The 55,040-nt window shown below is 62.2% G+C and carries 57 protein-coding genes (2 of these 57 cut by a window edge); 30 read left to right on the forward strand and 27 right to left on the reverse strand.

Annotation, left to right across the window (positions count from 1 at the left end; genetic code table 11):
* Positions 1-21, reverse strand: the start of a protein-coding gene (locus CK230_RS25230) for an MIP family channel protein (protein WP_095819857.1). It extends 657 nt beyond the left edge of the window; only the first 21 of its 678 coding nucleotides appear in the window; the start codon lies at positions 19-21; its stop codon lies off the left edge, out of view.
* Between the two features lie 333 nt (positions 22-354).
* Between CK230_RS25230 and CK230_RS25235 the strand changes: the two genes are divergently transcribed.
* The 4 genes from CK230_RS25235 (at position 355) to guaA (ending at position 4,480) form a co-directional block, all read left to right on the forward strand.
* A complete protein-coding gene (locus CK230_RS25235) occupies positions 355-1,644 on the forward strand; it encodes an RsmB/NOP family class I SAM-dependent RNA methyltransferase (RefSeq protein ID WP_095819858.1) in 1,290 nt (429 codons plus the stop codon).
* Between the two features lie 89 nt (positions 1,645-1,733).
* Complete coding sequence (locus CK230_RS25240) at positions 1,734-2,192, forward strand: PaaI family thioesterase (protein WP_095819859.1); 459 nt, start codon at positions 1,734-1,736, stop codon at positions 2,190-2,192.
* 3 nt (positions 2,193-2,195) lie between these two features.
* Complete coding sequence (locus tag CK230_RS25245; protein WP_095819860.1) at positions 2,196-2,834, forward strand: 5'-methylthioadenosine/S-adenosylhomocysteine nucleosidase; 639 nt, start codon at positions 2,196-2,198, stop codon at positions 2,832-2,834.
* Positions 2,835-2,902: 68 nt separating this feature from the next.
* Positions 2,903-4,480, forward strand: coding sequence for a glutamine-hydrolyzing GMP synthase (guaA, locus tag CK230_RS25250; RefSeq protein ID WP_095819861.1), 1,578 nt, complete (start codon positions 2,903-2,905; stop codon positions 4,478-4,480).
* Between the two features lie 195 nt (positions 4,481-4,675).
* Here the strand turns inward: guaA and CK230_RS25255 are convergent, their stop codons facing one another.
* From CK230_RS25255 to CK230_RS25270, 4 genes are all read right to left on the reverse strand, one after another.
* The gene (locus tag CK230_RS25255) at positions 4,676-5,206 is read right to left on the reverse strand and encodes a VOC family protein (protein ID WP_095819934.1); all 531 of its coding nucleotides are present in this window, start codon (positions 5,204-5,206) and stop codon (positions 4,676-4,678) included.
* A gap of 60 nt (positions 5,207-5,266) precedes the next feature.
* Positions 5,267-6,115, reverse strand: coding sequence for an alpha/beta hydrolase (locus CK230_RS25260; protein ID WP_095819935.1), 849 nt, complete (start codon positions 6,113-6,115; stop codon positions 5,267-5,269).
* 50 nt (positions 6,116-6,165) lie between these two features.
* Positions 6,166-6,990: an oxidoreductase gene (locus CK230_RS25265; protein WP_095819862.1), complete on the reverse strand. Its 825-nt coding sequence runs from the start codon at positions 6,988-6,990 to the stop codon at positions 6,166-6,168.
* Between the two features lie 240 nt (positions 6,991-7,230).
* The gene (locus tag CK230_RS25270) at positions 7,231-7,983 is read right to left on the reverse strand and encodes an alpha/beta hydrolase (protein WP_095819863.1); all 753 of its coding nucleotides are present in this window, start codon (positions 7,981-7,983) and stop codon (positions 7,231-7,233) included.
* A gap of 137 nt (positions 7,984-8,120) precedes the next feature.
* Here CK230_RS25270 and CK230_RS25275 point away from each other — a divergent pair, with 137 nt between their 5' ends.
* Both CK230_RS25275 and CK230_RS25280 read left to right on the forward strand, forming a co-directional pair.
* Positions 8,121-8,981 (forward strand): LysR family transcriptional regulator, encoded by an 861-nt coding sequence (locus CK230_RS25275; protein ID WP_095819864.1) that lies wholly within the window; start codon positions 8,121-8,123, stop codon positions 8,979-8,981.
* Between the two features lie 325 nt (positions 8,982-9,306).
* Entirely contained in the window at positions 9,307-9,867 is a 561-nt protein-coding gene (locus CK230_RS25280; RefSeq protein WP_095819865.1) for a sigma-70 family RNA polymerase sigma factor, read from the forward strand.
* 3 nt (positions 9,868-9,870) lie between these two features.
* On the opposite strand, the gene CK230_RS33215 is transcribed toward CK230_RS25280, so the two are convergent.
* The 3 genes from CK230_RS33215 to CK230_RS25295 form a co-directional block, all read right to left on the reverse strand.
* Positions 9,871-10,044 (reverse strand): hypothetical protein, encoded by a 174-nt coding sequence (locus CK230_RS33215; RefSeq protein WP_095819866.1) that lies wholly within the window; start codon positions 10,042-10,044, stop codon positions 9,871-9,873.
* 146 nt (positions 10,045-10,190) lie between these two features.
* Positions 10,191-10,319, reverse strand: a complete 129-nt coding sequence (locus CK230_RS34040) for a hypothetical protein (RefSeq protein WP_280952570.1) — start codon at positions 10,317-10,319, stop codon at positions 10,191-10,193.
* Positions 10,320-10,847: 528 nt separating this feature from the next.
* Positions 10,848-11,165: a hypothetical protein gene (locus CK230_RS25295; RefSeq protein ID WP_095819868.1), complete on the reverse strand. Its 318-nt coding sequence runs from the start codon at positions 11,163-11,165 to the stop codon at positions 10,848-10,850.
* Positions 11,166-11,375: 210 nt separating this feature from the next.
* Between CK230_RS25295 and CK230_RS25300 the strand changes: the two genes are divergently transcribed.
* Genes CK230_RS25300 through CK230_RS25305 form a run of 3 tightly spaced genes read left to right on the forward strand, consistent with a single transcriptional unit; the run spans position 11,376 to position 12,532 of the window.
* Positions 11,376-11,870 carry a hypothetical protein gene (locus CK230_RS25300; protein WP_095819869.1) on the forward strand — a complete coding sequence of 165 codons (495 nt, stop codon included), beginning with the start codon at positions 11,376-11,378 and terminating at the stop codon, positions 11,868-11,870.
* Positions 11,871-11,894: 24 nt separating this feature from the next.
* A complete protein-coding gene (locus CK230_RS32660) occupies positions 11,895-12,158 on the forward strand; it encodes a hypothetical protein (RefSeq protein ID WP_141246088.1) in 264 nt (87 codons plus the stop codon).
* An 11-nt stretch (positions 12,159-12,169) separates the two neighbouring features.
* Positions 12,170-12,532 (forward strand): response regulator, encoded by a 363-nt coding sequence (locus tag CK230_RS25305; protein WP_095819870.1) that lies wholly within the window; start codon positions 12,170-12,172, stop codon positions 12,530-12,532.
* 25 nt (positions 12,533-12,557) lie between these two features.
* Here the strand turns inward: CK230_RS25305 and CK230_RS25310 are convergent, their stop codons facing one another.
* From CK230_RS25310 to CK230_RS25320, 3 genes are read right to left on the reverse strand one after another with little or no spacing between them, the layout of a single operon-like run.
* A complete protein-coding gene (locus tag CK230_RS25310) occupies positions 12,558-12,947 on the reverse strand; it encodes a response regulator (RefSeq protein ID WP_095819871.1) in 390 nt (129 codons plus the stop codon).
* 22 nt (positions 12,948-12,969) lie between these two features.
* Positions 12,970-16,458: a CheR family methyltransferase gene (locus tag CK230_RS25315; RefSeq protein ID WP_176480207.1), complete on the reverse strand. Its 3,489-nt coding sequence runs from the start codon at positions 16,456-16,458 to the stop codon at positions 12,970-12,972.
* Between the two features lie 37 nt (positions 16,459-16,495).
* Positions 16,496-17,551: a chemotaxis protein CheB gene (locus CK230_RS25320; RefSeq protein WP_095819873.1), complete on the reverse strand. Its 1,056-nt coding sequence runs from the start codon at positions 17,549-17,551 to the stop codon at positions 16,496-16,498.
* Positions 17,552-17,959: 408 nt separating this feature from the next.
* Here CK230_RS25320 and CK230_RS25325 point away from each other — a divergent pair, with 408 nt between their 5' ends.
* Positions 17,960-18,154, forward strand: a complete 195-nt coding sequence (locus CK230_RS25325) for a hypothetical protein (RefSeq protein ID WP_095819874.1) — start codon at positions 17,960-17,962, stop codon at positions 18,152-18,154.
* A gap of 527 nt (positions 18,155-18,681) precedes the next feature.
* Positions 18,682-19,113: a hypothetical protein gene (locus CK230_RS25335; RefSeq protein WP_095819876.1), complete on the forward strand. Its 432-nt coding sequence runs from the start codon at positions 18,682-18,684 to the stop codon at positions 19,111-19,113.
* Between the two features lie 69 nt (positions 19,114-19,182).
* On the opposite strand, the gene CK230_RS25340 is transcribed toward CK230_RS25335, so the two are convergent.
* Positions 19,183-19,758 carry a response regulator gene (locus tag CK230_RS25340; RefSeq protein WP_245430060.1) on the reverse strand — a complete coding sequence of 192 codons (576 nt, stop codon included), beginning with the start codon at positions 19,756-19,758 and terminating at the stop codon, positions 19,183-19,185.
* Between the two features lie 266 nt (positions 19,759-20,024).
* Between CK230_RS25340 and CK230_RS32665 the strand changes: the two genes are divergently transcribed.
* Together CK230_RS32665 and CK230_RS25345 are read left to right on the forward strand one after the other, a co-directional pair.
* Positions 20,025-20,219, forward strand: coding sequence for a hypothetical protein (locus tag CK230_RS32665; protein WP_141246089.1), 195 nt, complete (start codon positions 20,025-20,027; stop codon positions 20,217-20,219).
* 15 nt (positions 20,220-20,234) lie between these two features.
* Positions 20,235-20,837 carry a diguanylate cyclase gene (locus tag CK230_RS25345; RefSeq protein WP_095819878.1) on the forward strand — a complete coding sequence of 201 codons (603 nt, stop codon included), beginning with the start codon at positions 20,235-20,237 and terminating at the stop codon, positions 20,835-20,837.
* A gap of 160 nt (positions 20,838-20,997) precedes the next feature.
* On the opposite strand, the gene CK230_RS25350 is transcribed toward CK230_RS25345, so the two are convergent.
* Entirely contained in the window at positions 20,998-21,201 is a 204-nt protein-coding gene (locus CK230_RS25350) for a DUF2934 domain-containing protein (protein ID WP_095819879.1), read from the reverse strand.
* 151 nt (positions 21,202-21,352) lie between these two features.
* Between CK230_RS25350 and CK230_RS25355 the strand changes: the two genes are divergently transcribed.
* Entirely contained in the window at positions 21,353-21,664 is a 312-nt protein-coding gene (locus CK230_RS25355; protein WP_095819880.1) for a hypothetical protein, read from the forward strand.
* Between the two features lie 589 nt (positions 21,665-22,253).
* Here CK230_RS25355 and CK230_RS25360 read toward each other — a convergent pair.
* From CK230_RS25360 to CK230_RS25375, 4 genes are all read right to left on the reverse strand, one after another.
* A complete protein-coding gene (locus tag CK230_RS25360) occupies positions 22,254-22,556 on the reverse strand; it encodes a hypothetical protein (RefSeq protein ID WP_095819936.1) in 303 nt (100 codons plus the stop codon).
* Positions 22,557-22,723: 167 nt separating this feature from the next.
* The gene (locus CK230_RS25365) at positions 22,724-22,927 is read right to left on the reverse strand and encodes a hypothetical protein (protein WP_095819881.1); all 204 of its coding nucleotides are present in this window, start codon (positions 22,925-22,927) and stop codon (positions 22,724-22,726) included.
* 53 nt (positions 22,928-22,980) lie between these two features.
* Positions 22,981-24,972 (reverse strand): protein-L-isoaspartate(D-aspartate) O-methyltransferase, encoded by a 1,992-nt coding sequence (locus CK230_RS25370; protein ID WP_095819882.1) that lies wholly within the window; start codon positions 24,970-24,972, stop codon positions 22,981-22,983.
* A 12-nt stretch (positions 24,973-24,984) separates the two neighbouring features.
* On the reverse strand, positions 24,985-26,745 hold the full coding sequence (locus tag CK230_RS25375) for a thiamine pyrophosphate-dependent enzyme (protein WP_095819883.1): 1,761 nt from the start codon (positions 26,743-26,745) through the stop codon (positions 24,985-24,987).
* 15 nt (positions 26,746-26,760) lie between these two features.
* Here CK230_RS25375 and CK230_RS25380 point away from each other — a divergent pair, with 15 nt between their 5' ends.
* Positions 26,761-27,789 carry an alpha/beta hydrolase gene (locus CK230_RS25380; RefSeq protein WP_245430061.1) on the forward strand — a complete coding sequence of 343 codons (1,029 nt, stop codon included), beginning with the start codon at positions 26,761-26,763 and terminating at the stop codon, positions 27,787-27,789.
* Between the two features lie 285 nt (positions 27,790-28,074).
* On the opposite strand, the gene CK230_RS25390 is transcribed toward CK230_RS25380, so the two are convergent.
* A complete protein-coding gene (locus CK230_RS25390; protein WP_095819885.1) occupies positions 28,075-29,163 on the reverse strand; it encodes an HWE histidine kinase domain-containing protein in 1,089 nt (362 codons plus the stop codon).
* Positions 29,163-29,906 carry a Crp/Fnr family transcriptional regulator gene (locus CK230_RS25395; RefSeq protein WP_095819886.1) on the reverse strand — a complete coding sequence of 248 codons (744 nt, stop codon included), beginning with the start codon at positions 29,904-29,906 and terminating at the stop codon, positions 29,163-29,165. Before CK230_RS25395 ends, CK230_RS25390 begins: the two co-directional genes overlap by 1 nt.
* Before the next feature lie 109 nt (positions 29,907-30,015).
* Between CK230_RS25395 and CK230_RS25400 the strand changes: the two genes are divergently transcribed.
* Positions 30,016-30,402, forward strand: a complete 387-nt coding sequence (locus CK230_RS25400; RefSeq protein WP_210201495.1) for a response regulator — start codon at positions 30,016-30,018, stop codon at positions 30,400-30,402.
* A 7-nt stretch (positions 30,403-30,409) separates the two neighbouring features.
* On the opposite strand, the gene CK230_RS25405 is transcribed toward CK230_RS25400, so the two are convergent.
* Complete coding sequence (locus tag CK230_RS25405) at positions 30,410-30,628, reverse strand: hypothetical protein (protein WP_141246090.1); 219 nt, start codon at positions 30,626-30,628, stop codon at positions 30,410-30,412.
* A 371-nt stretch (positions 30,629-30,999) separates the two neighbouring features.
* Between CK230_RS25405 and CK230_RS25410 the strand changes: the two genes are divergently transcribed.
* The gene (locus tag CK230_RS25410) at positions 31,000-31,215 is read left to right on the forward strand and encodes a hypothetical protein (protein WP_141246091.1); all 216 of its coding nucleotides are present in this window, start codon (positions 31,000-31,002) and stop codon (positions 31,213-31,215) included.
* Positions 31,216-31,296: 81 nt separating this feature from the next.
* Positions 31,297-31,551, forward strand: a complete 255-nt coding sequence (locus tag CK230_RS32670) for a hypothetical protein (RefSeq protein WP_210201496.1) — start codon at positions 31,297-31,299, stop codon at positions 31,549-31,551.
* Positions 31,552-31,553: 2 nt separating this feature from the next.
* Here CK230_RS32670 and CK230_RS25415 read toward each other — a convergent pair whose 3' ends face one another.
* Positions 31,554-31,871 (reverse strand): DUF982 domain-containing protein, encoded by a 318-nt coding sequence (locus CK230_RS25415; protein ID WP_245430062.1) that lies wholly within the window; start codon positions 31,869-31,871, stop codon positions 31,554-31,556.
* A 282-nt stretch (positions 31,872-32,153) separates the two neighbouring features.
* Here CK230_RS25415 and CK230_RS33220 point away from each other — a divergent pair, with 282 nt between their 5' ends.
* The 3 genes from CK230_RS33220 to CK230_RS25430 all read left to right on the forward strand — a co-directional run bounded on the left by CK230_RS33220 (position 32,154) and on the right by CK230_RS25430 (position 33,981).
* The gene (locus tag CK230_RS33220; RefSeq protein ID WP_095819890.1) at positions 32,154-32,315 is read left to right on the forward strand and encodes a hypothetical protein; all 162 of its coding nucleotides are present in this window, start codon (positions 32,154-32,156) and stop codon (positions 32,313-32,315) included.
* A gap of 117 nt (positions 32,316-32,432) precedes the next feature.
* The gene (locus CK230_RS25425; RefSeq protein ID WP_095819937.1) at positions 32,433-33,239 is read left to right on the forward strand and encodes a nucleotidyltransferase family protein; all 807 of its coding nucleotides are present in this window, start codon (positions 32,433-32,435) and stop codon (positions 33,237-33,239) included.
* A complete protein-coding gene (locus CK230_RS25430; RefSeq protein ID WP_095819891.1) occupies positions 33,232-33,981 on the forward strand; it encodes a metallophosphoesterase in 750 nt (249 codons plus the stop codon). Before CK230_RS25425 ends, CK230_RS25430 begins: the two co-directional genes overlap by 8 nt.
* A gap of 116 nt (positions 33,982-34,097) precedes the next feature.
* Here CK230_RS25430 and CK230_RS25435 read toward each other — a convergent pair whose 3' ends face one another.
* Positions 34,098-34,379, reverse strand: a complete 282-nt coding sequence (locus CK230_RS25435) for a hypothetical protein (RefSeq protein WP_095819938.1) — start codon at positions 34,377-34,379, stop codon at positions 34,098-34,100.
* A gap of 144 nt (positions 34,380-34,523) precedes the next feature.
* On the opposite strand from CK230_RS25435, the gene CK230_RS25440 reads away from it, so the two are divergent.
* Positions 34,524-35,735, forward strand: a complete 1,212-nt coding sequence (locus CK230_RS25440; RefSeq protein WP_095819892.1) for an FAD-binding oxidoreductase — start codon at positions 34,524-34,526, stop codon at positions 35,733-35,735.
* A gap of 41 nt (positions 35,736-35,776) precedes the next feature.
* On the opposite strand, the gene CK230_RS25445 is transcribed toward CK230_RS25440, so the two are convergent.
* Genes CK230_RS25445 through CK230_RS25455 form a run of 3 tightly spaced genes read right to left on the reverse strand, consistent with a single transcriptional unit; the run spans position 35,777 to position 37,706 of the window.
* The gene (locus tag CK230_RS25445) at positions 35,777-36,790 is read right to left on the reverse strand and encodes an ATP-dependent DNA ligase (protein ID WP_095819893.1); all 1,014 of its coding nucleotides are present in this window, start codon (positions 36,788-36,790) and stop codon (positions 35,777-35,779) included.
* The gene (locus CK230_RS25450; protein ID WP_095819894.1) at positions 36,784-37,215 is read right to left on the reverse strand and encodes a GFA family protein; all 432 of its coding nucleotides are present in this window, start codon (positions 37,213-37,215) and stop codon (positions 36,784-36,786) included. Before CK230_RS25450 ends, CK230_RS25445 begins: the two co-directional genes overlap by 7 nt.
* A 47-nt stretch (positions 37,216-37,262) precedes the next feature.
* Complete coding sequence (locus tag CK230_RS25455; protein ID WP_095819939.1) at positions 37,263-37,706, reverse strand: PPC domain-containing DNA-binding protein; 444 nt, start codon at positions 37,704-37,706, stop codon at positions 37,263-37,265.
* 255 nt (positions 37,707-37,961) lie between these two features.
* Between CK230_RS25455 and CK230_RS25460 the strand changes: the two genes are divergently transcribed.
* Genes CK230_RS25460 through CK230_RS25470 form a run of 3 tightly spaced genes read left to right on the forward strand, consistent with a single transcriptional unit; the run spans position 37,962 to position 41,837 of the window.
* On the forward strand, positions 37,962-38,531 hold the full coding sequence (locus CK230_RS25460; protein ID WP_176480208.1) for a (2Fe-2S)-binding protein: 570 nt from the start codon (positions 37,962-37,964) through the stop codon (positions 38,529-38,531).
* A gap of 1 nt (position 38,532) precedes the next feature.
* Positions 38,533-39,555 (forward strand): xanthine dehydrogenase family protein subunit M, encoded by a 1,023-nt coding sequence (locus CK230_RS25465; RefSeq protein ID WP_095819896.1) that lies wholly within the window; start codon positions 38,533-38,535, stop codon positions 39,553-39,555.
* Positions 39,556-39,557: 2 nt separating this feature from the next.
* Entirely contained in the window at positions 39,558-41,837 is a 2,280-nt protein-coding gene (locus tag CK230_RS25470) for a xanthine dehydrogenase family protein molybdopterin-binding subunit (protein WP_095819897.1), read from the forward strand.
* A 954-nt stretch (positions 41,838-42,791) separates the two neighbouring features.
* Here CK230_RS25470 and CK230_RS25475 read toward each other — a convergent pair.
* Together CK230_RS25475 and CK230_RS25480 are read right to left on the reverse strand one after the other, a co-directional pair.
* On the reverse strand, positions 42,792-44,165 hold the full coding sequence (locus CK230_RS25475; protein ID WP_095819898.1) for an HlyD family type I secretion periplasmic adaptor subunit: 1,374 nt from the start codon (positions 44,163-44,165) through the stop codon (positions 42,792-42,794).
* On the reverse strand, positions 44,158-45,906 hold the full coding sequence (locus CK230_RS25480; protein ID WP_095819899.1) for a type I secretion system permease/ATPase: 1,749 nt from the start codon (positions 45,904-45,906) through the stop codon (positions 44,158-44,160). Before CK230_RS25480 ends, CK230_RS25475 begins: the two co-directional genes overlap by 8 nt.
* 407 nt (positions 45,907-46,313) lie before the next feature.
* Here CK230_RS25480 and CK230_RS25485 point away from each other — a divergent pair, with 407 nt between their 5' ends.
* From CK230_RS25485 to CK230_RS25505, 5 genes are all read left to right on the forward strand, one after another.
* Entirely contained in the window at positions 46,314-47,828 is a 1,515-nt protein-coding gene (locus CK230_RS25485; protein WP_095819900.1) for a calcium-binding protein, read from the forward strand.
* Positions 47,829-48,695: 867 nt separating this feature from the next.
* Entirely contained in the window at positions 48,696-49,919 is a 1,224-nt protein-coding gene (locus tag CK230_RS25490; protein WP_095819901.1) for a glycosyltransferase family 4 protein, read from the forward strand.
* Entirely contained in the window at positions 49,916-51,184 is a 1,269-nt protein-coding gene (locus CK230_RS25495; RefSeq protein WP_095819902.1) for an O-antigen ligase family protein, read from the forward strand. Before CK230_RS25490 ends, CK230_RS25495 begins: the two co-directional genes overlap by 4 nt.
* Entirely contained in the window at positions 51,184-53,181 is a 1,998-nt protein-coding gene (gene asnB, locus CK230_RS25500; protein ID WP_095819903.1) for an asparagine synthase (glutamine-hydrolyzing), read from the forward strand. The genes CK230_RS25495 and asnB overlap by 1 nt, the downstream gene beginning before the upstream one ends.
* 1 nt (position 53,182) lies before the next feature.
* A protein-coding gene (locus CK230_RS25505; RefSeq protein WP_095819904.1) for an exopolysaccharide transport family protein crosses the window boundary here: on the forward strand, positions 53,183-55,040 show its 5' portion. Its footprint extends 377 nt past the window's final position; 1,858 of the gene's 2,235 nt are visible here — the first part of the coding sequence; it begins with the start codon at positions 53,183-53,185; its stop codon lies beyond the right edge, outside the window.

Consider the following 55,040-nt stretch of genomic DNA (forward strand, 5'->3'; position numbering starts at 1 on the left):
TTCTGCCAGATAAGTCTTCATTGCCCTCTCCTCATAGGATCCGTCGAAACCGCGTTTCCCGCGCCGCGAATCACTGCTGGAAGAGTATTCCCGCGGACAAGACTTGGAAAGCTGAGAGGTTAAGCCGGTGGGCTTTCTTGCGGGCGTCAAATCAAGAACATTAGAAGTCTTTTATGTTCTCATCGATTGTTTTTGTTTCCTGGCTCAGCCGCTCACCCTGGAAAAATCGTTCGGCCAAGTCGTCCGGTCTTGAAACGCTATTTCATCGGCAAACCGAACGGAACTGTTTCAATCCTGGCCTGAAAGGCTTTATGAGCGGGCTGGAACCGATTTGTAACAGCTACGGAAAACGGGATGCGACTGGGCGGAAGGCTGGCGGCGGCCATCGAGGTTCTTGAAGACATCGGCCGGCGCCATCGGCCGGTGGCGGACGCCTTGCGCGACTGGGGACTGTCGCATCGCTTTGCCGGCGGCGGCGATCGCGCGGCAATCGGCAACATCGTCTATGACGCGCTGCGCCGCAAACGCTCGGCCGGCTGGCTGTTCGGCGAGGACACGCCGCGCGCCATCGGCTTCGGCGCCCTGCTGCTCGAATGGGGGCAGACGGCGCGGTCGCTCAACCAAGCGCTGGACGGCGACAAGTTCGCACCGCCGCTGCTCAACGCCGCCGAGTTGAAGGTCGCGGCCGAGCGCAGGCTCACCGATGCACCCGAGGCCGTGCGGGCGGATGTCCCGGACTGGTGCGCGCCGCTGCTCGAGCAAGCCTATGGCGACGGCTGGGTCGAGGAAGGCGCGGCGCTCGCCCAGCGTCCGCCGCTGGACCTCAGGGTCAACACGCTCCAGGCCGATCCCGCCAAGGTGCTGGCAGAACTCCAGGGCACGGGCGCCGCACCTGCGGCGATCGCGCCGCACGGCATCCGCATCCCGCCCATCGATGGCGACGGCAGGCACCCGAACGTGCAGGCCGAGCCCGCCTTCCAGAAAGGCTGGTTCGAGGTGCAGGACGAAGGCTCGCAACTCGCCGCCGCACTTGCCGGCGCCGAGCCCGGCATGCAGGTGCTCGATTATTGCGCCGGCGCCGGCGGCAAGACGCTGGCGCTGTCGGCCGAGATGGACAATCGGGGCCAGCTCTTTGCCCATGACGCGGAGAAGGTGCGGCTGGCGCCGATCTTCGAGCGCATCCGCCGTTCGCACAACCGCAACATCCAGGTCGTCAGCAAGCCGGCGGAGCTTGCGCCGCTCACCAAGCATATGGACCTCGTGCTGATCGACGCGCCCTGCACCGGCAGCGGCACCTGGCGTCGCCGCCCGGACGCCAAATGGCGATTGACCGAGCGGCAGCTCGATGCCCGAAGGGGAGAGCAGCAAGCGATCCTCGATACGGCCCAGGCCTTCGTCAAGCCGGGCGGCTTGCTGGTCTACATCACCTGCTCGGTGTTCGACGCCGAAAACGGCGAGCAGGTCCAGGCGTTCCGCGAACGCCATGAAGACTTTGCGCCGGTCGATCACCGCCAGCTCTGGGACAGCCGCTTCCCCGGCCATGAAGGAGCCGCGCGCATTGCCGGCAACGGTGGTATCTCGCTGTCGCCGGCGCTGAGTGGCACCGACGGGTTTTATTTCCACGCCTTGCGCAGGGCGGCCTGAGCGCGACTTTGCTGCGCTGCAACATAAAAGATTGCCTGTGCTGCCTGCCTCTGCAATAAGCTTCGCCAGCAAAACGTGAGGCGGAGACCATGGCAGCCAAGATCGTACCCGCTCCCGACTTCGAGGAACGCGTCAGGGCCTCCTTTGCCCGGCAGAGGGCAATGGCGACGATCGGCGCCGAATTGACCCTGGTGACGCCCGGCATCATCGAGATCGAGATGCCGTATTCGGCAGCACTCACCCAGCAGCACGGTTTCCTGCATGCCGGCGTTATCTCTACCGCCTTGGACTCCGCCTGCGGCTACGCGGCCTTTTCGTTGATGCCGGAAAATTCCGGCGTGCTGACCATCGAGTTCAAGGTCAACTTGCTGGCGCCGGGCAGGGGCGAGCGCTTCCTGTTCCGCGGCTCCGTGACCAAGCCCGGCCGCACCATCATCGTCGCCGACGGCCAGGCTTACGCCTTTGCCGCCGACGGCGAGGCCAAGCTGATCGCCACCATGACCGGCACGATGATGACGGTGGTCGGTCGCGACGGGATTGAAGGTTGATCCATGGCGGGCACAGTTCAGATTGCAGGCACGGCTGTTCTCTTCGTCATGGCGGCGGAGGCCGAATACGGCCCGCATCTGAAAAACCTGTTCACGCCGCTGATGACCGGCGTCGGTCCGGTCGAGGCCGCTGTGCGGCTGAGCGCGGAACTCGCGGCGTCGAAGGCCGAGGGAGCGCTTCCGGACCTGATCGTCTCGTTGGGCTCGGCCGGCAGCCGCAGACTGGAGCAGGCCGAAATCTACCAGGCCGTGTCGGCCAGCTATCGCGACATGGACGCTTCGCCGCTCGGCTTCGAGAAAGGGGCGACGCCTTTCCTAGACCTGCCGGTGACGGTGCCGCTGCCGTTCGTCATCCCGGGCATCAGGACCGCCTCGCTCTCGACCGGCGGCGCGATCGTCTCCGGCGCCGCTTATGACGCCATCGATGCCGACATGGTCGACATGGAGACCTTCGCCTGCCTGCGAGCCTGCCAGCTCTTCGGCGTGCCGCTGATCGGCTTGCGCGGCATTTCCGACGGCGCGGCCGATCTCAGGCACGTCAACGACTGGACGGAATACCTGCACATCATCGATGAGAAGCTGGCCGCGGCCATCGGCTTGCTGGAACAGGCGATCGGATCCGGCGCGATCCAACTGGCATAGGGGCAAAGGACGGAAAGCCGCAGCGCACAGCCATTGCGCCGACTCGTTTCTTTCTCTAAAGGCTCGCCATGACGACAGCCAATCATCCCAGCGCCGTTCTGCCCGACACTGTCCTGATCATCGATTTCGGCAGCCAGTTCACGCAGCTCATCGCCCGCCGCATCCGCGAGAGCGGCGTCTTTTCTGAGATCGTGCCGTTCCAATCGGCCGAAGCTGCCTTCAAGCGCGTCAATCCGAAAGCGGTGATCCTGTCGGGCGGCCCGGCCTCGACCACCGACATCGGCAGCCCGCGCGCGCCGCAGATCGTATTCGACGCCGGTGTGCCGGTGCTGGGCATCTGCTACGGCCAGATGGCGCTTTGCGTGCAGATGGGCGGCGTCGCCGAAAGCTCCAACCACCGCGAATTCGGTCGCGCCTTCGTCGAGATCGAGAAGGAAAGTCCGCTGTTCGAGGGCCTGTGGGCGCCCGGCCAGCGCCACCAGGTGTGGATGAGCCATGGCGACCGCGTCATCGAACTGCCGCCGGGCTTCCAAGTGCTCGGCAAATCGGAAAGCTCGCCCTTCGCCATCTTCGGCGATATCGAGCGCAAGATGTACGGCATCATGTTCCATCCGGAAGTGGTGCACACGCCGGACGGCGCGAGGCTGCTCAGGAACTTCGTCCACAACATCGCCGGCATCGAGGGCGACTGGACGATGCGCGCCTATCGCGAGCACGCCGTGGAAACGATCCGCAAGCAGGTCGGCAAGGGCAAGGTGATTTGCGCGCTCTCGGGCGGCGTCGACTCTTCCGTCGCGGCGCTCTTGATCCATGAAGCGATCGGCGACCAGCTGACCTGCATCCTCGTCGACCACGGCCTGATGCGCAAGGACGAGGCCCAAAGCGTGGTGGAGATGTTCCGCCAGCACTACAATTTGCCGCTAATCCTGGTCGATGCCTCCGACCGCTTCATCTCGGCGCTGGAAGGCGAGGCCGACCCCGAGAAGAAACGCAAGACCATCGGCCGCCTGTTCATCGAAGTGTTCGAGGAAGAGGCGAAGAAGCTCGGCGGCGCCGATTTCCTGGCCCAGGGCACGCTCTATCCCGATGTCATCGAGAGCGTTTCCTTCTCCGGCGGCCCGTCGGTGACGATCAAGTCACACCACAATGTCGGCGGCCTGCCCGAGCGCATGAACATGAAGCTGGTCGAGCCGCTGCGCGAATTGTTCAAGGACGAGGTGAGGGCGCTGGGCAAGGAGCTCGGCCTGCCCGAGAGCTTCATCGGCCGCCATCCCTTCCCAGGCCCGGGGCTTGCCATCCGCTGCCCGGGCGGCATCACGCGCGAGAAGCTGGAGATCCTGCGCGAGGCCGATGCCATCTATCTCGACGAGATCCGCAAGGCCGGCCTCTACGACGCCATCTGGCAGGCCTTCGCCGTGCTGCTTCCGGTGCAGACGGTCGGCGTCATGGGCGACGGCCGTACCTACGAGTTCGTCTGCGCGCTGCGCGCCGTGACCTCCGTCGACGGCATGACAGCCGACTTCTACCACTACGACATGAACTTCCTCGGCGCCGCCGCCACCCGCATCATCAACGAGGTGAAAGGCATCAACCGCGTCGTCTACGACGTGACCTCGAAGCCGCCGGGGACCATCGAGTGGGAATAGGGGGATCCATACGAACTTCGCGGCTCGCAGGGCATATCGGCATGAGACGCGCGCTGACGAAGGTCAGGCTCACCCGGATGGGCTGACCGCCGGCGCGGTCGATCCGGCATGTCGCGGCTGTGCATTCGTCCAACCCGTCCTACAACGTCAGCACCGCCGCGACTTAACTGATGCGGGTCCCTTTTCGCGCCCTGATCAGTCCTCGTCCTGCCACCTGCGCAGATCCGTCTGGTCATGATAGGCCATGCGATCCGGCGTGGTGATGAATTCCATCGTCGTGCCCCACGGCATGCGGCAGTAGCAGACCTTGTTTCCAGGACCTTTCTCGGTTGCATAGGGAATAGCGCGCGGCGCGGTGAGGGGTGTGCCTCCCGCCTTCTCGAAGCGCTCGACCGAAGCGTCGATGTCGTCGGTGTAGAGAGCGAAGTGCGTAATGCCGAAGTCGCTCGCCCGGACCGGCTGCGCTTGTTCGGGACCGTGCATTTCGAAGAGCTCGATGTCGGGTCCGGTTCCGATCTTGACCATCGCCTGCGCACGCACGACCGTTCCGGGGAAAGCGCCGACGGCTCGCTCGAATTCGGATCCCTGCCGCGGCGGATCCTGCGGTCCGAAGGACTGGTAGATCACCTGGCCGCCGAAAGCTTCCACCAGGGACGATTTTGCTGCTTCGATGTCGGGCACCGTGATGCCGATATGATTGACGCCGCGAATGACGGGTGCGGTCATGACAGTCTCCATTCTTGTTTGGTCGATCCGCCCGGCCCACGACGGCGCGGGCGCAGAGTTTCAATTGGCCTTGAGGAAATCGATCAGAGCGGCTGCGACTTCATTCGGCCGCTCGTCAGCGACATAGTGGCTGCACCGCGCAATCGAGCCGCCCGTCACATTGCTGGCGAACTCCTTGAGCATGGGGACCATCTGCGCACCGAAGCGCTGGTCCCCGCCGAGACCTAGCACCGGTATCTGGAGCGGTCGCTTCTTGTACTCGAGTGCAGTCGCATGATCGGCCGCGAGGGTGCGATACCATTCCATGCCGCCGCGCGTGCGGCCAGGAAGCGCCATTGCTTTCGCGTAGATCTCGATGTCAGCCGGATTGAAGGTGCTGTGATCGTAGAACCGCTCTGCCATGAAGGTCGAAACATAGTCATATTCACGGCCATGGATCAGGCGCTCGGGCAGATCCCGGTTCATATGGAAGCTGAAGTGCCAGATCCTTGCAGTCGTCGTCTCCCATTGCGTCCAGCCGGGAAGCGGAACATCAAGGACGGCCAGGTGGGTAACAGCCTCCCGATAGATGGCGGCCTGCGGCAACGCCACCATTGCGCCAATGTCATGGCCGCACACGGCGTAGCGTTCATGCCCAAGGGCAACCATAACCTCGTGCGCGTCGCGCGCCATCGTGGCCTTGTCATAGCCGTCAAGCGGGCAGTCGGAAAAGCCCGCGCCGCGCAGATCCATGGCCACCACGCTGAAATGTTCGGCCAGCAGCGGCATCACATGGTGCCATTCCCACCATGTTTCCGGCCAGCCGTGAAGCAGAAGGATCGGCGGGCCTGAGCCCCCGGTGACGGTGTTGATCCTGATGCCATTCACCGGCACCAACTGCTGGGTAAACCCGTTCAAGGTTGCGATCATGATCGCTTTCCAATCGATGTTGACGTTCAAACAGACCTCGCGGTCAGCGCTCAGGACTGGCCGAAATCGGTGGCGATCGTGATGTCGCGCCAGGCGTCGATATCGCTGCGAAAGGCAGCCAGCTTTCGCTCGGCGATCGAATGCGCGATCGGGCCGAGCGGCAGATGAAGCGGGGCGTCATCGGCATCGACCGCCTGTAGGATCACCGCGATCGCCTTGTCGGGATCGCCCGCCTGATTGCCGTTGTTGGTCTCGCGATAGTGCTTGCGCGAGCTCGCGGCGTATTCCGGCATCTCGTTGGCCGCTATCGTGATCGAACGGCCAAGGAAATCGGTGCGAAACGGACCAGGCTCGACGATCAGCACGCGGATGCCGAACGGCTTCAGTTCGCCGGCGAGCGCTTCGGAAATCCCTTCCACGGCAAACTTGGCGGCGTGGTAATAGCCTCCGCCGCCACGGCCCTCGATGCCCGCGCCGGACGACATGTTGACGATTGTTCCGCCCGAACGTCGTAGGACGGGTAGCGCGGCTCTGGTGGTTTCGATCAGACCGAAGACGTTTACCTCGAACATCGGCCGATATTCCTCGGGCGTGCCTTCCTCGATCGCGCCGAACAGCGCGTAGCCGGCATTGTTCACGAGCACGTCAAACCCACCAAAGGTCTCGACCGCCTTTGCGACCGCTGCCTTGGCTGCCGCCGCATCGGTCACGTCGAGTGGCAAAGTGATCATGCGGCCGCCGAAAGGCTCGGCCATTTCCTCGATCGTCTCGACATTGCGGGCCGTCGCGATGACCCGGTCGCCGCGCTGTGCTGCGGCGAGCGCGAGCCGCCGGCCGAAGCCGCTTGAGCAGCCTGTCATGAGCCAAGTTTTCATTACCTTTTCTCCGAGTTGTTTTCAGACGATGCTGCCGCGAATCGGCATGTCGGCCATGACGACCGATCCTTCTCGCCGAGGCCCGCCGAGACGGCTTTGCTGAGCCCTCGCGGACAGCTTCAAGCATCGGGAGATCCGCGCCGATGAGTTGGCCGGTCGCGATGCCGAAGCCACAGGGGTGGCTTCGGCATGGGTCACGAAACTTCCGCAGCCCTGAGCCTGAACATCAGGGCGTCGGCTTCATTTGCTCGCCGCTTCGGCGATGACATCGGCGACTTCGCGCGGATGCGAGATATAAACCGCATGGCTGGCACCGGGCACCTCGGTGACCTTCGTACTTGCCCGCTTGTACATAGACCGCTCCGCCTCGGCGCTGACAGCCATGTCCAGCCCGGCCACGATGCCGTAGCTCGGCTTGGTCTTCCAGGCCGCGTGCTGGGTCTTGGTTCCGAGGATCTTCGCCGAAACCGGCACCTGGGAGTCGGTCATGAAATCCGTCTCGGCCTTGGACAGGTCAGCGGCGAATCCCGCCCGGAACTTCGCGGGATCGAACAGCAGGAAGCCGTCAGAAGTCGGCTTGAACGCGTCGGCGGTCGGACTCGGCCACTTCTCAAACAGATCGCCTACGCCCTCGCCAACATCCGGGACGATGGCCGCGACATAGACAAGTGCCGAAACCTTCGGGTCGACGCCGGCTTCGGTGATGATCTGACCACCATAGCTGTGGCCAACGAGGACGACCGGCCCATTTTGCTGCTCGATAGCGCGGTGAACCGCCTGAACGTCATCCGCCAGCGAAGTGTTCGGTTCCTGGACCACCGTGACTTTCAAGCCCTTGGCGACCAGGCGCCCATAAACGCCCCTCCAGCCGCTGCCATCGACCAACGCGCCATGGACCAAAATCACATTTTGGGCCGGCTGCGCGAAAGCGGAGGGCGCGCCGAGCACCACTGCAAGAACCGCAGCACCGAGATAGAGAGACTTGAGAGACATTTGCCGATCCTTCCGAATGACACGAGGTGATACACGAGAGACGGTCCGATCGACCGATGGCGGGAATCTAGGTGCTTAGATTTGTTCTTTAACTGACATAAATGTATTCTCGGCGTTCAGTTTTGTTGGGGGGCGCGATGGAATGGAGTGACGTCAGAATCTTTCTTGCGATTGCGCGATCCGGCACGCTCGGCGGCGCCGCGCGGTCTCTTCAGACAAGCCATCCGACCGTCGGCAGGCGCCTTCGTGCACTTGAGCAGGCGATCGGCCACACGCTCTTCCAGCGCACAGCGGACGGTCTAGTTCTGACGGAAGAGGGCCACGGGATCGTCGCGCTGGCGGAGCAGATGGAAGAAGGCGCGCTGGCCATGGAACGCCGGCTTGCAGGGCAGGAGCAGAATCTCAAAGGCAGTCTGCGAATTTCATCAGCGGACTGGTTCGGGGCCTATGTCCTGCCTCCCATCCTGGCGGATTTCTCGAAAGCCTACCCCAATGTCGACGTCGAGATTCTGACCGGCACGCGCCTGTTCAACCTTGCCCAACGGGAAGCCGACGTCGCTTTCCGTATCGTTCCGTTCGATACTGCCGATGTCGTTCAGCGGCGGCTCTTCAGGCTCGAATACGGCGTCTACATCGCCGAGGAGGCGCCTGATCCCAAATATGGCGATGGGACTGGTTTCCGGCTGATCACCCATGACACATCCACGGGCCATTTCCCTGACATCGGTTGGCTCATCGAGAGTTTCCCCAACGCGAGACCGGTCCTGCGGTCGAACAACCGCAACGTCCAGGGGCGTATGTGCAGGCAAGGCGTCGGCATCGCTGTCCTGCCCCGCGTGGTCGGCAATCAGATCCCGGGTATCCGCAGACTGGAACTGCCGACGCCGCCGCCGGCGCGAGACATTTGGATGGGATACCACCGGGATCTACGGCGTCTTCAGCGTCTTCGCGCGTTCATCTCGACGGTATCGAACCATCTCGTGAACGCGACCGCATGATGTGCGGCCCGCAAATGACTCAAGGTTCCCGGAGAAACGCCAAGATCGCTGCAGTCGTCTCGGTGGCAGTCATACCGATCGCGCCCGCCGGTTGCACGCCAAACTGCTCGAGTTCGGCGGATCGGACATCGTGATCATTTCCAAATCGAGGAGCCGAGGATCGAAGCGACCCTTTGAATGCTCCCCTAGATCGAGCCGCTTGAGCAAAAGTTTCGGCCGGGCGACGGAAAACAGGAACGTTCCTTTTTCTCAGGCATTCTCCCTAGTCTGCATCTCATCCACTCCTGCTTGCTAGGCCCGGAAATTGTCACCCAGAGAGCCTAATTTGTCGAACCCTGACGCCGGTGAGATCTCCGTCGTCGATCTCATTCCTGCCTTGCGGGCTTTCGCGCGAACGTTCTGTCGGGTGCCCGACGACGCCGATGATCTCGTGCAGGAGACATTGACCAAGGGGCTCGCCAACCTGGACAAGTTCGAGCCGGGCACGCGGCTGAAGTCTTGGCTCTTCACGATCATGCGCAACACGCACTACACGCGTGCCAAGGCAGCCGCCAGGGAGGCGCCCGGGCGGCTTGACTGCGCTTCCAGCCGGCCGATCTCGGAACCGTCCCAGGATTGGTCCGTGCAGAGCAGGGAAGTCCATCAAGCCATCCAGAAGCTGCCGTCTCATCAGCTTGAGGTTCTGATGCTGATCGGCGTGCTGGGCGAAAGCTACGAAGAAACCGCTGCGATATGCGGTTGCGCTGTCGGCACCGTCAAAAGCCGCCTCAACCGTGCCCGTGCCGGTGTTCTGGAGTTCCTAGGGGAAAGCTCGTCGCAAGCATTGATCGAGCGACGACGTCAATTTTCAGACGACCATTGGGATAATGAAGGCGTAAGACGCTAAAATTTAAGCTTGGCGAAAGCGAGCTGCTTTTAGGACTTTCGCCTCTCTCATCAGCGAGGCCCAATTCAGGCCGAGCAGGGAAACAAGTTCAAGCGCCTGCGCTTCGGTGATACCGGTGGTTGCGACCAGCCGCCGAACGAGTTCGTCCACTTCCGGAGTTCTACCATCCTGTGCCATCGGGATAACTCCCAACCGGCTACAACGATTCACTTATGTTAATGTTCCATTGATGACGCTGGCTTAGCGACAGCAGGCACTGTCGATGCCTTCGACCCTGTCTCGGAGGAATGCCGCATCCTCGCCGGCGACGTCTTCAACCGCGCTCACCCCGCCAGATCGCCTTTGCGCTTTTCGATCAGCGCGTTCTGCAGTTCGAGTGCAAGCCTGGTCAGCTGGTCAGGGACCTTCTCCCGCTCGATGGCGGTCAATAGGGAAGCGATCTCTTGGTCCAAGCTCTGGATTGCCTGGGCGCAAAGATCGCGCTCTCTCCGACGAGACATCGCATTCTCTTAACAATAGGGGCCCTTCAGAGCTCACTGAGACATACCCGACCGGCCTTTGCAAGGCGCTCGCCGCAAGCTGTGGGATTTCCGGATCGCTGTCTTCGGAATTCGTGGCAAAAGGCGATCCGCGAGCATGCGCTAATTGCTTCTGCAGACGGTTGGCTGCGTGGTCCTGGTACTGGTCGGATTTGATCCGGTTGCCCTCCAAACCGCGTTGCTCGCCGACGCGCGGGAACGGTGAAGCTGCAGATCCTCCGGACACACTAACCGTCAGGATGCTTCTCATTCCGAACGCCGGGATCCGTGCTGCTTCTCGGCTTCGCGCAGCACCCGCACAATGGCATCCACTGGAGAGGGGTGCGTCGTAGGCTGTGCTTTCCAGCGCCACAGATGGCGAAACAAACTTCTCAAGCTTGGCATCGCAATAACCTCCTTGCGCTATCAAACTCGGGGCGGCGAATGATGTTCCTTCCATGCCTAGCCGAAGGCTACGGCGAACAGAAAAACGACCGCGGCCACGACGACCAGTGCCGCGATCACCAGGACTGGCCCGTTCCTGCGCGGCTGCAGATCGGGCGCGTTCTCCGGTGGTCGCATCGCGTTGGCAAAGCTCGCCTGGTTGGTGAAGTTCGGTTTGTGCGGCGCGGCCGGCGCGGCGGAAGTCGGGACAGCGCCGGCCTCAGCGTCCGCTTCCTGCGGTGCTGCCGCCGGGTCGAAGCCCGGAGTCTTATCCTGTGTCCTGCCGGCCTGGATTTCGCCGCGGGCTTCGGCTGGTGTGCGTTGGTTGGGTGGCATACGGGGCTCCTTTATTCCCCAAAAACCTGCATCCGGCCCCGCTGTTCCAATCGGGCCTTCAATGAAGGAATGGATTCATGTAGCCGCGGCCGCGTTCGCGCACGCTACGAGAGCGTCGGGCCATGTTTCGGAATTCGATTCCTGAACTCGGACGGAACTTTCGGGATCAGGGGAGCTTTTTATCCTCGATACCAGGACAGAGAGGCAGCAATGCAAGTTCTCGACACGACGATCCATGCAAGCCCCAAAGGCGCGACAGTCGAGTTTGTTGGCGAGGGCGGGGAAAACATCGCTGTCACCATGGTCGTGTCCAACCCATTGCTCGGCGATGCCGCGCTTGTCGATCGCGCCAGAGAGATGATGCTTCAATGCGCGACGTTCAGCTACCAGGCTGAAGGAGACCGACCGGACGGAAAGGCGGACGCAGGCCGGCCGGGCACCGGGAGGCTGACCGATACTAGCCACGGTCCGTACACATTCGAATATCGCGAGGATGGCAGTGTGAGACGGCTCGAGGGCGTCGAATTGCCCGACCTGGAAGCTGTCCGTCACGAAGCGCTGCGCTCCGCGATCGATCTGCTCGACGATGCGGCAGAATCCCGTCAGGACGGCTGGGCGGTTCGGGTTCGTGGCCGCGACGGCAGCGTCGTCGTGTCCGTCGATTTCGAAGAAGCAAGGCAGGAAAGGGCAACCGCCGCGATGTGAGGGAAGGCGGCGTCGGTGAAAGGTATGATGATGCATTCCCTCATGTCACTGCATGCGGTTGCGAGCTCACGAGGCGATGGGCTCAGACCTGAGTTTCTTCGCCTGTTCGAGGCGCGCGCCGCGTTGGCGGACCCCGACGTGATCGAGCTCCCCCTCGACAGGGAACAGGCGGGTCCAAACCCCCTCGGCAGCGTCGCAACCAATCCGCAGGAACACATCCTGCGCTTTCCCGGCGGGCATGATGAGAACAATCGCGAGCCCAAGCCGAGGAGGGGCATTATACGCTAACGGAGGCGGAGATGCGTGCGCCCTTGGCACTGATCATCGAAGACGAGTATCTGATCGCGTCGGACGTGGCGAATGGCCTGAAGGAGCGCGGCTTCGAGGTGGCCTGCGTGGCGTCCGAGCGGGCAGCCGCGGCTTGGCTGGACGATCACAAGCCGGACCTTGCCATCATCGATATCCAACTGCTTGACGGCCAGCGCGGCGCCGCCGCAGCCCGCCTCAAGGAAGCGGGCGTGCCTTTCGTCGTGCATTCAGGCTACGATCCGGAGTTCCAGTCGCCGATCTTTCACGGCGCGCCCTATCTGCCTAAGCCGGCGCCGATCCGGCATCTGGTTGAACTTGTGAGCCAGCTGGTTGGGGGTCGCCCCGAACAATAGACGAGGCAGCGACCCAAAGCCCATTTCAGCCAGACGAGGCGTCACCTTTACGAAACCGCGACACCGCCTCGATCAGCAGGCCGTAGTCGACCGGCTTGGTCAGCTTCGGCGTGTCGCGAAAGCTGTCGGGAAAGACGGTGGCGCTGTCATAGCCGGTGAGGAAAATGAAAGGCACGCCCTCGCGCGCCAGATGCTCGGCCAAAGGAAAGCTCCGCTCGCCGCGAAGATTGACATCCAGCAAGGCGCCATCCAGGGCAATGCCGTCGATTTGAACCAGCGCCTGTTGAACGGTAGGCGCCGGTCCCACCACGGTACATCCGGCGCCCGCCAACTGGTCGGCAAAATCTTGCGCAAGCATAAACACGTCCTCGACCACGAGGACATTGAGGCCCGCCAAAATGGTATTCGTGTTCATTCCTTGCCACTAAGCGAGAATGCTACCGGCCTACGCCCGGCGCCAGTGGAATTTCTATGTCGCATTCAACTCCGGAGGGCTCGAATCTCAGATTGACCTTGCCTCCCAGCTCATATTCTAAACTTTGCTGGATGAAGCTTGTTCCGAAATTCCGCTTAGGCGGCTCCACGACGGCAGGCCCGTCAATTTCTTTCCAGTGGATCGACAGAACCCCGGCTTTGTCGGTGTTCCACGCCACATCGACCCGACCCTCTTCGGTCGACAGCGCGCCGTATTTCGCCGCATTGCTGGCGAGCTCGAACAATACCATGCCGAGCGTCGCGGCCATGCTTGCGCCGAGCTGCAACTGCTTTCCACGAATGGCGATGTTGCGGCGCGATTTGCTGCTGTAGGGCGACAAGACCGCCCGCAGCAACTGCTCGAGATCGGCATCCGTCCAGTTGTAGGAGGACAGCACTTCGTGCGTCCGGCCCATCGCTTGCAGCCGCTGCTGGAACGAGGTCGAGAAATCGCTCACCGAGCTCGCCGTGCGCACCATGCGCGACGTCAGCGCGGTGATCGTGGCCAGGATGTTCTTCACGCGGTGCTGCAACTCGTGCAGCAGCCTTTCCTGGCTGCGCTCGGCCTCCTTGTGGCTCGATATGTCGACCAGTGCCGCGATGGCGCCGCGCACCTTGCCGTTCTCGTCGAACAGCGGGTTGGCCGACATCATCACGTCGATGCTCGAGCCATCCTCACGCAGGATCCGTGCTTCGTAACCGGGTATCGCCTTGCCGGTGCGCATTGCCTTGATCAGAGGCTGGTCATCGCCGTCCACCTTGGCCCCATCGAGCGTCAGCGGCAGGACGGCAGGGACGGAAATCAGTTTGTCGCCGGTGGCGCGTTGCCCCGCGAGCTCCACCCCGCGGCGGTTGGCGCGGATCTCAGCGCCGTCGCCGTCTTCGGCGATGAAAATGCCGACCGGCACCAGGTCGAGCAGGGTCTCGAGGCTTTCGACGCGATTGCGCAGATCGTGCGAGAGCACGCCGATCTTCTCCTCCGCACGGGCGATCTGGGTGACGTCGACGAAAGTGACGACGACGCCGGCAATCACATTATCGACGGTGCGGTAGGGCAGCACGCGCATGATGTAGCGCCGGCCATTGTCCGATCCTTCGACCTGACGCTCGATCGTGCCCAGCCTCAGCAGCACCTGTTCCATATCGGCCGGCAGACCGTCGGCAGGGAAGCGTGGCCGCACATGCGCCAGCGGCCGGCCGACATCGCTTTCGACCAGCCGGAACAGATCGCGCGCGGTCGGCGTGAAGCTCTTGATGCAGAGGTCGCGGTCGAGGAACACGGTGGCGATCTGCGTGCTTTCGAGCAAATTCGCCATGTCGTTGTTCGCGCGGCTGAGCTCGTCGACGCGGATGTTGAGCTCTGCATTGACCGTCTGCAGTTCCTCATTGATCGACTGCAGTTCTTCCTTCGAGGTTTCCAGCTCCTCGTTGGAAGACTGCAGCTCCTCGTTGATCGACGACAACTCCTCGTTGGAGGATTTCAGCTCCTCGTTGGAGGACTCGAGCTCCTCGGTGGTGATCTGCAGCCGCTCCTTGGTTTCCCTCAGCTCCCTTTCGAGCTGGCTGACATTGGCGCTTTCGACATCGTCGGTCGTGTGGACGGGCTCGTCTTCCGACTCCGCCTTGATGCCGCCGATGTCCCGGAAGACCAGCATATAGAGCGGATCCGCCGAGCCGTCGGAGGGCAGCGGCTGCACGGCCAGGCTTATCGTCTGGCGGCCGCCATTGGTGCCGATGCTGATCTTGTTCTGGATCGCCACCTGTCCGGTGCTGGCCGCCTTGTGGAGCGCGGCGCGCAGATCCATGCGCAAGCCTCGCCTTGCCATGGAAAAGACGTTGTGGTCGGGGGCGCCGGCGGCGAGCTCGAGATATTTTCCGGTGCCGCCCGAACTGTGCATCAGCTCGCCGGCCGCGTTGGTCACCACATAGGCCGGCGCATAGCGCTCGACGATGACACGCTCCGCCACCTCCTGCAAAGTTCCGTTCGTCGCCCGCTGGCGCGCATTGGGTGCCACCTGCCTTGCCGCTGCGGCGAGCGGAAATTCGGGCAGCCGGTGCGGAGTGACCCCGCCGCGCTTCTGGAAGATGCGGCTCGTCTTGTCGACGGTGGAGAACAGGCGGGCGTGCCGCGTGACGTTCTCCGACGATCCAAGAAAAAGATAGCCGTTGTTGCGCAGCGCGTAGTGGAAGATCGGGACGATCTTTTCCTGCAGTTCCGGGCCCATATAGATCAGAAGATTGCGGCAGGCGACCAGATCGAGCTTGGAGAAGGGCGGGTCGCGCAGCAGATTGTGCGAGGAAAACAGGCAGACCTCGCGCAGGTCGGCGGAAACGCGGTAGGTGCCGTCCTCGCGCGAGAAGAACTCCTTCAGCCGCTTCGGCGTTATGTCCGTCGCGATCGTTGCCGGATAGCGGCCGGCCCTGGCGACTTCCAGCGCGCGCTCGTCGATGTCGGTGGCGAAGATCTGCAGATTGGGCGAGGCGGCGCCGCGCGGCGCGTTCTCCTTCAGGAGCATGGCGATCGAATAAGCCTCTTCGCCCGTGGCGCAGCCCGGCACCCATACGCGGATCGTCTCGTCGGGCTTGCGGCTCTCGAACAGCCGGGGAATGACCAGCCTTTCCAAGACATCGAAGGCGTGCTCGTCGCGGAAGAAGCTGGTGACGCCGATCAAGAGGTCCTGGAACAGCAGATCCACCTGCTGCGGCTCGCCGCGCAGCCGCTCGTAGAACGCGGCCGGGTCGTCGATCTGCAGCACCTGCATGCGGCGCTGGATGCGGCGCAGGATCGTGTTGTCCTTGTAACCGCTGAAATCGTGGCCGGTCCGCGCTCGCAGCAGCGCCGCGATGCGTGAAAGCTGTTCGGCGACATCGCGCTTGCGGCGGTCGCGTTCGCTTTCGGTATGATTGGTGTGGCGGAAATAGCCGACCACCTTGCCCGCCATTTCCTCCGCGGGAAGCACCAAGTCGACCAGGCCGCTCTGGACGGCGCTGCGCATCATGCCGTCATATTCGGCACTTTCCTGCGCCAAGGTCAGGCCGCCGCGTTCCTTGATGGCCCTGAGCCCGATCGTGCCGTCGCTGCCCGTTCCGGACAGGATGATGCCCGCCGCATTCTCCGCCTGCTCCTGCGCCAACGAAGTGAAGAAATCGTCGATCGGCGTTCGCCTCGCGCGTGTCGTTGCCATCTTGGCTATGTGGAAACGCTGGTCACGCATGGAGACCGACACGCCCGGGGGCGTGACGTAGATCTTGTCGGGCTCGATCTCCATGCCTTCGGCCGCGGTTTGGGTTTCGATCGTGGTGGAGCGCTGGATGATGCTGGCAAGCACGCTTTCGTGCTCGGCGTCGAGATGTTGGATCACCACATAGGCAAAGCCGCTGTCGGTCGGCACCTCGGGGAAGAATTTCTGCAGCGCCGCAATGCCGCCCGCCGAGGCGCCAATCCCGATCAAGGGAAAGGGCGCCGGCTCTTTCGCAATCTCGCGCGAACTAATCCTTGCCTTTCGTGTGTTTCCGTTCCGCGCCGCCTTCGCCATTGCCCGTTACCTGAACCCGCCTGCTTTCGAGGATCCGCTCGATCACAGCGGCATCCGCCTCATATTCCTTGGCCCGCCGACCTATTTCGGCTGCGAGTTCAGACCGGTGTTTTGTCTGAACCCGCTCCGCCATCCGTTTGGCAAACGCCGCCCGTTGCTGATGCGAGCGAAGCAGGCTCCACAGGATCTCGTCCGCCTCGATCGCCTGCGCCTCCATCACCGCGTCGGCGGTGAAGGCATGCCCGGTATGGCACCGATAGCGCAGCATGTCACCGTCTTCGATCTCCCACAACGGCCCGTGGCATTCCGGGCATGTAAACACCGACAACTCGCCAAGTCGATCTTCATCTTTCATGGTCGAATGCTCCTGCGCGGCGATGGCCGCCTCCAGTCTGACCGCTGGTGGGGCTGCGAACGTTTCGCCGGCGGGCTCAGCCGCGAGCTTTGCTAGCAAAGCCCCGAGCTTCGCCGCCGGCAGGCAGTGGTCGACCTCGACAAAATGCAGCGCGCTTTCGACCATCGCAGGCACCAGCGTATCATTGGGGTCCTGGACCACCGCCAGCCCGCCCACAGCCTTGACGGCCCTCAACCCGGCGGTGCCGTCGGAAAGTGAGCCCGACAGCAGCACACCGATGACGCTGGCGCCGTAGCTCAACGCCGCCGAGCGGAACAACGGGTCGATGGCTGGCCGGGCAAGGTTTTCGCGCGGGCCGCGTCGCAGCATCATATGGCCGTCGTGAAGGAGAAGATGGAAACCGGGTGGCGCCACATAGATGCAACCCATCCTGAACGCCGCGCCGTTCCTGGCCGGCACGGCGCCGAGTGGTCCCGCTCGGTCGAGGATTTCGGGCAGGTAGCTGACCTGGCCGACATGCACCACGACGAACACGGCAGCCGGCAGATCGGCGGGCAGGTCGGCGACGAGCCGCTTCAACGGCTCGATCCCGCCGGCCGACGCGCCGATGACGATGATGTTGTGGTTTTTCGCTGGGCTTGTGGAACGGGCCATTCCGCGACGAGCCTCCGTTGGGCTGTAAGAACCGTTCCGTTGCGGTGATGGCGCCATCGCGGTTCAGCGACCGGTCAGCTCTTTAACAATGCAATCCGCGCGTTGTTCCATTGCTGCTGCTTCTCGTGCCTGTTGAGTCGTTCGGCGAAGCAACCGTTCTCCAGCGTGCTGGCAGCGCTTTCTAGCGTGCTGGCAGGGCTTTCTCTTGGAACAAACACCGTCATCCGCGCTTAGGGCGCTGCGGTCATGTCCGCTCCAGGTGTCCGGTGCGAGACTCGTCGCCGCTTGCCTCCCCCGGCGACGGGTCTTTCTTTGCGCCGCGTAAACACAGGTTAGGGCGAGGGAGGGAACAACCTTTAATCTTGGCCGTTCGGGCAGCGGCGGGCGCTGCCTTAGTGAGAACGGCGCATGCATAGGCTGGACCATCCCGTCGCCCCGGAGAAAGCGGTGACACTGGCGGAGGCCGGGACCGAATGGCACGTGATGATCGAAGAGCCGGGCCATGTCACCGTGGTCCGGTCTTTCAACAGCGAAGCCGATGCCATCAGCTACGCCGAAGGACAGAAGATACGCCTGCGCCCCGACAACGTGACGAGGATTTAGGCCATGGCTCCGAAACACGAGGCAAGCGAAGCAGCTATCGCACGGGCGAACAGGCTGCGGGCAGAGAGCGACCGCATCAGGACTGCGTTGAAGCTCGAGTCCGACCGTGCACGGCAGCTCACAACCGAAATCTCGAACCTTCTGCGGCACGCCAAAGGTACTGGCGGCGGACGGCAGCGCTAATTCCTTCATGAGATTTCTCGTTAGAAACAGGCTAGCCGAGCCAGGCGCGCGATCTTGCCGACTGATCGGCGATGCGACCTGACACTCGCACCGGGCTCCTCTGCTCAGGAGGCCCACGCGATGATCTCAACTCGTCATCCGACTCCCTGGGCGAGAATAGCTGGAACATAGGTGATCGCTGGCAGTTCGGGGTTCGCCTCAGACGCCGCTCCAAGGCGTTTGTTGAAGACGGGTGGGCAACACCTGATCGGCCCGCGCCTGTCCGCAGGCGTGGGCTTCAGGCTCCGGCAGGATCTGCCGCGCCGCCGTGCAGATGTCGCCGCCAAGAACCACAGGAGACAGCAATGAAGCATCAGACCTCATACGAACTTCAATCGGTGGCGGTCGTCGACCGGCTTGGATTGATTCCCCTTGCAACGAGAACGCAACGGATCGAGCGGTGGGCGGAACTGCTCGACCGCAATCCGCAGCGCTGCCTCTCGGCGCTGACAGGCACCGAATATGTCGATCCCGGGGTTCGCGAACGGGTGCGGGCGGACGGATCGGCGCTCGCGGTTGCGTTCGATGATCCATTGCTGCGCGCCGCCGGGTTGCGGTCGGACACCTATGGCGAAGCGAAGCGCTTCTTCGAGCTCTCCGATTGGCAATTGCATGACGTCGTCTGCAGCTGCCATACCGGCGCGACGATGCAGGCAAACTGGGCCGCCGCGCGGGTGCGCCGGATCGTAAGAGGCAACCCGATCCTCGGCTGGCTCAGGAGCCGTTTCACGCATTGAGACAGACTGGTCGTCCGGCGAACGCAGGTCGCCGGCGGCTCGGCTGCCCGACGATCAGTGCAGAGATGATCAGTGCAGAAGAGAAGCTCCGCGCAACTGCGCTATCCTGCGCATGATGGCGTTCAGCCAGTCGGCGATCGACGAGTCCGCGGGTCTATTGTCGATATCCTCCAGCGCCCGTTCCAAAGTATGCTCGACAAGGCGGTCTGAGGCCCCGGCATCTTCCAGCAGCAGGCGTGCGGTGAGCCGCAGCTTGGGCAGCAGCGCAACGACGTCCTCCGCCGCAGCCACCGGCTGCCCGACGGTCGCCGGTTCTACAGAGTGCTCCTGTGGAAACAGTGCATCGATCAGGCTGACGCGGTTCGACGACTTGCTCAGGCTGCTCGCAAAACGCAAATGCTCGGGAATGGCGATCTCGTCATATCCGCTGAAGAACACGAAGGGCACGTTGCGCCGCATCAGCTCGTCCGCGACCGGGAAAACCTTGCGGCCATGCAGGTCGATGTCCAGGATCGCGGCCTCGGCTTTCTTCGCATGCCGTCCGGCCTGCTCCACCGTCGCCACCGGCCCAAGAATGATGGCGCCCATGTCGGCGAAGAAGGTCGCCAGATCGCTGGCGAGCAGCCACTCGTCTTCAGCGATCAAGAGGTGAAGTCCCCTGAGGTTTCGCACACGAGCTCCTTCAGTTCGCATACCGCAGCCGCAAAGCAAGGCGCGCTCACACCCGCACATGGCAATGAGGTCGCAGGGAAGCCAGATGTTAGAACGCGGCGACGGGTGAACCGTTCCGGAGGTTCGCTGCATGCACTTCGACCCGATCTGACAGGCTTCGATCCGGTCAGACAGGGTATGGAACCATTCCGCCGGCCTGCGGTTCGGCACGAGGCGGGAGTCGGCTGGGAACCACGACCATGACATCGTACGGCGAAGCCTCCGGGGATGACAACGAGCGTGAGAATGCCGAACGTGTCCGCGACCTGGCGCAAAGAGCGGGAATTGCAAGCCGATTGGCGCTGGCGCTGATCCTGAAATACGGCAACGATCCGGAGGTGCTCGATCGCGAGGCGGCAAAGCTGAAGCGCGATGCGGAGAACGCCGGCAGATAGAGCAGGAGCTGCCTCGTGCTGGCCGACCCGATGGTCCTCATCCTGATGTATTTCGTCCTGCCGGTCTGGCTGATCGCGGGCTTTGCCGACTGGCTCTGTCATCGTGCGACCCACATCGAATCCACGACCGGCGCGAAGGAATCGCTGATCCACCTGCTGATGTTCGCAGAGGTTGGGATCCCGCTGCTTGCAGCGATGTTCCTCGAGGTGAACGCCTTGATCATCGCCGTAATGATCGTCGCCTTCTTCGTTCATGAAGCGACGGCAATGTGGGATGTGCGCTACGCGACCACGGCGCGCACGGTGAGCCCGATCGAGCAGCATGTCCACAGCTTCCTGGAGATGATCCCGCTGATGGGGCTGGTCATCGTCGTGGCGCTGCATTGGGGCCAGTTCCTGGCCCTGTTCGGCGCCGGACCGGAAACGGCGCGCTTCGACCTGACCTGGAAACAGCAGCAACTGCCGGTGGCATATATTGCCGTCGTGATGATCGTCATCGTGCTGTTCGAACTGCTGCCCTATGTGGAGGAGTTCTTCAGAGGCCTGCGCGCCAACGCAGGCCGGCTCGTGCCCGCCAAGGCAAGGCGCCATGAGCCCGGCGATACCGCCACGCGGTGAGGGCAACTATCTTCTCAGCCGTTCTGGTCGATAGCGTGCGGCGAGGGCTGTTGGGCGCCACCGGCCGGACGCCCGTCATTCTGGCCAGTCCAAACCCAGAGGGCGACCAGGACGATCACCAGAACACCTAGCGCAATTGTGATATGACGCATCAACGGCCTCAGCCGCCTGGCCTGTTGGCGGCCGGATCCGAGCCGACGCCAACCGCAGGATCGGGCGCCACCGGACCGCGCTCGGCTTCCGAGCCTTCCGACTCGATCTCCTGGACGGCCTGATCCCAGTGTTCCTGCTGGCGTCCCTCGGGGCGGCCTTCGCGCTCCCATATTTCGTGGGCACGTTGCCTGATGCGTTCTTCCCTGTCCATCACAAGCCTCCTTTCACGCCTCAGGTGGCGCTGCCCGCGCCTAAGTGATTGCCGGCGGATTTGTTCCTTCTAAGCCTGCCGTGTACCGTGCCGGTTCGGGAACGTCGCCTTCGCGCCGGTGTTACTTCTCCATGAGAAATGGAGACCAGCCATGAACAATCAGAACCGCCGCGAGACAGGCGCCACAAAATATCCGGCCAACACCGATCCGGATCCGAGCGACCAATTCTCCCAGGACGCCGCCGGCAACGAAAGACCTCACGTCGATCCGGGCCTCAGCCGCAAACAGGGCGAGGTCGAGGACAAGACCCATCAGTCGGAAGGCCGCAATCCGCCGCGGCAGCCGACGCCAAGCCCCTCGACCGAAAAGAGTTCAGGCGCTGGCCCGGCAGTCGCGGAGCATTCCAAGGACGCCAAGGCAGCCAGGAGCGGCCGTCAGCCCGGCGCCTATGTGAAGGAATGACGGCGGCGCGGACGTAGTGGAACATAGCTATGACTTCTAAGTTCGAGGACTGCCGCCGCCGACGATCCGGCGGCGGATTGTGAGGCTCTGGAGCCGTCCGGAGCCTCCGCAACCACGACGGATCGGCTATGAACAAGACAGCGTCAAGCAAACATCCGCGGGAACGGGCAGCGCGCGATAGGCCACGTTCGCTTCGACGGCGGGCATTGCTCCCTCTGACCGCAAGCGTCCTGGGGAGCCTCCTCTGTTTCCCGGCATCGGCGCACCAGGCACCGGCGGGCTGGCAGTATGACCCTTCCTGCTGCGCTGGGGTGGATTGCTATCAGGCACCGCCTTCGGATGTGAAGGAAACGAAATACGGTTACCAGCTCTCGACCGGCGAGCTGATCCCCTATAGCGACCATCGCATCAAGCGATCGCGTGACGAACATTTCCACGAATGCAAGCGGGGCGGCGACAACAGATCCCAGCGCTCTTTCTGCCTTTACGTTCCGGACCGCGGGATGTGACCTGCAACGCATCGGCAGTCGAAAGAGAAAGGCCCGCCCTTGCAAAGGCGGGCTTCAAGGCCGTGCAAGAGGCCGATAGCTTACTTGTTGCAATTCTGCACGTTGGACGTCGTGTTGCCACTGGCTGTGTTGTTGTCGATGTCGTTGCCGGCGGCGTCCTTGCACCGGTCGTTTGCGCCGTTGGACTTGGTGCTGTTCGTGCTGTTGGTGGCGTTTGGATCGACCGTGCCGTTGCTGTTGCCCGTACCCGTTGCGCCGCCCGCGCCGGTGGTGCCTGCGGTAGCGCCGGTGCCGTTGGTGCCGTTGCCCGAGCCGCTCGTTTGCGCCATCGCGGAAGTCGCCAGGACAATTGTAAGAATCGATGCGGAAAGAAGTTTGATCATGGTAAGGATCTCCTGTTGATCGCCTGATTGCGATATCATTCGACAAGAAATTAAACCGGATGTTCCGATGAAATTCGCCGACAACGCCGATCTGCTTATAAATTTCACCTCTGACAAAGAAGATGCACAATGCAGTTTGTAAGATTTGTTGCGAGGTTCTGGAAAGCTTACTTATTCGTTCGGATTTTCTGGCGAGGGTTGATGCCACCTGCGTCGCTTGTGTCGTTCTCGACATCACCTTCGACTGTGTTCTCGCCATGCTCCAGCTCGTCGCCTTCCTTGATGGTGCCCTTGGAGGTTCCAATGCCTGGATCATTGCCCATATCGGCATCGCTCGGCTTTTTCGATTTCGGGTGCTGGTTTCCGCTCATGGTCGTTCCTCGTTATGTCTTTCGAACCGGAAGCGGCGCAGAATGTTCCGGCGTCAGACGCCGAACGGATAGGTTTCCGGCATGCCTTCGGCGGCGTGTTCGGGTCCGAGCGGCGTGACCGCGCTGGTCTCATCGAACCAGACAAAGGCATCGAACTGACGCGCCAGCGAAGCGTCGGCATAGTGGCTGTGCAGTTCGGTTTCCGGCCGGTAGATCACGCCGATGAAGCGCTCCAGGCGGCGCTCGGCCAGCTGGTCGCGCAGCTTCGGGTCGCGTGCGAGGTCAAGCAGGAACCGGCCGATGCCCGCGTCGTGGCAGAGCCGCTCGTAACTGTCCTCGCGCGATGGCCGCACCGACTTGACTTCCATCTCGCCGTCCCAGTCGGTCGCCGCGGCGACCGTGCCCGTATGCGTGCCGAAACCGATGAGAGCTGCGGCGTCGCCGAAGCGCTGCCGGCAGAGCTGGCCGATATTCACTTCCTCGCGCGAGATTCCCATTTCGGTGTAACGCGCATCGCCGATGTGGGAATTGTGCGCCCACACGATGGCTTTCGCGTTCGGGCCGCGTACATCCAGAATATGTTCGAGCGTCTCGAACATATGCGTGTCGCGCAGATTCCAGGATTGCGGTCCGCCGTAATACATGACGCGGTAATACTGCTCCGCCGAAGCGACGAGCCGGGCATTCTGCGCGGCTTCGAACAGTTCCTCGCCGTCTCGGCCGGCATGGTCGAGTTGCCTCACCAGCATGTCGCGGCACTGCTCGAGGACCGCTTTCTCGCATTCGCGGTAGCCCTTGGTCAGCGCGGCACGACCGTAGGTCGACGGCTCGGTCTGCCATGGCGTCAGGCAGCCATAGCGCTCCCGCGCAACCCTTGCCGCTTCCGGGTCGACGCGATCGAGATACTCCAGGACGGCGGCGATCGAACCGCGCATGTTGTAGATGTCGAGGCCATAAAAGCCTACTTGCGGCTGCAGCGCCTTGACCTTGTCATTGTGCTCGCGCAGCCATTCCACGAATGCCGCGACATCGGTGTTGCGCCACATCCAGGTTGGAAAGCGCTGGAACGGCTGACCGGCGCCGGGCGAGGCGCCTCGGCCGCGGACATAGCGGTCGATGGCCGCTGCATCGGGCCAGTCGGCCTCGACCGCGACGATGGTGAAGCCGTGCCACTCGATCAGCCTTTTGGTTATTGCAGCGCGTGCCCGGTAGAATTCGGAGGTGCCGTGGCTCGATTCGCCGAGCAGGACGACCCGCCGGTCCGCGAAACGGTCGAACGGTTCGGCAAACGCAGGGTCGTCGAAGGCGGAAAGCGGCTCGGCGACCGCGGCGATCATTTCCGGCAGGCTGCGCTTGCGCGCCAGTGGGGTCGTGCGGACAGTCGCTGGGCGGCTTTCCTCCTGCCAGCCCTGTTCGCCGATCAACGGGACGAAGCGCACCCCGCCGAAATCCTCCTCGCTGTAGGTCGATGCGCCGGTGCGGGTTACCTTGAGCAGCCGCTGTTCATCGGGATCATCGCCCACCGGGATGACCAGCCTGCCGCCGACATCCAACTGCTGCTGCAACGCCAGCGGCGCGCCCGGCCCGCTCGCGGCCACCACGATCGCATCGAACGGCGCCGCTTCGGGCCAGCCTCTGGTTCCGTCGCCGATCCGCACTTCGATGTTGCCGTAGCCTAGTTTTTGAAAGCGTCGCTGTGCGTCCTCGGCCAGTGGCGCATGGCGTTCGATCGTGTAGACATGGTCGACGATGCGGCTCATCACGGCGGCGGCATAGCCCGATCCTGTGCCGACCTCGAGCACATTATCGCCTGGGCCGATCTGCGCCATCTCCAGCATGAAGGCAACGATGTAAGGCTGCGATATCGTCTGTCCTTGCGCGATCGGCAGCGGTCCGTCCTCGTAGGCGAATTCCTCGTAGCCTGGGTCCACGAAGACTTCGCGCGGGACCTCCCGCATCGCCGCCAGGATTTCCCGATCATGGATGCCGCGCCGGCTGAGATGCACATCGACCATCCGACGACGCTCGCGGGAAAGATCAAGCATCGAAATCCCCTTCTATTCGCCTACGTCCATCATCGCCTTGGTTGGCTCGCGGGTGACGTTTTCCTCGATAAGGTCGCGGCCCGGAGTCTGCGGCAGCGCCTTGCGAAAATTCTTGGCGTAATCGGGCGGCATTTTCGGCGGCATCATGGGCTCATAGGCGTCGACGAGCGCCTCGATGATCACCGGCCCACTGGTGGCGAAAGCCTGGTCGAGCACGCGCTCGACCTCCTGCGCCCGCTCGATGCTGAAGCCTTTTCCGCCCATCGCCTCCGCGGCCTTGGCAAAATCGATCGGCTGCAGCTCGCAGCCGAATTGCGGGTTGCCGAGGAACATCATCTGCTCCCAGGCGATCTGGTTCAACATGTTGTTCTTGATGACCAGGACTTTCAGCGGGATGCCGTAGCGCACCGCCGTCGAAAACTCGCCGAGCTGCATGACGAGCCCGCCGTCGCCGACGATCGCCGCGACAGGACGGCCGGGAAAGGCAATGCCGGCGGCGATGGCATAGCTCAAACCGCAGGACATGGAGGCGAGCGCGCCGGAAACGCCGAAAGCCTGCCCCGCGCGGAGATCGACATGGCGCGCGGCTAGTTCCGTGTTCTGGCCGGAATCGGTTGCCAGCACCGTATTTTCGGCAAGGCGCTCGCCGAAGGCGCGCGCGACGCGCTGCGGCTTGAGCGGATGGGCCAAGCCGTCTTCGGACTGGCGCATCGTCTCGCGCCATTTTTGCATCGAACTCTGTGCAGTTGCCAGGAATGCGCCGTCGCCCTTCTGCTGCAGCCGCTGGTTCAGGGCGCGCAAGGTCTCGGCCGCATCGCCGACAAGACCGGCCTCGACGGGAAAGCGCAGGCCGATGCGCTGCGCGTCGCAATCGATCTGTACGCCACGCGCTTTGCCCGGCTGCGGATAATATTCGATGTAGGGAAAAGTCGAGCCGACGATGAGGACGGCGTCGCACGTCTCCATCGCCTCCTGCGAAGGCAAGGTGCCCAGAATGCCGATGCCGCCCGTGGTGTAGGGATGATCGTCCGGCAGCACGGCTTTGCCGAGCAGCGCCTTGGCGATGGGCGCCTGCAACAGCCGCGCCGTTTCCTCGAGTTCAGCCGCCGCGCCGATCGCTCCGCGTCCCGCAAGGATCGCCACGCGCCCGGCGTCATTGAGAATGGCCGCGGCCTTGTCCAACTCCGTATCCTGCGCGAGGCAGTGGGGGGCGAACATGTCCTGCGGCGTGTGCGCCGGCCGGTTGCGCTTGGATCGCTTGGCCGCGTCGGCGGGCTGCTCCTGGATATCGCTGGCGATCGAAAGATGCGCGACGCCCTTGCGGGCGAGCGCCGTGCGGCAGGCAAGGCTCGCCACATTCTCCATATGCGCCGCGTCCGAGACCTGGACGTTGTAGACGCTGACGTCATTGAAGACGCGGGTCAGATCGACATCCTGCTGCGTGAAAGTCTCGATCAGGTCATGGAACTGCATGCCGGTGATCGCCAGCACCGGCGCCTGGTCGAGCCTGGCGTCGTAGAGGCCGGTGAGGAGATGGGTGCCGCCCGGCCCGGACGTCGCGAGGCACACGCCAAGCTTGCCTGTCCATTTGGCGTAGGCGCAGGCCATGAACGCGGCCGATTCCTCGTGCCGCACCTGGACGAAGGATATCCTGTCCTGGTTCTTGCGCAGCGCCTCCATCACGCCGTTGATACCGTCGCCGGGCAACCCGAACACGACTTCGACGTTCCAGGCGATCAAGGTGTCGACGAGGATTTCGGCTGCATTGGGCATGGCGAGGCTCCGCTGTTGGCTTCCGAACCAGCAAGGCTGCGGTTGGTTCCCTCGCCGGATCGAAGCGGGCCCCATGGCGAAAAGGAACAAACCCGATTGCGCGGGGTTGGGCGGCCACTGCAGTGTGGTGCCCATGAGGAGGCGTCCATGGAAAAGCCTGTCTTCTGCGATACTTCGCTTCTGCGCGTCGCCTATCTGAGCGGCGGATCCGAGGACGGCCCGCCTGTGCTGCTCCTTCATGGCTGGCCGGATGATGCGACCACTTTTGCGGATGTGGCACCATCTCTTCAGGCCGCCGGCTTCCGCACCTTCGCGCCGTGGCTGCGCGGGTTCGGGAAGACCTCGTTCCACTCCGATGAAACCATACGCTCAGGCGAGATCGCCGCTATGGCGCAGGACGCGCTCGACTTTGCCGACGCCATCGGCCTCGAACGGTTCGCGGTTCTCGGCCATGACTGGGGCGCGCGTATCGCCTATCTGCTCGCGTCCGTCTTTCCGCAGCGGATAACATGCTGCGCGGCGCTTTCACTGGGATGGCAACCTGGCCCTCCGTCGATGCCGCCTTTGGAGCAGGCGAAGGCCTTCTGGTATCAGTGGTTCATGGCGACCGGGCGCGGCGAGGAGTTCGTGCGACAGCATGGTCACTCTTTCGCGCGCTTCCAGTGGGACAGCTGGAGCCCGCCAGGCTGGTTCGACGACGATCTGTTTGAGCGTGTGGCCAAGTCTTTCGCAAATCCGGACTGGCCGGACGTGACGCTGCATTCCTATCGCGTGCGCTGGGGGGAGGCGGATCCCGACCCGCGCTATGCTGAACTTGCGCGCAAGCAAGTTGAGGCGGAGGCCATCTCGGTGCCGACATTGGTCCTTCATGGCGACGACGATCGCGTCGTTCTGCCGGATTCGTCCAAAGGCAAGGAGCCGTATTTTACGGCCGGTTATGAGCGTGTGCTCCTGCCGGGTGTCGGTCATTTCCCAACTCGAGAAGCGCCCGCACAGGTTCGGGAGGGATTGGAGAGATTCCTCGTCGAGTCCGGCAGGCAATAGCCGGCGCCGACCTCGACGTTCGGGAAAGCTGCGTCGAGGGAAGTTCGCCGGTCCAGCGGACGGGCGAAGCAGGAACTTTTCTCCGTCGACCGCGGTCTGCCTGGTCATCGTGCAGTGGCTGTCGTCCGCGCTGGGCGGCTACGTCGCCGGGCGGCTTCGAACGAAGCGGGTCAACGTCCGAGGTGTATTTCCGCGACATCGCGCATGGCTTCCTGGCCTGGGCCCTGGCCACGCGGCAAACCGATCTATCTCTTTGTTTTGTCGCAATTTCCAGCTGGAAACCGCTCACACTTTTCCTGAAATTGCTCTAATGGCGCGAAGCGGGATGGCAGCCGTGAAATCGAGACCGCTCGGAGCGAACCGCAACTCCACCGTCGCTCCAAGCTCGTAAGGCAAGGTCCGCTCGAGCACCTCGAAACCGAAGCCGCGCCGTTCGGTCCGTTTCAGATCGTGAACACCGCTTTCAGTCCAGATGAAGCGGAGCAGATCTTCCTCCAAACGCCATTCGATGTCGATGCGGCCAGTCCGGCTCGAGCTTGCAAGCGCCCCGTATTTCAACGCGTTGGTTGCCAATTCGTGGATGGCCAGGCCCATCGTCTCAGCAGCCTTGGGAGCGAGCGTCAACGGCGGGCCCTCGATCGTCAGGTTATCGCCCTCGCGGCCCCCGGCGGCGCGCAATTCGTCGGCGACGATCGATGCCAGGTTGATCTCGATCGACGGATGGCGTGTGATCGCCGCCTGCACGCGGGCGAAAGCGTTGATGCGACCTTCCAGGTGAGCCGCGGCTTCATCAAGGGATTCGCTTTTCTCCATCGTACGCCGCACGATCGAGCGGATCACGGCCAGCGTGTTGCGCATATGATGCTGCAGTCCGGCGAAGCGAGCCTGCTGCTGTTCCTCGGCTTGTTTCTGTCGCGTGATGTCCTGGCCGACGCCACCGATATGAGCGACCTTTCCCGCCGCATCGCGCATCGCAAAGCCGGAATCGCGCAGCCAGCGTATCTCGTTGTCGGCCGGCCGGCATATTCGGTATTCGAAGGTTGCACGTGCGCCGTCGCGTATGCGCTCGATCTGGCCCAGCACATGCTCGCGATCCTCGGGCACGATAAGGTCGATCCAGGTGGCGAAGTTGTCGCCGGCCAAGGCCTGTTCACGACTCATCCCGTAAATCGCCTCGAAGACAGGCGTCAGGTATTCCCACTGCAGCGTGTCGGCATTGCGGGCCCAGAGAACGTCCGAGGCGGCTTCGGCGAAATCCCGCAGGGTCTCGTCGCTCTCACGCAGTCGGGCTTCGACGCGCGCATGCTCACGCATGGTCGCCGTGACATCTGCCAGACCGCGTTCAAGCGGCTTGTTGGGCGGGCCCTTGGACATTACTCCTCGTTGGCATCGAGATGCCTGCCCTCGCGATCGAGATGCAGATAATTGGGATTGAACAGCGCGACGTCCTGCAATGCCTGGAGATTGGGAATGGTCAGTGTCCTGTCCTTCAGCACGATGAGGTTCGAAGCGCGCAGCTCCTGCAGCGTACGATTGACATGAACCGTCGACATGCCCAGCGTCTCGCCCAGTTCCGTCTGCGTCAACGGAAATTCGCAACTGCTGTCGCTTGTGCAGCCGGCTGCTTCCAGCCGGATGAACAGCTCGCACAACAGATGCGCCATCCGCTCGAGTGCATCGCGCTGGCCGAGATTGACCGTCCATTCGCGCTGGATCGCTGCCGCGACCAGCGATTCCCACCACAGCGCCTGAGTGATGCGCGGATGTCCGATCATCATCTCGTCGAAGGCGGCGCGTGAAATCTCCGAGACCGCGACTGGCGTGATCGCGCCGATCGAGTGGTCCATTTCCTTGAGGATGAACACGTTGAGATCGCACAGATCGCCGGGGAGGAAGAATGCAATGATCTGCCGGCGTCCGTCTTCGAGGGTCTTATAGCGGCAGGCCCAGCCCTCGTTGATCAGGTTGATGAATTCAGGTTTCTCGCCTTCGTGGATGATGTCTTCTCGCGCGGCGAAGCGCCGGACACGTTGCGCCGCAATTCTGACCAGCATCTCCTTGTCGGCCTGCGAAAGCCGCGTGAATTTCTCAAGCTTGCGGATCAGAGGTAGCCTCATCCCAGTCCTCTTGATCCCGTGATACACACTATGATGCGACGACGACCTTACCTATGTTAATGTCGGACTGCGTAAGACGTTTCAAATGGCTGCCTTCGGGAGGCTTGCCATGGATGAGAAAGTCGCCGGCGCTCGTGTTCTGGTCATGGAAGACGAGTATTTTCTGGCTGAGGATATCACAAAAGCCCTCTCGGGGCTCGGTCTGACGGTCATCGGTCCCTTCGCGACCAGTGACCAGGCCTTGAATTCCCTTGACCTGGGCGGCGTCGACGCCGCCATACTTGATCTCGATCTGGCCGGCGCCATCGACTTTGCCGTGGCGGACGCGCTATTGGCCAGGCGGCTTCCGTTTGTGTTCGCCACCGGCTATGACGCCACCGCCATTCCGCCACGCTTTGCCGAGATCCGCAGTTTCGAAAAACCTTGCGACGCAACAGAACTGGCGCGCCACCTTCTGGACGTGACGCGCAAGTCGCTGCCGATCGATAGTGGTTGATACCGGACTAGACGCTCATCAAATCGAAGCTCACGGCATGGCCGTGCTTGACCGCCGATCGCGCGATCATGTTGCTCAATTGAGGGCTCTCAACCGAGCAGTCCGGCATCACGGTCAGGATCGCTCTGGTTGCCGCGGCCACAGACACCGGAGATCGGTGAGGGGAACGCGTTTCCATATAGTGGTCGATAAGTTCGTTCAGACGCACAGGATGATATTTGATCACGCCGCAACCTCCCTTAGCGCGCTCTTGTCGTTCTTTCAGTTGATAATTGCGCCCTGCCTCGCGGCCACGCATTAACCCATGAAAAAGAGACGAAAATTTTTATGAGCTTCTGAGCGGTCAGGACCCGATCGGAAGAAAGGGCCCGCCTCGCCTGGGGGTAGAGTTAGGCGGGCCCTCCGGCTCTCTTCGGTTGCCACCATCTTGTAAGCCAGGGCCGAAATTTATCCGAGCCTGGAAAGAGTCGCTTTAACCTGCGTTATTGTCGGCGACCTGCGCCGGGCGCAGATATCTTCAGCGTCACCCGGCGGACCCGCTTGAATGGCGCCTGGGATCGCCCGCGAGGCGCTCAGCCACGCAATAAGAAGAACAAAATGGTCACCGCTCCCAATGGCTATGACTTTTCCGACATCAAGGCTGTTGCGCGCGAGCTCGTGCAGTCCGATCCGTCCGTGTCGATAGAGGACATAGTCCGGTCGCTTTACGAAGATCTCTATGAAGGCGAACCCTGCCCGCCGGCGTTGATTGAAGCCGTCAAGCAAGCGTTGCACCACCCGGCCAGCGGGCAAACAGACACAGGTGGTACCTGATGGGCGCCGCTCTTGTCCGCTCTGAGCTGCATCGGCCGCTGAGAGTTATCATGGCAGTGCTGGAGATCGGCTGAAGGGAACATGCGGCTTGCCCCGGTGTTTGGCATCATGGATGATCTGCGTTCGCATCGCATCCAGCTCGACCTGGAACATCTTCTCCAAACCCGCCGACGCGCGGAGCGTCTGATCGGCGAAACCGGTTCGGCTATCGCCAGAAGTCGGATTTTGTTGCGGCAATCCCGACTGTTGCTGGCTAAAATCGGGCGGGACAGAAGCCTTTATCCGCCTTGGCAAAATGCTCAAGGCGCCCGGCCAGAAGCGCGCAGCCAGAAATAGCGTCAGGCTTGGTCGCCCAGGAAAATCCTGGCGTCCTTTGCGGCGTCTACGAAAGCCTGGCGCGCCACGCGTGGCGGCTTCTCGTCCCGCAGCACCGCAAGGCACGCCCTGATGGCGTGGTGCCGGGCTCGGGAGTTGGGCTTCGGCCAGGTATGCAGAAGGACGTCGGCCGCATCCAGCACAGTGACCACCACCCGATCACGATCGATCCGGCCGGGCTGCACGATAACCGGTTTGCGAAAACGTTTGATGCGTTTTGAGCGCATGATCGCTTTGCCGCTGACCATTCGCCCAAAGAGAAGTTCAATCGCCGCCGCCATCAACAACCTATGTTAAGGCGGCGGCGCAATCATCGTGCAACATAGGTTGGCCTTTGTCCCCTCACTTAGGCCGGGCCCGGCCTGCAATCCTGTGTCACGGAGGAAAACGCAGGTCGGGCTTCATCCGTACGGGTCATCGCGAGCGGTCAGCGTGCTCAAGCCACCAACGACTGATGTGCGGTCTCCGTTCCAACAGCGGAACATTTGAACCCTTCGTTGGTTAGCGCACCACCGGCGCCTCTGCTTGCGGGAGCACAACCTTCGATCCGGGAAGGAAGATCGATGTCAGGCACCGTCTTGTGGTTCATCGTCGTCGCGGGCGGTCCCCTCATTCTTCTGCTCGCGATCATCTATGTGCTCGCCACACGCCGCAGCCGCGGACCGGCAGAGCAGCGCGAGAGCGACCGGGCGGTCGAACGCCTGTACCGGGAGGAAGGCGACTAGCCCTCCGTCCTGGCGAAGCTCGTCACAAAAAGCGTGACGTAGAGCGCGGAACAACGCCGGTTTGCCGCTGTTTATCGAAACATGGGAATGAAGATCAAAAGCCGTAGCAAACGGTTGATGGCCAACGACGAGTTGCCCGGAGTGCTGGCGACGCTGCCGGTGATCGATGCGAAGGCGGAGCCGACGCTGAAGAGCGCGGAGGCGGAAGCTTTCTACACGCATGCGATCCGCGAGCTCGCCGCCACCGACGTTCCCTTTCTGGTTGCCGGGACCTATGCCGTCAGCGCCTATACCGGCGTCGTGCGCCAGACCAAGGACCTCGACATCTTCTGCAAACCAGGCGATTGCCCGCGCATCCTCACCCATTTCAAGGATATCGGCTACGCCATAGAAATCGAGGACGACCGCTGGCTGGGCAAGGTCTTCGAAGGCCCGCATTTCTTCGACGTGATCTTTGCTTCCGCCAACGGGACCATGCACGTAGAGGACCAGTGGCTGGAGCATGCCCGCCAGGTCGAGTTGCTGGGCAGCCGGGTCAGGATCATCGGCCCGACCGAGCTTATCTGGTCGAAATGCTTCATCCAGGACAGGGGCCGGCATGACGGCGCCGACATCGCCCATACCATCCTCAAGGCGCATGAGCAGATCGACTGGCAAAGATTGCTCTCCTATCTCGACACCCACTGGGAGGTGCTCTTGATGCAATTACTGAATTTCAGATGGATCTATCCCAGCGAACGCGACCACATTCCCGACTGGCTGCTTGACAATCTGCTCGACCGGCTCGCCAGGCAGCGGCAACTCCCTGCGCCGCGGATGAAGATCTGCCGCGGCCGGCTGCTATCGCAGGTCGACTACGAGATCGACGTCAAGGAATGGGGCTTCGCAGGCGTCGGCGGCGTTGGAGAATTCCGCGATGGCTGAACAAAACAAGACGGGCCGCAAACCGAACGGCAACGGCAAGGTCAAGATCGCCGCGATGGGCGATCTTCATGTTCAGGAAGATGCGCAGACTTCCTACCGCGACCTTTTCGGCGAGGTTTCCCGCGAAGCCGACATCTTGGTGCTTACCGGAGACCTCACCAATCTCGGTAAGCCGAAGGAGGCCGAGCTTCTCGCGGAGGATTTGCGCGCCTGCTCAATTCCCGTGGTCGCGGTGCTCGGCAACCATGACTACGAATCCGGCTGCGTCGACCAGATCGCGGCGACGCTCCGCCAGGCAGGCGTTTATCTCCTGGATGGGCAGGCGACGGAGCTGATGGAAGTCGGCTTTGTCGGCGTCAAGGGTTTTGTCGGCGGCTTCGGCTCGAGGATGCTTGGCTCTTTCGGCGAGCCGGCGATCAAGGCCATGGTGGCCGAAAGCGTCAACGAGGCGATGCGGCTCGAGAACGCCATGCGGCAGGTCCGCGCCAAGCGCACGCTGGTTGTGCTTCACTATGCGCCGATCGCGGAGACGGTCGCTGGCGAGCCGCCGGAAATCTTTCCGTTCCTCGGGTCATCCCGGCTTGCGGAAACGATCGACCGGTTCAAGGTGAGCGCGGTCGTGCACGGCCATGCCCATCGTGGCACTTTCGAAGGCCAGACCCCCGGCGGCGCCAAAGTCTACAACGTCGCCATGCACATCACGAAGCCAACGGGCCGGCCCTACGCGCTGCTGGAAATCTGAACCGGTTGGCTCTTAAAGCGCGTCGCGTCGAAACGGATTCGCGCGACGCGCTTTAAGTCTTTGTTTTTGATGCATGTCGTTCTCCCAAAACCGCTGCGCGCTTTGGGCGACATGCATTAGACCTCGTCGAACCGGCTGCCTTCCTTGGAAGGGTCCTTCGACAGGACGCGTTCTTCTTCGTCATCAGGCAACGCTTCATCGCTGTCCTGGAAGGGGTTGTCGTCATCCTCTTCCGGAAGGTCGCCTTCCGCTTCGGCATCATCCTGCGGATCACCGTTCACCGCGACGCTGTCAGGCAGGATCCTGCCGCCCTCCAGAGCATCCCAGTCCTGCTGTTCGATGGTCGGCGCTTCGGTCTCGTCGGTCTTTGGGGGCCGCTGTTTGTCGCGCGGGTCCATGACGTTCTCCATTGCTGAGCTTCGAGTGAAGAACCTTTCGCCGAAACAGTTGTTCCGCTTCATATCCAACCAGAGGATGGCTGGCGCGGTTGCCCGGGAACAGCACGGCGCCTTGTGACTTATCGTGCCGAACCGGGAACTTTCATGCCTCGCCAGCTCGATCTCAGAAGCGGCAAACCTGTCTGGTCTGCCTATCGCTCGCCCGCGGTGCCGGCGGAACGCCTGACCCGAGATGCAAAGACCGATGTCCTGATCGTCGGCATGGGCATCAGCGGCGCGATGATGGCCGAAGCTTTGACCCGCGACGGCCACGCCGTCATTTGCATCGACAGGCGTGGGCCGTTGAAGGGCTCGACGGCCGCGACGACGGCGCTCGTCGAGTTCGAGATCGATCAGCCTCTCATCAGGCTGTCCAGGATGATTGGAGGCGATGCCGCGCGGCAGGCCTGGATCCGCTCGCGGCTGTCGCTGCTCAACCTGCGCGGACGCATCGCGGAACTCGATATCCGCTGCCGGTCGGCCGAGACGCCGTCGCTCTATTTGGCCGGCAATCGGCTCGATGCACCGGAGCTGCGCAGCGAGTCCGAAGCGCGTCGTGAGGCAGGCATTGGAGCGTCCTTCCTGCCACGCAAGAAGCTGAGAGAAGATTTCGGGATAGATCGCGCCGCAGCGATTCTGAGCCACGGCAATCTGGCGCTCGACCCACGCAAATTGACGTCCGGACTACTTATGAGGGCATTGCAACGCAAAGCGCGGTTCTATGCGCCGGCGGAAGCGACGGCGATCGAAGATACCCGCCTCGGCGTGACGGTGGCGACGCGCCAGGGTCCGAGGATCCATGCTGGCCATCTTGTCCTTGCGACCGGCTACGAGCTGCTCGATATCGTGCCGAGGACCGGCCATCGCCTCATCTCGACATGGGCGATTGCCACCCGGCCGCAGCCGGAGAAGATCTGGCCGCTCGCCGCCCTGATCTGGGAAGCTTCGGACCCTTATCTCTATCTCAGGGCGACATCCGATGGTCGCGTGATCTGCGGCGGCGAAGACGAGGAGTTCACCGACGAGGAGAGGCGTGACGCCCTGACCGCGCAAAAGACGGTCCGACTTGAGGAGAAACTCGGCAAAATCTTCCCGCGACTCGACACGGCGGCGGAATTCGCCTGGACCGGCTCGTTCGGAGCCACCGACACCGGGCTTCCGATTATCGGCAGCGTGCCCGGCCATCCGCGCATATATGCGGTGATGGGCTATGGCGGAAACGGTATCACTTCTTCCCAGATCGGTTCGGAGATCGTCTGCGCGTCCATTGCAGGGAGGGAGGACGCAGACGCAAATCTCTTCGCGTTCAAGGCATAAGCCGCCTGGATGCCATGGCCGTGACCGGACTGGTCGCCCGGCTACGCGATCTGCTCGAACGTGCACTGCTGCGGCGCCTTGTCCGGCCGCCAGCGCAGCAACCTTGTGCCATGCCGGAAGCGTTCACCGGTGACATGGTCGAAACGAACCTCGACGACCAGTTGCGGCCTCACCGGCTCCCATTCTCCGCTGCGCTCGGTGCTCCAGCGGCTCGGACCGCCCGGCGCCTTGCCAGTGAAGCCCGGCCCTCCGCGCAAAGCCTCGAGCTTCGCCGTGAGCGCCGCGCGGTCTTCATTGGCGATGGTCGATGTGAAGCCGACATGATCGAGCTGCCCATTGTCATTGTAGAGGCCGAGCAGAAGCGATCCGACCTGCCGCTTGCCGTTCAGATAGCGGAAGCCGCCGACCACGCAGTCGGCGGTGCGCAGCCGCTTGACCTTGACCATCGCGCGCTCGCCCGGCCGATATGGCTCGTTGAGCATCTTGGCGAGGACACCATCGGTCGAGCCGTCGCCGGCGCCTTGCAGCCATTGCCTGGCCGTGGCGACATTGGTGGTCGATGGCGACAGCTGGAGGCCGGAATTGGCCGCCTTGGACAGAAAGGCCTCCAAAGCGTCGCGCCGGGCGCGCAAGGGTCGTTCGAGCATGATCTCGCCTCCCGGGGCGACCAGCATATCGAACAGGATCAGCCGCGCCGGCGTCTCGATGCTCAGCTTGCGGATGCGGCTCTCCGCGGGGTGCAGCCGCATCTGCAGCGCGTCGAAGGAAGCGCGACCGTCGATCTCGATGACAATCTCGCCGTCGATGACGAAATCCTTCGCATCGAGGCTTTGCAGCGTCGCCATCAATTCGGGAAAGTAGCGGCCAAGCGGCTTTCCGGATTTCGCCCTGAGATCGACTGCCTTGCCGTCCTTGAAGGCAAGGCAGCGGAAGCCATCCCATTTCGGCTCGTATTGCCAGGGGCCATTCCCCTCCGGCAGCGCTTCCGCCGTTCGCGCTTCCATCGGCGGCGTTTCCAATGGCAACGGGAAGTCGCTCCGTGGCGCCGCTACCATCGTTCTTCCGTGTCATGATGCGGCAGGTCGATGCCGCAGCAAACCCACCCGAGCCGCTGCGAGGAACCGTAATTGTGCCGTGGCTCAAGCCCGGACGGATCGTCAAAGGTGCCGATATGCATCGCGACTTCGTACGGGTTCGCGTCATAGGCAAGGGTAAGCGGCGTACCGCAGGACCGGCAGAAGCTTCTCCGGGCGATAGGCGAGGAGCGGCGGTACGCAGGCTCCATCGTCAACCATGAGAGGCCGCCGACAGGCACCCAGCCAAGCACGGCGAAAGCGCTCCCCGTCGCGCGCCGGCACATGTCGCAATGGCAGTAGTGCACGCGCGGTTCCCCGGTCAGGCGGTAACGGATATTGCCGCATAGGCATCCGCCGTACCGCTCGACGGCTGCGTTTTGCGTAAAGACGTCCGGTTCTTCCATCAAGCTTGAACGCTTGATCGGAGATGCGGTTTCGGTAGCGCAAGAGTTTACGCGTCGAGATCGATCAGGGCGATGCCGAGACCTGGCCGTTTCGTGCGCCGCAAATGCACGGCCGACTCCGTCACCGTGATCTCGAGTGTGGGCTTCACCACACCTTCCAGCAGGTGCCCGCCGCGGGTTGATCCGTCGCTCAGGCCCAGCACCGCATGCAGATGCAGGCTTGGCTTGCCGCTGTCGTCGACTGCAATGTCGCCGATCGCGCTCAGCACCTCGCACTGCTCGTCGACCGGAATGCTGCGGTAGGATTTCGAGCCGAAGTCGAACCAGCCGACCGTTGCTCTTTCGAAAGCGCCGATCGCCGTCAGCGAGGCGCCGGTAATTCCCTTCTGTCCCGCGAACGCGGTGAGGGACGCGAAGGCTTCCTCGCCCGGATCGAGCACGACCACGAATATTCTTTGTCCCGAGGTTTCAGTGACCAGCTTCGATTTCATGATGCCCTTCGCATGCAGCGGCGGTTCCTGCGCAAAACTCACGGGCGGCACGCATGTTCCAAGCTGCGGCGGAAACTGGAGGCCGATCCATTTCCGGATAGCGAAGTCACGCTTGGGTGAAGTGGCGAAGTCTTTGGCTGGCAATTTGGAACATTGGCTCTGTTGAGAGGTTAGCGCACGACACCAGCCAGCCAGGAGCGAGCCATGTCACAGCCCTCAGCCCTGTCCACCAATGGTCTCAGTCGAAGAAAGTTCATGGCAGGCACGGTCTCGGCGGCCGCGGCTGCGCCGTTGCTGGCTTCACGGGCCGAGGCAGCGACGCCGGTCGCAGCCGAGCCGAAACTGAGGCGGCCGGTCGTGACGTCGCTCAGGATCAACGAGCAGCCCTATGAGCTTTCACTCGACGCAAGGACCAGCCTGCTCGACGCGTTGCGCGATCACGCCGGCCTCACCGGCACCAAAAAGGGTTGCGACCACGGCCAGTGCGGCGCCTGCACGGTGCTGGTCGACGGCAAGCGCGTGCTGTCTTGTCTGAGCTTCGCCGCGATGAACGACGGCAAGGACATCACGACGGTCGAAGGGCTCGCGCCCAGCGACGGCAAGCTGCATCCAATGCAGCAGGCCTTTATCGATCACGATGCCTTCCAGTGCGGCTACTGCACACCGGGCCAGATCCTGTCGGCGATCGGTTGCGTCAATGAGGGTCATGCCGAATCCGAGAATGACATCCGCGAATATATGAGCGGCAATATTTGCCGCTGCGCCGCCTATCCCAATATTGTCGCCGCCATCCTGCAGGCGCGCGACGAGACGAAGGGAGCCTGACATGCGTCCGTTCGTCTATGAGCAGCCAACCGACATCCCCGCGGCGGTTGCGATCGCGTCCCGGTTCACGACCAACGACGATCAACCCACGCGAGCGAATGCGCAGTTCATCGCCGGGGGTACCAACCTTGCCGACTATATGAAGCTCGGCGTCGCCGAGCCCAATCGCCTGCTTGATCTCAACCGGCTCAAGGAGTCCGGACTGAGGCAAGTCCGGGTAACCGATGACGGTATCCGCTTCGGCGCCCTGGTGCGCATGGGCGAGGCTGCGGATCACCGAGAGGTCAAGGAGCGCTATCCCGTCATTGCCGACAGTTTGCGTTTGGCGGCAAGCGGCCAGATCCGCAACATGGCAAGCCTGGCCGGAAACATCCTGCAGCGCACGCGCTGCGAATATTTTCGCGAGACGTCCTGGGCTTGCAACAAACGCGTGCCCGGATCCGGCTGCGCGGCGATGGAAGGCTTCAACCGGCAGCATGCCGTTCTGGGGGGCAGCGACGCCTGCATCGCCACCTACCATGGCGACCTCGCTCAGGCGTTGATCGCACTCGATGCCGTGGTCCATGCCGAGGGATCGCGCGGAGCCCGCAGAATACCGTTCGCCAAATTGCATCGGCCGCCCGGCGACACCCCTCATATCGAAACCGATCTCGCAGCCGACGAGATCATCACCGCCATCGAGGTGCCGGCTCTGCCATGGGGCCGGCGCTCACTCTATCTGAAGATCCGTGACCGCGAATCCTATGCCTTTGCGTTGGCTTCGGCGGCCGTCGCGCTCGACCTGGATGGCGAGACTGTGCGCGAGGCGCGCATTGCGCTCGGCGGCGTGGCGACCGTGCCCTGGCGTGCCAGCGCGGCCGAACAAAGCCTGCAAGGCAAGAAGCTCGACCAGACATCGGCAGAAGCGGCGGCCGACGCCGCCTTCGCTGAAGCCCAACCGCGCCAGCACAATGCGTTCAAGGTCGAGCTCGGCAAGCGAACGCTGGCGCGCGCTCTGCTTGAAACCCGCGACATGAAGGTGTGACCATGGACGCTGCCGCTCCCAAACCCAAGGAGAACATGGGCGAACCGCTGCCGCGCGTCGATGCGCGGTTGAAAGTCACCGGGCAGGCGCATTACCCCGCCGATCTGCCCACCGCCAACATCGCCTATGGCGCGCTGGCCACCAGCAGCATTGCCAAGGGCAAGGTGACGAAGCTGCATCTCGACGATGCCCGCGCGGTGCCCGGCCTGCTCGACATCGTCACCTATGGCGACATGGACAAGGTCGAGAAGCCGAAATTCGGCAATTCCGGCGCGACGTCTATCGGACCGCTGCATGACCGGACGATCTTCCATGACGGCCAGATCGTCGCCCTCGCGGTTGCCGAGACGTTCGAGGCGGCCGAGGAGGCGGCGCAGCTGATCCGCGCCGAGTACGAGGAAGAGAAGCCGACTGCGACTTTCGACAGCCCCGGGACGGCGACCATCCCTGCCGCCGGAAAGAGCCCGCTGTTCAAGGAAGATGTGAAGGCGGGCGACTTCGACGCCGCTTACGCTGACGCCGCAGTCAAGATCGACCAGCGTTATTCGACACCCACGCAGCATCACAACCCGATCGAGCTGTTTTCAACGACCGCCTTCTGGGAAAGCGACCGGTTGACCGTCCACGAGCCGTCGCAGAATGTGACCGGCTGGAAGGCCGAGCTGGCCAGGCAGTTGAAGATCGACCCTGCGAAGGTACGCATCGTCAGCCCGTTCATTGGCGGGGCCTTTGGTTCGAAGGGACCGATGACACCACGTACGGCAATCGTGGCCGTCGCCGCTAAGCGCCTCGGACGTCCGGTGCGCTGCGTGACCAGCCGCATGCAGGCTTTCGGCACGCAGACCTACCGGGCCGAAACCCGGCACCGCGTCCGGATCGGCGCCGGCAAGGACGGCCGCATTACCGCCTTCGCGCATGAAGGTTGGGAGGTGACGTCGCGCCCGGATCCCTATGTCGTGGGCGGCACTTCGGCGACCGGCCGTATGTATGATTATGGTTCGGTTCTGACCCACGTGTCGCTGGTGCAGGCTGACCGCAACACGCCGGGCTACATGCGTTCGCCGCCCGAGACGCCTTACGTCTATGCGCTTGAAAACGCCATGGACGAGATGGCGGTGGCGCTTGGCATGGACCCGGTCGAGTTCCGCCGCATCAATGAACCCAAGACGGAGCCGATCGGCAAGAAGCCGTTCTCCAGCCGTTCGCTGATCCAGTGCTACGACCAGGCGGCGGAGGCCTTCGGTTGGGCCAAACGCGATCCGAAGGTCGGCGCGACGCGCGACGGCGACTGGCTGGTCGGCATGGGTTGCGCAACGGCGATCTACCCGACTGCCGTCGCGCCATGCGCGGCGCGCGTGCGCCTGACGGTCGACGGCGACGTGCGGCTGCAATGCGGTTCGCACGAGATCGGCACCGGCGTGCGCACCGTGGCCGGTCAGATGGCTTCCGAGCGGCTCGGCGTCAGCATAGACAGGATCAGCGTCGAAATGGGCGACAGCAGCCTGCCTCCGGCTCCGGTCTCGGGCGGGTCGATCTCCACAGCCAGCGTGTGTTCGGCGGTGCTCAAAGCCTGCGACGCCATCCGAACCAAGATATACGCCGCCGCGACTGCCGAGGGCGGTCCGCTGGCCGGGTCTCATAATGAGGAATTCGAGCTTGCCGGCGGAAAGATCGTCGCGAAGAGCGGCGCGTCGGCAAAGGTAGAGGACGTCCTGAAAGCAATGCAGGTCGGCGCGATCGAGGAATATGCCGAGTTCGCACCCAAGGGTGCGACGCCCGAGGCGCTGAAGAAACTCTATGCCGGCACGCCGGAATTCCACGGCGGCGACCAGGACGAGGATTCGGTGAAATACGCCTTCGGCGCCGAGTTCGTCGAAGTCCGCATCAACCGCTACACCAGGGAAATCCGCGTGCCGCGCATTGTCGGCGCATTCGCGGCCGGCCGCATCATGAACACGCGCACCGCGCGCAGCCAGCTGATGGGCGGCATGATCTGGGGCATCGGCCAGGCGCTGCATGAGGCGACCGAGGTCGACAGGCGCTATGCGCGCTACGTTAATCGTGACCTGCAGGACTACCTTGTGCCGGTCAATGCCGACATCAAGGACCTGCAGGTGATCCTTGTTCCGGAGGTCGACCATACGGTCAACCCGGCTGGCGTGAAAGGCCTAGGCGAGCTCGGCAATGTCGGCACCGCCGCCGCCGTTGCCAGCGCGGTCTACCACGCCACAGGCAAGCGTATCCGCGATCTGCCGATCAGGATCGAGCAGCTGCTCGTTTGAGACTTATTCGTCAGTTATCCGCCGGAGTTCCAGTTCTGGCTCATGATCCTCTTCGGGCTGACGCTGATCGGGCGATAGTAGCGATATGCCGTGCCGCGTGCGCGGCCCGGCAGCCGCCGTTGGGTATGCGGCTTTCGACCGCCGGGCCTGACCGGGCAGTTGTGAGTCCAGCCGGCTGACGGCATAATATAAGCAACATCTAAAATTTCATCCTGCGAACGACGGAAGACCGCGCACTGAGCGCATGGTGGAACCGATCAGTATGCGTGGCCGAGAGGCGCCCCAGACTTTGCGCGAGACCGCAATTGCCAAATGGCTTGTAACGCCCTCCAAGATTCTGACGATCTCCGTCCTTGATGGAGCCCGTAAGCCGGTATCGTGGCAGTTCGTCCGAGTGGAGGTTCCACAGTTAGCGCGCTCTGGCGTCTCGCCGGCAGCTGGTTCAAACGTCCTTCGTTCGGAGGGCGATTACATTAGCATAGGCCGATATAACACTATCAGCCGGCGCCCCGTATCTAGTCCGTGCCCCCGCCGGTCAGGCCCGGCTCGTGGGCACCCCCCGCCTTCGAGCCGGGCCGCTCACCAATAGTGGTTATCGGTTTTGCCGGTCTTCGCGCACAACGTTGTAAAGAAGCAGCCCCGCCATCAAAGACACCACAGCGCCCATCATGTCGTCGCCCGTCAGCCCCGAATAATACACGAACGCAAATGCTAACCCGGCCATGGTTCCACCTGGGTGTGCGATACTTGCTGAGAGAACCCTCAGAGAAAGCTAATGTTCCTGACAATCAGCGCTATTGCAGGCAACATGGCGGCCCCTTTTTGAGGCCAAGATGGTCGAGCGCTCTCGCGTTCGGGCCGAGCCGTCTCATGCAGGTGGGTTTATGGCGGTCGATGATGCGCCCTCGGGTGCCGCTTGGCGGCTCCACTCGCAAGGTTGCTTCCTGTACTGGCCTACCGGAAAGCGCGTGACATCTGGTCGGTAAGCGGCTTCAGCAGATAGGACCAGACACTGCGCTGGCCTGTGCTTATATGAACCTCGGCCGGCATGCCGGGCTTGAGCACCTTCGCATCCCTCAGGCAACCGGTCTTGTTCTCGACGCTAATGCGTGCCGAGAAATAGGAGAGTTGGCGCTGCGGGTCCTTGATCAGGTCTGCGGAAATCCACTTGACCGCGCCCTGGCAGGCGGGCGTCGTGCCGGCATCAAAAGCCGGGAAACGGATCGAGACCGGTTGGCCTGACCGAATGTCATCCACCCGCGCCGGAGGAATGAGCGCATCCACGACAAGATTGTCCGCATCGGGGACAATCGTCATCAACAGTTCCCCGGGAGCGATTACACCGCCGACCGTGTGGACGGTGGATTGCTGTATCGTTCCCGATTGCGGGGCGCGGATTTCAGTTTTGGTGAGCTCGTCCTGGGCCACGATCCTGCGTTCGTCGAGCTCGGTCCGTTTGGCTTCCGTCTCGCGCAGCTCCTTTGTCACTTCGCTGCGCCTTTGCTCGTCGAGCTGCAGAACCTGCAACTCGGTTTCGGTGATCTTGACCTGCGCTTCCGCGACGGCCGCCGCCAGCCGCCCGGACTCGCCTTTGGCTCGAGTCGCGTCCAATCTGACGTTGCTGAGCCTCTCCTTCGAAACCAGCTTCTTGGAGTAGAGAGCATCCACATCGGTGAGATCGCGGCCCAGCAAGGCCGCGGATTCATCCATCGCGGCCTGCTGTGCCTTCAGGCCTTCGAGCTGTCGCTGGATCTGCTCGGTCTGGCTGCGAAGAAGCGTTTTTTGGCCTGCTAATTCCGAAGCCCGCGTTTGCAGCAAGGCGCGTTCGCCATCGACCAGCGCCACCACGCCTGGCTTGTCCATCTCCGCTTGCAAGGCGGCTGGAAGCTGCATTGTCGTCAGCCCCTGACGCTCGGCCTCCAGCCGGGCAAGCCGTGCTGTGGCGCGGTCGAAATCCTCGCTGATTATGTCAAGGTTTGCCCGCGCCAGCGTATCATCCAGCCTGACCAACACGTCGCCTGCCCGAACATGATCGCCATCCTGCGCAAAGATGCCGCTGATCGTGCCGCCGGCCTGGTGCTGTACTTTCTTGGTGTTGGTTTCAACCACCACGGTCGCAGGGGCGATGACGGCACCGGCGATCTCGGTCAAGCCGAGCCACAGCCCTCCACCAACCACCAGCAGGCAAGTCACCGCCAAGCCAAGAGCCAGGCTCGGGCCTAGGTTGCCCGGGGGCGTCAGTGCCTTCGTACCTGCAGAGCGCGGACCGGCATCGAACCAGGCGAAGGATGGCAGAAACGCAAAAACGCGAGGCAGGACGTCACGCATGTCCACTTATGCCCCTTTGGGTCGGAACGATCGGACGGTGGGTGGCAGGAGCGGGCGGTCGCGCCATGCTCGACAAGACCTCTTCTCGGGAGCCAAACGAGCGAACCATGCCGTTGGCCAGCACCAAGACCTGATCGATGTTGGTGAGAGCGGACGGGCGATGCGCGACAACAATCACGATGCCGCCGCGTTGACGCACAGCCAGAATCGCCCCCGCAAGCGCGGCGTCACCTTCGACATCGAGGTTCGAGTTAGGCTCGTCCAGAACGACCAGAAACGGCTCGCCATAGAGCGCCCTGGCCAGGCCGATCAATTGTCTCTGGCCCGCCGACAAGGCCCTGCCGCCTTCGCCGATGCGGGTTTGAAAACCGTCCGGCAGATGCATGATCATCGAGTAGACGCCCGCGGCTCTCGCGGCGGCAAGCACGCCTTTGGGGTCGCTCTTGCCGCCGAACCTCGAGATATTGTCCGCCACGGTTCCATCGAAAAGCTCAACGTCCTGCGGCAGATAGCCGATGTGAGCCCCGAGCGAATGCGGGTCCCACTGATCGAGAGGGGCCCCGTCCAGCCTTATCTTGCCGTCGAGCGGCCCCCAGGCCCCGACCAAGGCCCGCACCAGCGTCGTCTTCCCGGAGCCGCTCGGGCCCACGATGGCCATGCCCGCGCAGCGGGACAGTTGGAAACTTACGTCGAGCACGGTCGGCTTTGGCGTACCGGGCGGCGCGACCGTCAACCTTTCGACCGTCAGCCGTGTTTGCGGCCGGGGCAATTCCAGGGGCTCGATCGGGTCTTCGAACGAGTCCAACATAGCCTTGAGCTGGAAATAGCTGTGCCGGGTCGCCAGAAAGCCTTTCCAGTTTGCGATCGCCGCATCGACTGGAGCCAGCGCGCGACCCAGCAATATCGATGATGCGATGATCACACCGGGGGACGCTTCGCCGCCGATGACCAGATAAGCGCCGAGGCCCAGCACTGAAGACTGCAGCGCCATTCTCAGTGCTTTCGACAATGAACCGATCCCTCCTATGATGTCGGAGAGCCTCTCCTGATGCGCCAGGTAGCTATGAACGATATCGCTCCAGCGCCCCGCCAGCCTGGAGGAGAGTCCCATCGCGTGGACGACCTCGGCATTGCGGCGGCCGGACTCGGCAAGGGCGCGCTGCGAGATCATGGCTTCGGATGTCAGCCTGGCAGGCCCGCGACCGAAGATCTCCGCGACGGCGGTCAGCGCCACCACGACAAGAGCGCCGATCGTCGCCAGCACGCCAAGCGACGGGTGCAGCAGATATATGATCAGCAGATAGAAAGGAATCCAAGGCGCGTCGAATATGACGGTCGGCCCGGATCCTGAAAGGAAGCCACGCAGGTGATCGAGGTCCCGCAGCGGATTGAGTCTGTCCGCCTCCCGCCCGGCCTTGAGCGGCAAAAGCACCGATATGGCGAATGCCCTTTGGTGAAGATTTCTGTAGAGCCGGCTGGCAATGCGGACCAACAGGCGAAGCCGCACAAAATCGAGCAGCCCGTAGGCCGCGTAGAGGCCCAGCATTCCAATCGTCAATCCGACGAGGGTCGGAACGCTCTGGGACGGAAGCACCCGATCGTAGACCTGGAGCATATAAAGAGACCCGGTCAGCGCCAGGAGGTTCGTCACTGCCGAAAAAAGCCCAATGCCAATCAGGCCCTGAGCGCAGTCCGACATTACGATCCGTAAGGGGGAGGAGAATTCTTGCGTCGTCTTCATTGCCTTCCGATTCACCCGGATAGCCGAGCGGCCTTGTTGGCCTTGCCCGAGATGGGAAACTTTGACTCTGTGGACATGCCTGGTCCGAGTGATTGCCGGGCGTGAGGAGCCGCTAATGCAGGCTACTTTAATCTAAATGAAGCGAAATCGTGGCTCTGTCCCAAAATGGGGCAATGAATCGGTGAAAAGCGGGGACAATTTCGGGAGAAAACCTTCGTGATACCTCGGCTGACGAAGCGCGACTTGTCTGAAAACATTGGGTTTTCTTTGGAGGCGCCAAGGCAGGGGCCGGGACGCGATCACTTATTTTGACCGGCGAAATCGGTATGTGATTTCTTTCTAATATACCTTTCGTCTAGGCAAGCGGTGCAGGGGCTTGCCGATAAAAGGAAGAAGAAGGAGCGCCTATGGCAACTCTCCATTATGCTGCGGGTGGATCTACCGCCGACGTAGCAGCTGCAGGATTCAATCTCGTCGACGTTCAATATGTTTCGCAGGTAGACGCACTGCCTGACGGAATGAAGGCGTTGGTGTATCTCAACGCCCACGATGGCGCCACCTCGTCCTTCATTGATCAAGTCACCCCCTTCCTTAACAATCCGAAGGTGTTCGGATTCTACCTCTGTGACGAGCCGGACCCGACTGGTCGCTGGCATCCGCTGACGACCGCGGCAAATCTCAAGGCGGAATCCGACTGGATTCATTCTAACTTCCCGGGCGCAAAGACCTTCATCTCGATGATGAACATGGGGTCCAACGCCGATCCGAGCTTCGCCAACACCTACAATCCGGCGAACACCGGCATCGATTATTACGGGATGGGCGCCTACGTGATCCATTCCGATACGGGCAGTACTCCTGACTACTCCATGATCGATCGCTTGGTTGCAGCCGCGGTTGCAGCAGGCATTCCTGCCGACCGTATCGTCCCGGAATTCCAGGCTTTCGGCGGTGGAAATTGGGCAAGCGAAAGTGGCTCCGCCTTCGCTGTCCCGACCGCTGAGCAGGCGAAGGCCGTATTTGATCATTGGGCCAACCTGGTTCCATCGCCGGCATTCGATTACACCTATGCGTGGGGTTCACAGAACGGCGACACCGCGCTTGAGAACTCTCCGGAGTTGCAGGCGATCTTCCGCGAGCACAACACCAGCTCGACGTCGTCGACGCCCCCGACGACTACCGAGCCCACACCGCCGGCAACCTCCGAGCCCACGCCGCCAATTTCCGAGCCTACGCCCCCAACCTCCGAGGCTACGCCCCCAACCTCCGGCGCAACGCCCCCAACCCCCGGCGCAACGCCGCCAACGAGCACGGACCCTTCACACGTCGATCATATTATTCATGGCGGCAAGGGCAACGACACCTATCACGTCAACAATGCACATGACAAAATAATGGAAGGATCTACTGGCGGCTTCGACAAGGTGCTGGCCTCGGTCAGCTATGCTCTGTCCGCCGGTTCTCATGTCGAGCAGCTCTCCACCTCCAGCAAAGGCGGCAAAGCCGCCATCGATCTGACCGGCAACGAGTTCGGCCAGACGATGATCGGCAACAATGGCGACAACAAGCTGAATGGCGGCGGCGGGTCGGACCTGTTGAAGGGATACGGGGGCCACGATGCTTTCGTGTTCAACACGGCCCTTGGCCCGAACAATATCGACAGAATCGCCGACTTCAACGTTTCGCGAGACAAGATCTATCTGGACCATGCCGTGTTCGCTGGCCTTCAGGGGGGCGCCCTTGCAGCCAGCAGTTTCCACGCCGGCCAGAGCGCGCATGATGCGAATGACCACATCATCTACAACAGCACGACAGGATCGCTCTCCTTCGATAGCGACGGGATCGGCGGTCATCCGCAGACTCAATTTGCGAGTCTGACCCCGCACCTCCACCTGGGTGAAAACTCCTTTCTTGTAGTCTGACAAGGACCATTACGGCAGGAGCGACCAACGCTCCTGCCGGTAAGGCCATCAGGCCGAATTATGTGTAATCATCTGGAGTTCGGCGTAACCCGAGCCCACGGGGCTTAGTGGCGTCCGGCCTCTCTTTTGTGCACTTTCCTCGGCCGTCAGCCCGAAATTCGATCAACCCCTGCTTGTACCGAGCCATAGCCTCGTGCTTTTCTCGACCTCTTGGAACATTTGGCCCCCATGGAGGTTGGGTGGGCTGGTTACGGGAAAAGGGGAGCGGGAGGATGGTATGCCGAATTACGAGGTTGAGGAGATTTTCGCCGGAAAGGTGATTGTCTCGCATAAGATTGTTGCGCCCACGCCATTCCGAGCTGCAAAGCTCGCGACAAATCGCGACATCACGCTGCGGAACTCCGAAGTCCGCTGGATAAGAGTCTTTGAAGAAGACAGACGGCACCGGGCATACGAATACACCGTTATTGAGCGACCTGGGTTGGCTTCGCGTAAGCCGTCATAGACCCAAACGTCTTCGATATCGTGTTTGGTCTTGTGCGTCCAAACACGATGATGCTTTTGCTGCTTCATCCGAGGAACTCTCACGCGGCTCCAGTCGGACGCTCAATAGTGAGATCTCTTCTTCCAGCCAGCATCAAACCGGCCTGAACGTTGCCGCCGGACCTGCACCGGATTGCGGCATCATAGTGCCGGCTCCTGGGGCCGAATATACTGTCATTCGAACAAACGAGGACAAGCCCAGGCCCCCTCCGTAGCTTTGATGGCCGACTGAACACATTCCGCAGAGTGGCGGGCCATGAGAGACCATCCAAGTTCCAGCCATTTCGGGCAGCCCTCGGGCCGCTGCCTTTTGAGAGTGTCGAAATGAAGCCGCATCTAGTCTGCGTCGGCGGCGAGGATCACGCGCTGCGGATTCCATTTCTGATGGAGATGCGCGAGAGAGGCTTTCGGGTCACGGCCGTTTCAAGTGGCGAGGAAGCTCCATTCCAGCGGCACGGCATAGCACACCGGAGCTATAGGTTTGACCGCTTTGCCACTGGTGCCAGCAATGCAGGCACTCTCCGAAAACTTCGCAGACTGATATTGGAACTGCATCCGGACATTGTCCAAAGTTTCGATACGAAGCCCAATCTTTTGACCCCGCTGGCGGTGCGCGGGCGGGCGCCCGTCGTCCGCACCATCAACGGGTTGGGCTGGACATTCTCATCGCTCCAGCCGCGCGCCTTGGCTCTTCGCCCGGTCTTTTGCTGCCTACAATTGCTTGCGTCGTTCTGGACTGCCGCGACAGTCTTCCAAAACCGCGACGACCAGACATTTTTTGAGCGCTATGGGCTGACCGGACACGGGGAGAGTCTTCTTATTGGCGGATCCGGCATCGACGTCGGCGCTTTCGTAGCCGCGAGACGGCTTGGTCCATCGGCGGCGAGGTTGCGTCAGGAATTCGGGCTACAATCGGCTGAAGTCGTCATGTTTGTTGGGCGTTTGACTCGTCAAAAAGGGATTCCTACCCTGCTTGCGGCGATTCCAAAAGTTGTCGCAAAAAGGCCCAATGCGCGTTTCGTCTTCGTGGGTCCATGGCACTCCGAAGGTCCTTTTGCCGTCGACCCATCGGAATTTGAGCGTTTCCAGTCTCATGTCGTCGTATTGGGGGAACGGCAGGACGTTCCTGCTCTTCTGGGCATGGCTGACATATTCGCTTTCCCAACCGAATACCGCGAGGGGATTCCGCGTGTGTTGCTGGAAGCGGGCCTAGCGGAATTGCCGACAGTTGCGTCCAGAATGCCCGGTTGTAGCGATTTCATCGAAGACGGGTGGAACGGCTATCTAGTCGAGCCGCGCGACCCGGATGGCCTCGCGGATCGCATCATCGAGCTGCTGTCGGATCGCCCCCTTGCGGCGATTCTGGGCAGCCGCTCCGCCGCAATTGTCAGGCAGCGCTTTGCGCTTCCGTTGATAGTCGACCAGTACTGCGACCTGTACGATAAAACGACTAACGCCAGATCCCAGGACGGGTCTGTTCGGTCGCGGCCCGCGACCGCGCCTCGGCGCGACCTCGCCAATCGCCGCTTGGGCGGAATGCACGGATGACCCGAGACGCGCTCCTCGCCCTTGGCGTCGTAATGGCCGGTGCGACGCAGCTTAGCCTTCCGGGCTCCTCCTTCGGCTATGGCGAACTGCTTCTGGCCCTCTGGATAATGCTGTCGATCGGACGAATATTCGCCGGAGGGCGTACCGTACTTACACCTGCCTTGACCAAACTCGCCGGCTTCTGGCTGGTAATGACGATCGCCTTGGCTCTCGGCACCATCGTCGCCTATTTCACCTCGATCCCATACCTTACCGGGCTGGTGCACGATACCGAAGCGTATCTTCTGTTGGTTTGCATTACCTGCTTGGCCGCCGCGGAGCCCGACGCCGATCATCATTTGCGTCGCAGTGCGTGGTGGTTGATTGCAATCGCGAATGTGACACTTGCCATTCAACTGGCTCAGGGCTGGGGATGGCTCCCCCGAGCCAATATTGAGTCATGGTACTGGGATCGCTTTCGCGGCTGGTCGGAGAATCCCAATCAACTCGCGCTCTATTGCGCGATCTTTGGTACGCTGGCTTTGCATCTCGCGACCACTACCAGCAATGGTTGGGCCAGGTTCCTTGCCATCGCCAGCGTGTTCTTCACCTTCTACATTGGAAGGCTGACGAAGAGCGATGCCTATTTGTATACCAGCATCCTGGCTTGCCTGACATTCCTCGGGCTAGGAATCAGGACATGGCTCAAGACGGCCGGCAACAAGGTCAGTCTTCCACGGCAAGCCCTCCTTCTATTGCTGATCGGCAGTTTTCCGCTGGCGGTCTCGATCACTCCCTACGTTCTGTCGGAGGCGAATGTCCTCGAAAGCTTCGCGAAGAGCCTGACCAAGGACAACGGCGGCGAAGCGACAGCCGAAACCGCCGAGCTGCGCTTGTATCTTTGGGGCGCCGCGCTGGAGAAAGGCGTGCAATCAGGATCGATGGGACTCGGTCCGGGTCCGCATGTCAGCCGACCCTCAACCTGGGAGAGGCAGTTTGATTTTCTGACACGACCCTTTGAGGCGCACAACACAGTACTCGATCTGTACACTCAAGGTGGTGTCATCTCGGTTCTGGCGCTGGCCTGGCTCGCCGGAACCGCCACTATGTCGGTGTGGCGCGCGAAGCTGGACGCGCTGGTGGCGCTCATGGTGTCCATTGTCATCTTCAGCATGCCGCATCTGATCATCCGCCACCCGATCGTGTGGTTTGCGCTGACCTTGTGCCTTGTTGTGGGCAGGCCCTCGCCAGTTCGCTCCGAGGCGGGAGCCATAAAGGTGGCCTGATGTGTGGGATCGCTGGAATTCTTCTCACAAGTGCCGCCGCGAATACGAAGCCGCTCGAGGCAATAAGCCAGCTGACGTCGGCGCTTCGGCACCGCGGCCCGGACGGCGAAGGACTCTGGACAGATCGTGAGGCGGGCATTGCACTTGGCCATCGGCGACTGGCGATCGTCGACCTCTCTGCAACAGGGCGTCAGCCCATGCGGTCCGCCAGCGGCCGGTATGTGATCACCTTCAATGGCGAGATTTACAATTTCAAGGACCTGAGGCGCGAACTTGAGGACGCCGGGCATCAGTTTCGCGGCACAGGTGACACGGAGGTGATGCTGTGTGCCATCGAGACCTGGGGCATTGAGGCCGCCCTTAAGCGCTTTGCGGGCATGTTTGCGTTTGCGTTGTGGGACCTGAAGACCAGAACCCTACATCTCGCACGGGATCGAATGGGCAAAAAGCCGCTTTATGTCGCGTTGGTCGGGCCTGCTCTTGTCTTTGCGTCCGAGCTGAAGGCGATCCGGTGCTTTCCGGGGTTCTCCGCCGAGCTTGACCTTGATGCGACCGCTGCCATGCTTTCGAGAGGGTGGGTACCGGACGATAGATGCATCTGGCAGGGTGTGATCAAGCTGCCGCCAGGCTTCCTGCTCTCGGTCAGATCCACCGATCTTGCCGAAGCCGGTGGCGCAGACGCTCTTCGCCGGCACGTTAAACAATGGTGGTCATTGGCCGGGATCGCCGCCAAAGGCCGGGAGAACCAAGTCGTCGGCAGCGACGAGGATCTGATCGACGAACTGGACAGCCTGCTTCGGCTCGCCGTTCGCGAACGGATGATCGCTGACGTGCCATTGGGCGGCTTTTTGTCGGGTGGTGTCGACAGCTCCACTGTGGTGGCGCTGATGCAGGCCCAATCCCGAAATCCGGTGCGCACCTTCACGGTTGCCTTCGCGGAGGGTGGCTTCGACGAGGCGCCTTATGCGGCCGAAGTAGCAAGGCACCTGGGGACCGATCACACAGAACTTCACCTTTCACCGGCCGCTGCGCGCGAGGTCATTCCAGAATTGCCGCGTATCTGGGACGAGCCTTTCGCCGATGAATCGCAGATTCCAACGCTGCTAGTGGCGCGGCTGGCCCGCCAGCACGTGACCGTGGCGCTGTCGGGTGACGGTGGCGATGAATGTTTCGCGGGGTATGGCCGCCATTTCATGGCCGAGACGCTGAACCGGCACCAGGGGCTGCCTATACAACTGCGCCGGACGTTGGCAGCCGGGGCACGGTTGCTTGCCCGCGCGTTCCGTTCCGATATCGTTGAAAACCTGCCGCTTTCAGCGAATATGCGGCATGCGTTACGGAGCGATCGGCTCGATCGACTTGCTCCGCTGCTCGCCGCAACCAGCGAAGACGAGTTGTATCAGAGGTTGGGGGGATCGGCGGTCGAAAACCTCGCCCGGCAGAAGCTCCCCGCATCGAGCGATGCTGCACCGCAGCTCGACGGGTTGCTTTCGCGTCTCTTGTACGACGACATGACGGGTTACCTGCCCGGCGACATTCTGGTGAAGCTGGACCGTGCCACTATGGCCAATGGCCTCGAGGGACGATGCCCACTGCTCGATCATCGGGTTGTCGAATTTGCGTGGCGCCTTCCATCCAACCTGAAGGTTCGCGATGGGGGCGGCAAGTGGATCCTTCGTCACTTGCTGCGGCGCTATGTTCCGGAGCGCCTGATCGACAGGCCAAAGCAAGGTTTCGACGTGCCCATAGCAGTCTGGCTGAGGGGCCCGCTGCGCATCTGGGCCAACGACCTTATCGCCGGCATGCGCAATTCCGGAGACCGCATATTCGACCTTGCGAAGGTGGATGCGCGTTGGCGCGACCACCTCGAGGGCAGGCACGACCATTCGCGCGAATTGTGGCCGGCCCTCATGTTCCAGGGCTGGCACGAAGAGGCGAGCAGGTCGCGGGTCTCAGAAGCGGGGCTTTCTCAAGTGCCAGAACTTACAGGAGTATAAGATGGAAGGGTCCAAAGTTAGCCGCATCCATCTTCCGCACGCCACCGAAGTGCCTCCCCCCTTAGGCGAAATCAACCCTCGCATAAGACGGCCGTTGGGAGAGCTGATGGACACGCAAACGCCGCTCCATCAGCTCGTCACGACCCTGCAACGAAAAAGATGGTTCCTGCTTGCCATGATCCTCGCAGGCGGTGTCCTTGCCGCGGCTTTGGGTCTTGCGCGGCCGCCCTTGTACGAGGCCACCGCACAGGTGCTCGTTGATACGCCCAGCAGGGCGGCCCCAGCCGGCGGCTTGAGTTCCACCCAGGATTTGCTGGAATCCAGCATTGACGACCATATAACCATGCTCTCGTCGCAGAGCCATCTGCGGAGCGTGGTGGCGGAGTTGCGCAAAGTTGATGCCGCCAATGTTGCTGGAGCCGCCGACGCCACACACCAAGCCGATGTCGCGCCCGCCACCTCCTCTCCTGATCCTGCTCGCTTCGAGCCATCGCGCTCAGCTCTAGACGGTCTGCTGGCGAAAATCTGGCCGCGAAGCACGCCGGCGGATCCGGATGCGGCTGAACTGAAGCTGCTGCGGGACGGCATAAGGATTGGGCAGGAATTGAGGTCTAGAGTTATCAGTATCGGCTTTTCCGACAAGGATCCAACACGAGCCGCTCTGGTGGCCAATACATTTGTCCAAGTATATATCGCCGATCTTGCAAGGAGAAATCAGGTTTCCGACCAACAGGAACTCGACTCGGTTGTTGCCGCGCTGCCGTCTACACGAGAGAGTCTCGCAGAAGCGACGGATCGCCTGGAACGGTATCGGCTGAGCCATGGCGCAGTCGATCAAGGTGCGGCAGACAACGCGGCCAGGGAGGCAGCCGAGCTCACGCAGCAGATCTCGATGTCCAAAGCTGACCTCGCCGCGCAGGAATCCCGCCTTAGCCGCATTCAGGACCTTCGCAAGCAGAACGCACCAATTGCATCGCTGGCCCAAGCAATCGGTACGCCCGAATTGGCCGATCTTGCGGCTCGCCAGGCCGGCGCGCCGGCGGACAAGGACCTGAGCAAAGCGATTGACAGCGCGGTAGAGCAAGGTCTCGCTCGTGTTGCCGCTGAGGTTGACATCTATCGCGCTCAGGTCGGGGCCCTTGAAGATCGCAAGAAAGTTCTCGATGCGGTTGTGGCCGATACAGCCGGTCGGCTCTCAGGCTTGCGCGCGCTCGAGCCGCAGGTGAGCATCCTGACGCAGCGATACAATGATCTGTTGGCCCGTCAACAGGACTTGAAGCGGCTGATTGCAAATCCATCCCCCGGAGTCGGGATTCTTTCCGCGGCGTGGCCGCCTGTCAATCCAATAACCCTTCCGCCGATTTTCCTCGTTCCGCCGGGGATGATCGTGTTCGGCCTGATCGGAGGAATTCTCTTGCTTCTCCACCGACACTTCGATCGCACTTTGCGCGGCGAGGCTGAAGCCGAAGCAGCGCTCGGGGTTCCGTGCCTGGCGCTTATCCCTCAGGCTGCCGCCACGCACGCCAAGCGACTGAGGCAGCTGGTGCTAGGCCAGCAGGAGTCGGGATACAGCCGTGCCGTGACGTCGCTGCTTGTCGCGGCGGCACCAAGTCAATTGAGCGCTCGCTCCTCGCAGATCATCCTTGTGACTTCCAGCACGCCCGAAGATGGGGCGACCGAACTCGCATGGAGCTTGGCGTTGGCTGCGACGCGCCTTGGCGGCCGAGTCCTCGTGGTCGATCTCGAACCCAAGGGCGCTCGACTCACCCTTGAGTTTCTGAACCAGTATGGTGGGCCTAAGGCTCGCCATTCCTTCGCGGATTATATTCGCGACCGGAGCACCTTGGGGGATGCTGTCA

The sequence above is a fragment of the Mesorhizobium sp. WSM3859 genome (assembly GCF_002295065.1).
Lineage (GTDB): Bacteria > Pseudomonadota > Alphaproteobacteria > Rhizobiales > Rhizobiaceae > Mesorhizobium.

Coding starts and splice junctions, on each gene's coding strand:
- CK230_RS25270 (WP_095819863.1), bottom strand. CDS start 7,983: ATGTCTCTCAAGTCTCTCTATCTCGGTGCTGCGGTTCTTGCAGTGGTG.
- CK230_RS25235 (WP_095819858.1), top strand. CDS start 355: ATGCGACTGGGCGGAAGGCTGGCGGCGGCCATCGAGGTTCTTGAAGAC.
- CK230_RS25300 (WP_095819869.1), top strand. CDS start 11,376: ATGCAAGTTCTCGACACGACGATCCATGCAAGCCCCAAAGGCGCGACA.
- CK230_RS25410 (WP_141246091.1), top strand. CDS start 31,000: ATGGTCACCGCTCCCAATGGCTATGACTTTTCCGACATCAAGGCTGTT.
- CK230_RS25305 (WP_095819870.1), top strand. CDS start 12,170: ATGCGTGCGCCCTTGGCACTGATCATCGAAGACGAGTATCTGATCGCG.
- CK230_RS25480 (WP_095819899.1), bottom strand. CDS start 45,906: ATGAAGACGACGCAAGAATTCTCCTCCCCCTTACGGATCGTAATGTCG.
- CK230_RS25425 (WP_095819937.1), top strand. CDS start 32,433: ATGGCCAACGACGAGTTGCCCGGAGTGCTGGCGACGCTGCCGGTGATC.
- CK230_RS25475 (WP_095819898.1), bottom strand. CDS start 44,165: ATGCGTGACGTCCTGCCTCGCGTTTTTGCGTTTCTGCCATCCTTCGCC.
- CK230_RS25365 (WP_095819881.1), bottom strand. CDS start 22,927: ATGAGCGGAAACCAGCACCCGAAATCGAAAAAGCCGAGCGATGCCGAT.
- CK230_RS25245 (WP_095819860.1), top strand. CDS start 2,196: ATGGCGGGCACAGTTCAGATTGCAGGCACGGCTGTTCTCTTCGTCATG.
- CK230_RS25450 (WP_095819894.1), bottom strand. CDS start 37,215: ATGGAAGAACCGGACGTCTTTACGCAAAACGCAGCCGTCGAGCGGTAC.
- CK230_RS32665 (WP_141246089.1), top strand. CDS start 20,025: ATGACATCGTACGGCGAAGCCTCCGGGGATGACAACGAGCGTGAGAAT.
- CK230_RS25390 (WP_095819885.1), bottom strand. CDS start 29,163: ATGTCCAAGGGCCCGCCCAACAAGCCGCTTGAACGCGGTCTGGCAGAT.
- CK230_RS25275 (WP_095819864.1), top strand. CDS start 8,121: ATGGAATGGAGTGACGTCAGAATCTTTCTTGCGATTGCGCGATCCGGC.
- CK230_RS25400 (WP_210201495.1), top strand. CDS start 30,016: ATGGATGAGAAAGTCGCCGGCGCTCGTGTTCTGGTCATGGAAGACGAG.
- CK230_RS25485 (WP_095819900.1), top strand. CDS start 46,314: ATGGCAACTCTCCATTATGCTGCGGGTGGATCTACCGCCGACGTAGCA.
- CK230_RS25370 (WP_095819882.1), bottom strand. CDS start 24,972: ATGCTTGATCTTTCCCGCGAGCGTCGTCGGATGGTCGATGTGCATCTC.
- CK230_RS25430 (WP_095819891.1), top strand. CDS start 33,232: ATGGCTGAACAAAACAAGACGGGCCGCAAACCGAACGGCAACGGCAAG.
- asnB (WP_095819903.1), top strand. CDS start 51,184: ATGTGTGGGATCGCTGGAATTCTTCTCACAAGTGCCGCCGCGAATACG.
- CK230_RS32660 (WP_141246088.1), top strand. CDS start 11,895: ATGATGATGCATTCCCTCATGTCACTGCATGCGGTTGCGAGCTCACGA.
- CK230_RS25240 (WP_095819859.1), top strand. CDS start 1,734: ATGGCAGCCAAGATCGTACCCGCTCCCGACTTCGAGGAACGCGTCAGG.
- CK230_RS25465 (WP_095819896.1), top strand. CDS start 38,533: ATGCGTCCGTTCGTCTATGAGCAGCCAACCGACATCCCCGCGGCGGTT.
- CK230_RS32670 (WP_210201496.1), top strand. CDS start 31,297: ATGCGGCTTGCCCCGGTGTTTGGCATCATGGATGATCTGCGTTCGCAT.
- CK230_RS25415 (WP_245430062.1), bottom strand. CDS start 31,871: ATGGCGGCGGCGATTGAACTTCTCTTTGGGCGAATGGTCAGCGGCAAA.
- CK230_RS25490 (WP_095819901.1), top strand. CDS start 48,696: ATGAAGCCGCATCTAGTCTGCGTCGGCGGCGAGGATCACGCGCTGCGG.
- CK230_RS25495 (WP_095819902.1), top strand. CDS start 49,916: ATGACCCGAGACGCGCTCCTCGCCCTTGGCGTCGTAATGGCCGGTGCG.
- CK230_RS25375 (WP_095819883.1), bottom strand. CDS start 26,745: ATGCCCAATGCAGCCGAAATCCTCGTCGACACCTTGATCGCCTGGAAC.
- CK230_RS25470 (WP_095819897.1), top strand. CDS start 39,558: ATGGACGCTGCCGCTCCCAAACCCAAGGAGAACATGGGCGAACCGCTG.
- CK230_RS25310 (WP_095819871.1), bottom strand. CDS start 12,947: ATGAACACGAATACCATTTTGGCGGGCCTCAATGTCCTCGTGGTCGAG.
- CK230_RS25395 (WP_095819886.1), bottom strand. CDS start 29,906: ATGAGGCTACCTCTGATCCGCAAGCTTGAGAAATTCACGCGGCTTTCG.
- CK230_RS25325 (WP_095819874.1), top strand. CDS start 17,960: ATGCATAGGCTGGACCATCCCGTCGCCCCGGAGAAAGCGGTGACACTG.
- CK230_RS25260 (WP_095819935.1), bottom strand. CDS start 6,115: ATGATCGCAACCTTGAACGGGTTTACCCAGCAGTTGGTGCCGGTGAAT.
- CK230_RS25360 (WP_095819936.1), bottom strand. CDS start 22,556: ATGATCAAACTTCTTTCCGCATCGATTCTTACAATTGTCCTGGCGACT.
- guaA (WP_095819861.1), top strand. CDS start 2,903: ATGACGACAGCCAATCATCCCAGCGCCGTTCTGCCCGACACTGTCCTG.
- CK230_RS25440 (WP_095819892.1), top strand. CDS start 34,524: ATGCCTCGCCAGCTCGATCTCAGAAGCGGCAAACCTGTCTGGTCTGCC.
- CK230_RS25445 (WP_095819893.1), bottom strand. CDS start 36,790: ATGGTAGCGGCGCCACGGAGCGACTTCCCGTTGCCATTGGAAACGCCG.
- CK230_RS25335 (WP_095819876.1), top strand. CDS start 18,682: ATGAAGCATCAGACCTCATACGAACTTCAATCGGTGGCGGTCGTCGAC.
- CK230_RS25265 (WP_095819862.1), bottom strand. CDS start 6,990: ATGAAAACTTGGCTCATGACAGGCTGCTCAAGCGGCTTCGGCCGGCGG.
- CK230_RS33215 (WP_095819866.1), bottom strand. CDS start 10,044: ATGGCACAGGATGGTAGAACTCCGGAAGTGGACGAACTCGTTCGGCGG.
- CK230_RS25435 (WP_095819938.1), bottom strand. CDS start 34,379: ATGGACCCGCGCGACAAACAGCGGCCCCCAAAGACCGACGAGACCGAA.
- CK230_RS33220 (WP_095819890.1), top strand. CDS start 32,154: ATGTCAGGCACCGTCTTGTGGTTCATCGTCGTCGCGGGCGGTCCCCTC.
- CK230_RS25355 (WP_095819880.1), top strand. CDS start 21,353: ATGAACAATCAGAACCGCCGCGAGACAGGCGCCACAAAATATCCGGCC.
- CK230_RS25455 (WP_095819939.1), bottom strand. CDS start 37,706: ATGAAATCGAAGCTGGTCACTGAAACCTCGGGACAAAGAATATTCGTG.
- CK230_RS25460 (WP_176480208.1), top strand. CDS start 37,962: ATGGCAGGCACGGTCTCGGCGGCCGCGGCTGCGCCGTTGCTGGCTTCA.
- CK230_RS25350 (WP_095819879.1), bottom strand. CDS start 21,201: ATGGACAGGGAAGAACGCATCAGGCAACGTGCCCACGAAATATGGGAG.
- CK230_RS25320 (WP_095819873.1), bottom strand. CDS start 17,551: ATGGCCCGTTCCACAAGCCCAGCGAAAAACCACAACATCATCGTCATC.
- CK230_RS25255 (WP_095819934.1), bottom strand. CDS start 5,206: ATGACCGCACCCGTCATTCGCGGCGTCAATCATATCGGCATCACGGTG.
- CK230_RS25295 (WP_095819868.1), bottom strand. CDS start 11,165: ATGCCACCCAACCAACGCACACCAGCCGAAGCCCGCGGCGAAATCCAG.